The 56,122-nt window shown below is 61.9% G+C and carries 38 protein-coding genes; 30 read left to right on the forward strand and 8 right to left on the reverse strand.

The genetic code is table 11. The features are described 5' to 3' along the window. From ABIC78_RS20015 to ABIC78_RS20025, 3 genes are all read left to right on the forward strand, one after another. Positions 1 to 1,251: TonB-dependent receptor (locus tag ABIC78_RS20015; RefSeq protein WP_354491616.1), on the forward strand; the 1,251-nt coding region annotated here is incomplete at its 5' end. Between the two features lie 101 nt (positions 1,252 to 1,352). Next, positions 1,353 to 2,099 (forward strand): electron transfer flavoprotein subunit beta/FixA family protein, encoded by a 747-nt coding sequence (locus tag ABIC78_RS20020; RefSeq protein ID WP_169048733.1) that lies wholly within the window; start codon positions 1,353 to 1,355, stop codon positions 2,097 to 2,099. After that, entirely contained in the window at positions 2,099 to 3,031 is a 933-nt protein-coding gene (locus ABIC78_RS20025) for an electron transfer flavoprotein subunit alpha/FixB family protein (RefSeq protein ID WP_171799478.1), read from the forward strand. The genes ABIC78_RS20020 and ABIC78_RS20025 overlap by 1 nt, the downstream gene beginning before the upstream one ends. Before the next feature lie 180 nt (positions 3,032 to 3,211). On the opposite strand, the gene ABIC78_RS20030 is transcribed toward ABIC78_RS20025, so the two are convergent. Continuing rightward, positions 3,212 to 4,819 carry a carboxylesterase/lipase family protein gene (locus ABIC78_RS20030; protein ID WP_171799477.1) on the reverse strand — a complete coding sequence of 536 codons (1,608 nt, stop codon included), beginning with the start codon at positions 4,817 to 4,819 and terminating at the stop codon, positions 3,212 to 3,214. A 376-nt stretch (positions 4,820 to 5,195) separates the two neighbouring features. On the opposite strand from ABIC78_RS20030, the gene ABIC78_RS20035 reads away from it, so the two are divergent. Next, complete coding sequence (locus ABIC78_RS20035; RefSeq protein WP_354491619.1) at positions 5,196 to 7,895, forward strand: TonB-dependent receptor domain-containing protein; 2,700 nt, start codon at positions 5,196 to 5,198, stop codon at positions 7,893 to 7,895. A gap of 95 nt (positions 7,896 to 7,990) precedes the next feature. On the opposite strand, the gene ABIC78_RS20040 is transcribed toward ABIC78_RS20035, so the two are convergent. The 4 genes from ABIC78_RS20040 to ABIC78_RS20055 form a co-directional block, all read right to left on the reverse strand. Beyond that, positions 7,991 to 9,607 (reverse strand): DUF1593 domain-containing protein, encoded by a 1,617-nt coding sequence (locus tag ABIC78_RS20040; protein WP_354491621.1) that lies wholly within the window; start codon positions 9,605 to 9,607, stop codon positions 7,991 to 7,993. Positions 9,608 to 9,668: 61 nt separating this feature from the next. Next, the gene (locus ABIC78_RS20045; protein WP_354491623.1) at positions 9,669 to 11,162 is read right to left on the reverse strand and encodes an FGGY family carbohydrate kinase; all 1,494 of its coding nucleotides are present in this window, start codon (positions 11,160 to 11,162) and stop codon (positions 9,669 to 9,671) included. After that, complete coding sequence (locus ABIC78_RS20050; protein WP_354491625.1) at positions 11,162 to 12,115, reverse strand: transketolase family protein; 954 nt, start codon at positions 12,113 to 12,115, stop codon at positions 11,162 to 11,164. The genes ABIC78_RS20045 and ABIC78_RS20050 overlap by 1 nt, the downstream gene beginning before the upstream one ends. Next, the gene (locus ABIC78_RS20055) at positions 12,112 to 12,912 is read right to left on the reverse strand and encodes a transketolase (protein WP_253941884.1); all 801 of its coding nucleotides are present in this window, start codon (positions 12,910 to 12,912) and stop codon (positions 12,112 to 12,114) included. Before ABIC78_RS20055 ends, ABIC78_RS20050 begins: the two co-directional genes overlap by 4 nt. Positions 12,913 to 13,188: 276 nt before the next feature. Between ABIC78_RS20055 and ABIC78_RS20060 the strand changes: the two genes are divergently transcribed. The 7 genes from ABIC78_RS20060 to ABIC78_RS20090 all read left to right on the forward strand — a co-directional run bounded on the left by ABIC78_RS20060 (position 13,189) and on the right by ABIC78_RS20090 (position 21,777). Next, positions 13,189 to 13,842: a DUF2291 family protein gene (locus tag ABIC78_RS20060; RefSeq protein ID WP_354491628.1), complete on the forward strand. Its 654-nt coding sequence runs from the start codon at positions 13,189 to 13,191 to the stop codon at positions 13,840 to 13,842. Continuing rightward, entirely contained in the window at positions 13,839 to 15,404 is a 1,566-nt protein-coding gene (locus ABIC78_RS20065) for a sugar ABC transporter ATP-binding protein (protein ID WP_354491630.1), read from the forward strand. The genes ABIC78_RS20060 and ABIC78_RS20065 overlap by 4 nt, the downstream gene beginning before the upstream one ends. Positions 15,405 to 15,433: 29 nt before the next feature. Continuing rightward, positions 15,434 to 16,429: an ABC transporter permease gene (locus tag ABIC78_RS20070; RefSeq protein ID WP_216647774.1), complete on the forward strand. Its 996-nt coding sequence runs from the start codon at positions 15,434 to 15,436 to the stop codon at positions 16,427 to 16,429. Between the two features lie 5 nt (positions 16,430 to 16,434). Then, the gene (locus ABIC78_RS20075; protein ID WP_171799517.1) at positions 16,435 to 17,259 is read left to right on the forward strand and encodes a DeoR/GlpR family DNA-binding transcription regulator; all 825 of its coding nucleotides are present in this window, start codon (positions 16,435 to 16,437) and stop codon (positions 17,257 to 17,259) included. Further along, positions 17,256 to 18,224, forward strand: coding sequence for a D-ribose ABC transporter substrate-binding protein (locus ABIC78_RS20080; RefSeq protein ID WP_354491632.1), 969 nt, complete (start codon positions 17,256 to 17,258; stop codon positions 18,222 to 18,224). The genes ABIC78_RS20075 and ABIC78_RS20080 overlap by 4 nt, the downstream gene beginning before the upstream one ends. A gap of 47 nt (positions 18,225 to 18,271) precedes the next feature. Next, entirely contained in the window at positions 18,272 to 19,246 is a 975-nt protein-coding gene (locus ABIC78_RS20085; RefSeq protein WP_354491634.1) for a sugar phosphate isomerase/epimerase family protein, read from the forward strand. Between the two features lie 215 nt (positions 19,247 to 19,461). Next, entirely contained in the window at positions 19,462 to 21,777 is a 2,316-nt protein-coding gene (locus ABIC78_RS20090; RefSeq protein WP_354491636.1) for a TonB-dependent receptor, read from the forward strand. Between the two features lie 199 nt (positions 21,778 to 21,976). On the opposite strand, the gene ABIC78_RS20095 is transcribed toward ABIC78_RS20090, so the two are convergent. Continuing rightward, on the reverse strand, positions 21,977 to 22,918 hold the full coding sequence (locus ABIC78_RS20095; protein WP_354491638.1) for a metallophosphoesterase family protein: 942 nt from the start codon (positions 22,916 to 22,918) through the stop codon (positions 21,977 to 21,979). Positions 22,919 to 23,024: 106 nt separating this feature from the next. Here ABIC78_RS20095 and ABIC78_RS20100 point away from each other — a divergent pair, with 106 nt between their 5' ends. From ABIC78_RS20100 to ABIC78_RS20115, 4 genes are all read left to right on the forward strand, one after another. Further along, positions 23,025 to 23,528 (forward strand): glycosyltransferase, encoded by a 504-nt coding sequence (locus ABIC78_RS20100; RefSeq protein WP_022675821.1) that lies wholly within the window; start codon positions 23,025 to 23,027, stop codon positions 23,526 to 23,528. Then, the gene (locus ABIC78_RS20105; protein ID WP_354491640.1) at positions 23,525 to 24,067 is read left to right on the forward strand and encodes a glycosyltransferase; all 543 of its coding nucleotides are present in this window, start codon (positions 23,525 to 23,527) and stop codon (positions 24,065 to 24,067) included. Before ABIC78_RS20100 ends, ABIC78_RS20105 begins: the two co-directional genes overlap by 4 nt. Before the next feature lie 23 nt (positions 24,068 to 24,090). Further along, positions 24,091 to 25,668 carry a hypothetical protein gene (locus tag ABIC78_RS20110; protein ID WP_354491642.1) on the forward strand — a complete coding sequence of 526 codons (1,578 nt, stop codon included), beginning with the start codon at positions 24,091 to 24,093 and terminating at the stop codon, positions 25,666 to 25,668. Between the two features lie 359 nt (positions 25,669 to 26,027). Continuing rightward, positions 26,028 to 29,378 carry a DEAD/DEAH box helicase gene (locus ABIC78_RS20115; RefSeq protein WP_354491644.1) on the forward strand — a complete coding sequence of 1,117 codons (3,351 nt, stop codon included), beginning with the start codon at positions 26,028 to 26,030 and terminating at the stop codon, positions 29,376 to 29,378. An 838-nt stretch (positions 29,379 to 30,216) separates the two neighbouring features. Here ABIC78_RS20115 and ABIC78_RS20120 read toward each other — a convergent pair. Then, a complete protein-coding gene (locus tag ABIC78_RS20120) occupies positions 30,217 to 31,692 on the reverse strand; it encodes an oligosaccharide flippase family protein (protein ID WP_354491646.1) in 1,476 nt (491 codons plus the stop codon). A 286-nt stretch (positions 31,693 to 31,978) separates the two neighbouring features. On the opposite strand from ABIC78_RS20120, the gene ABIC78_RS20125 reads away from it, so the two are divergent. After that, the gene (locus ABIC78_RS20125; protein ID WP_354491647.1) at positions 31,979 to 33,289 is read left to right on the forward strand and encodes an O-antigen ligase family protein; all 1,311 of its coding nucleotides are present in this window, start codon (positions 31,979 to 31,981) and stop codon (positions 33,287 to 33,289) included. On the opposite strand, the gene ABIC78_RS20130 is transcribed toward ABIC78_RS20125, so the two are convergent. Continuing rightward, positions 33,286 to 35,232: an acyltransferase family protein gene (locus ABIC78_RS20130; RefSeq protein WP_354491648.1), complete on the reverse strand. Its 1,947-nt coding sequence runs from the start codon at positions 35,230 to 35,232 to the stop codon at positions 33,286 to 33,288. The two genes, ABIC78_RS20125 and ABIC78_RS20130, sit on opposite strands and share 4 nt — an antisense overlap. Before the next feature lie 125 nt (positions 35,233 to 35,357). On the opposite strand from ABIC78_RS20130, the gene ABIC78_RS20135 reads away from it, so the two are divergent. From ABIC78_RS20135 to fcl, 14 genes are all read left to right on the forward strand, one after another. Continuing rightward, positions 35,358 to 36,587 carry a glycosyltransferase family 4 protein gene (locus tag ABIC78_RS20135; RefSeq protein ID WP_354491649.1) on the forward strand — a complete coding sequence of 410 codons (1,230 nt, stop codon included), beginning with the start codon at positions 35,358 to 35,360 and terminating at the stop codon, positions 36,585 to 36,587. Then, positions 36,584 to 37,594: a glycosyltransferase family 2 protein gene (locus ABIC78_RS20140; RefSeq protein ID WP_171799461.1), complete on the forward strand. Its 1,011-nt coding sequence runs from the start codon at positions 36,584 to 36,586 to the stop codon at positions 37,592 to 37,594. The genes ABIC78_RS20135 and ABIC78_RS20140 overlap by 4 nt, the downstream gene beginning before the upstream one ends. Further along, a complete protein-coding gene (locus ABIC78_RS20145) occupies positions 37,591 to 38,790 on the forward strand; it encodes a glycosyltransferase family 4 protein (protein ID WP_171799460.1) in 1,200 nt (399 codons plus the stop codon). Before ABIC78_RS20140 ends, ABIC78_RS20145 begins: the two co-directional genes overlap by 4 nt. Next, positions 38,787 to 39,923, forward strand: a complete 1,137-nt coding sequence (locus ABIC78_RS20150; RefSeq protein ID WP_354491651.1) for a glycosyltransferase — start codon at positions 38,787 to 38,789, stop codon at positions 39,921 to 39,923. The genes ABIC78_RS20145 and ABIC78_RS20150 overlap by 4 nt, the downstream gene beginning before the upstream one ends. A 142-nt stretch (positions 39,924 to 40,065) precedes the next feature. Next, a complete protein-coding gene (locus ABIC78_RS20155; protein ID WP_171799458.1) occupies positions 40,066 to 41,418 on the forward strand; it encodes an O-antigen ligase family protein in 1,353 nt (450 codons plus the stop codon). A 182-nt stretch (positions 41,419 to 41,600) separates the two neighbouring features. Then, the gene (locus ABIC78_RS20160) at positions 41,601 to 42,434 is read left to right on the forward strand and encodes a WecB/TagA/CpsF family glycosyltransferase (protein WP_253941883.1); all 834 of its coding nucleotides are present in this window, start codon (positions 41,601 to 41,603) and stop codon (positions 42,432 to 42,434) included. Between the two features lie 66 nt (positions 42,435 to 42,500). Continuing rightward, the gene (locus ABIC78_RS20165) at positions 42,501 to 44,927 is read left to right on the forward strand and encodes a beta propeller repeat protein (protein ID WP_354491654.1); all 2,427 of its coding nucleotides are present in this window, start codon (positions 42,501 to 42,503) and stop codon (positions 44,925 to 44,927) included. Between the two features lie 572 nt (positions 44,928 to 45,499). Continuing rightward, the gene (locus ABIC78_RS20170) at positions 45,500 to 46,000 is read left to right on the forward strand and encodes a polysaccharide biosynthesis/export family protein (RefSeq protein ID WP_354491667.1); all 501 of its coding nucleotides are present in this window, start codon (positions 45,500 to 45,502) and stop codon (positions 45,998 to 46,000) included. 149 nt (positions 46,001 to 46,149) lie between these two features. Then, positions 46,150 to 47,430 carry an outer membrane beta-barrel protein gene (locus tag ABIC78_RS20175; protein ID WP_354491655.1) on the forward strand — a complete coding sequence of 427 codons (1,281 nt, stop codon included), beginning with the start codon at positions 46,150 to 46,152 and terminating at the stop codon, positions 47,428 to 47,430. A gap of 70 nt (positions 47,431 to 47,500) precedes the next feature. Then, a complete protein-coding gene (locus ABIC78_RS20180; protein ID WP_354491657.1) occupies positions 47,501 to 49,630 on the forward strand; it encodes a GumC family protein in 2,130 nt (709 codons plus the stop codon). A 612-nt stretch (positions 49,631 to 50,242) separates the two neighbouring features. Then, positions 50,243 to 51,496 carry an IS21 family transposase gene (gene istA, locus ABIC78_RS20185; protein ID WP_354491659.1) on the forward strand — a complete coding sequence of 418 codons (1,254 nt, stop codon included), beginning with the start codon at positions 50,243 to 50,245 and terminating at the stop codon, positions 51,494 to 51,496. Then, the gene (gene istB, locus ABIC78_RS20190) at positions 51,496 to 52,338 is read left to right on the forward strand and encodes an IS21-like element helper ATPase IstB (RefSeq protein ID WP_354491661.1); all 843 of its coding nucleotides are present in this window, start codon (positions 51,496 to 51,498) and stop codon (positions 52,336 to 52,338) included. Before istA ends, istB begins: the two co-directional genes overlap by 1 nt. Positions 52,339 to 53,585: 1,247 nt before the next feature. Beyond that, positions 53,586 to 54,713 (forward strand): GDP-mannose 4,6-dehydratase, encoded by a 1,128-nt coding sequence (gene gmd, locus ABIC78_RS20195; protein ID WP_354491663.1) that lies wholly within the window; start codon positions 53,586 to 53,588, stop codon positions 54,711 to 54,713. 12 nt (positions 54,714 to 54,725) lie between these two features. Beyond that, on the forward strand, positions 54,726 to 55,691 hold the full coding sequence (fcl, locus tag ABIC78_RS20200; protein ID WP_354491665.1) for a GDP-L-fucose synthase: 966 nt from the start codon (positions 54,726 to 54,728) through the stop codon (positions 55,689 to 55,691). The last annotated feature ends 431 nt before the right edge of the window (positions 55,692 to 56,122 follow it).

Genomic DNA, 56,122 nt, shown 5'->3' on the forward strand with positions numbered 1-56,122 from the left:
GGCAACTCGCCGACCTTGCACTGGATCGTCGGGGCTAGTTATGACAACGTGCGTACATCACAGAACAATTATTTCCAGCTGAACGATTATTCGGGAAATCTGGGACTTATTACGCTCACCTTGAACAATTACGCGTCCAGAATGCGCTCCTATGGGCTGTTTGCGAACGCCGAAGCCGAAATCGTCCCTAATCTGACGATCCAGGGCGGTATCCGCTACACCAACAACAAACAGAGCGCGACCTACTGCTACAACGACCCTGCCATCGACACCGCTCAAGGTACCGCGACGATCTATGGTGCAGCGCTCAACAGCGTGCCTATCACCATCCTGCCCGGCCAGTGCTTCCCGACATCAGGCGATCTGCTGTTGGGTACGGCCAAATCGACGCTCAGCCCGGTCACCAGCCACCTGCAGGAAGACAACGTGTCGTTCCGCGCAGGTGTGAATTACAAGTTCGACCAGGGCACGCTGCTCTATGCCACGGTCAGCCAAGGTTACAAGGCCGGCACGTTCTCGGCGATCGGCGCCTCGCGTATCCTGCAATATACCCCCGCTACCGAAGAAAAGGTGCTGGCATTCGAAGCCGGCTTCAAGGCGCCGCTGGCGGATCGTAAGGTCCAGCTCAACGCGGCGGCGTTCTACTACGACTATTCCAACAAGCAGGTCCGCGGGCGCATTGCCGACCCGGTATTCGGCCTGCTGGAGAAGATGCTCAACGTGCCCAAGTCCTATATTTTCGGGATCGAGGGTGAACTGGTGGTCAAGCCGCTGGCTGGCCTGCACTTGAGCGCGAGCGCGACCTACCTCAAGGCCAAGGTGACCTCGGACTATTCCAAAACGCCTGACGGGCAGGCAGTTTATAACGCTGCTGGCTATACCGGCAATTTCCGCAATTCGGAGTTGCCCTATACGCCCAAATTCAGCGCGAACGTCGACGCACAGTACGAACGCTCCATCGGTGACAACCTCGTCGGCTTTCTGGGCGGCACACTGACGTACCAGGGCCGGCAGAACACTACGTTCCACAATGCGGCGCTGCCCGCCGACGATTTCGAGATCGCCGGCTATGCCACGCTCGATGCGCGGATTGGCGTGGGTTCCGCCGACGGGCGTTGGCGCGGGACGATCTATGGCCGCAATGTGACCAACAAGACCTATACCACGGCGATCTCGACCTATCTCGACACGCTGATCCGCTATCGTGGCAAACCGGCGGTCTATGGGGCGTCCATCGCCTATCGCTTCTGATCGTGACCTGACCCGGTGAGGGCCAGGCAAAAAATCCCGGGGCCGCTCCATCGTGGGCGGCCCTTCGTTTCTGTCCATGCCGTTGATGAGAGTGCACTGCAATGAAAGCCCTGGTCTGCGTGAAGCGGGTGATCGACTACAACGTGAAGCCGCGGGTGAAGGCGGATGGCACGGGTGTCGAGCTGGCGAACGTGAAGATGAGCATGAACCCGTTCGACGAGATTGCGGTCGAGGAAGCCATTCGCCTGAAGGAAAAGGGCGTGGTGAGCGAGATCGTGGCGGTGTCGGTCGGGCCTGCCAAGGCAACTGATACGCTGCGCACGGCGCTGGCGATGGGTGCGGACCGCGCGATCCTGGTGCAGAGCGATGACGAGGTCGAGCCGCTGGCCGTGGCCAAGATTGTGACGGCGATTGCCGGCGAGGAACAGCCGGGCCTGATCATCACCGGCAAGCAGGCGATCGACGACGATTCGAACCAGGTGGGCCAGATGGTCGCCGCGCTGCTCGGCCGGCCGCAGGGCACCTTTGCCAATGAAGTCAGCGTCGAAGGCGATCACCTGATCGTCAAGCGCGAGATCGATGGTGGCCTGGAAACGGTCAAGCTGGCGCTGCCGGCGGTGGTAACCACCGACTTGCGCTTGAACGAGCCGCGCTATGCCTCGCTGCCCAATATCATGAAGGCCAAGTCCAAGCCGCTCGCCACCAAGACCCCGGCGGACCTCGGCGTCGATGTGGCGCCGCGCCTCAAGACGCTGAAAGTGGCCGAGCCGCCGGTCCGCGCGGCCGGCGTCAAGGTGGCCGATGTCGATGCGTTGGTGGCCAAGCTCAAGGAACTGGGAGTCGCGTGATGGGTAAGGTTCTTCTCTGGGTCGAGCATGACGGCGCGGCCATCAAGGACGCGACGCTGAGCGCGGTGACGGCAGCGGGCCAGCTGGGTGACGTGGTCGCGCTGGTCGCGGGCGAAGGCATCGATGGCGTGGCCCAGGCCGCCGCGCAGATCGCCGGCGTGGCCGCCGTGCTCAAGGCCGATGACGCGGCCTATGCCCATGCCTTGGCGGAAAACGTCGCGCCGCTCGTCGCCGGGCTGATGGCCGATCACGACGCGTTCGTGGCGCCGGCCACGACCACCGGCAAGAACGTCGCGCCGCGCGTCGCCGCGCTGCTCGACGTGGCGCAGGTCTCGGACATTCTCTCGGTCGAAGGCGCGAAGACCTTCACCCGGCCGATCTATGCCGGCAATGCCATCGCCACGGTCGAATCGAGCGATGCCAAGCTGGTGGTGACGGTGCGTGCCACGGCCTTCGCCAAGGCCGAGGCGAGCGGCGGCAGCGCTGCGATCGAGGCCGTGAGCGGCGCGGGGGACGCGGGCCTCTCCAGCTTCGTCGGCGCGGAAATCGCCAAGAGCGAGCGGCCGGAACTGACCAGCGCCAAGATCATCGTCTCGGGCGGCCGCGCCTTGAAGGACGCAGAAACCTTTGCCGCGACGATCACCCCGCTGGCCGACAAGCTCGGTGCCGCGATCGGCGCGAGCCGCGCGGCGGTGGACGCCGGCTATGTGCCCAACGATTACCAGGTCGGCCAGACTGGCAAGATCGTGGCGCCGCAGGTCTATGTCGCGGTGGGGATTTCCGGGGCGATCCAGCACCTTGCCGGCATGAAGGACTCAAAGACCATCATCGCCATCAACAAGGACGAAGACGCGCCGATCTTCCAAGTGGCCGACGTGGGCCTGGTGGCCGACCTGTTCACCGCCGTGCCGGAACTGGTGGGCAAGCTTTGATAGTTTACTTTGGCATTTGTAGCGCTGACTTTTAGAATGAAACAGAGGAGGGCGAGGCGAGTAACGCACCGTGTCACGTCATTGTCTGCCATGGGCAGCATGGCTTCTCAGCGGGCAGATTCCGAGATTATCCAATTGCCACAGCAGTAATACGGCGCCGAGCATGGCAATGCCGTTACCTCATCCCGCGATCAGTAGCCGACGTAGCGCAGCGTGCGGGTCGCTTGCCACTCGTGATTGCAGGTTGAAGATCATTGTCTGTCGCTGTGCCAGGTTATAGGCGGGCCAGGATGGGATGCCGGGGTGCTGGGGGTTTCCGGTTTTGGCGAAGGCGACCCATGCCGGATGCATCTGCGCGGCCATGCGATCGGGGCCGGGGCCCGGGCCGACAAAGTCACGGATGTTGTCATGTGTGCCGAAGACGAAGGACAACTCGACCGCGTGGCCGGCCTTGAGCCGTCCGCCGAACACCGGGGTTTCCCAGTCCATGCGATACATCCATACCGGCGACCCTTGTCGGACCTTGCGCTCTGCCAGCAGGATGCTGTTGGTCCAAAACATCCGGTTGCCGTTGAACGCGGTGATCAGGTCGCCGGGGCTATAGCCTGGATAGGCCTCGCGCAGGGCGGCGACCACTTCGCCGGTCTTGCGGGGCAGTAATTTGGCTATGGCTGCTTCAAGGTCTGCATCGGTCGCGGTGGCTAGGCTCTTGTCACCCAGAGCGAACATCGTACCTTCATCCTTGTTGGTGCCGATGATCAGCGGGATATCGGCGCAGAGCGGCGAGGCATCGGGCGTGAACGGGCCGCGCGGCAATGCCTTGCCATCGATGCTGGGGGTGAAATCGCCGGTCAGGAAACCGGTGGGAGCGAGCTTGGCGACTGCGTCGACCGCCGCTTGCTGGCTATCGAAAATCGTCTGGGTTGGAACGGCGGCAAGACCCTGGACGTCCCCTGGTTTGACCCCAAGTTTGTCGAGCAGCGCGCCGCCGAGCGCTGTGGCGTAGGCGCGTGGCGTGGCGTCGAGATCGGCACCGCTCTGGATCGCTGCCTTGTGAAACAGGCCTTTGGCATCGGGCATACCCATGAGCAGCGAAACTTTCGCGCCGCCGCCGCTTTCACCAAACAGCGTGACATTGGACGGATCGCCGCCAAACTGTGCGATATTGTCGCGCACCCAGCGCAGTGCCGCCACGATGTCGAGAAGGCCGGCAAGGCCGGACGAGCGGTAATCGGGGCCCCAGCTATCGGGCAACTGGGCGAAGCCGAAGACGTTGAGGCGATGGTTGACACTCACCAGCACCACGCCATCGCGTGCGAAATGATCGCCCCAGTAAGTGGGACGCGTGCCGGCGCCCGACGAAAAGGCGCCGCCGTGCAGCCAGACCATGACCGGCTTGGGTTGGTCGAGCCCTTGCGTCCAGACATTGAGGAACAGGCAGTCCTCGCTTTGCGTCTCGTCGAACGGAGCATCGCGCTGGCCGTGGGCCTGGATTGCCGAAGCACCGAAGCGGCCGGCATCGGCCACGTCGGTCCAGGGCTGGAGTGGCTGGGGCGGGCGGAAGCGCAACGCGCCGACCGGTGGTGCGGCATAGCGCAGGCCCTTGAATGCCAGCGTCCCGCTCAATTCATAGCGGCCGCGCACCGGCCCATTGGTGGTCTTCACGATCGGCGTGGCTGCGCCGAAATCTCCGGCAAAAGCAGGGCTGGTGAACGAGCGGCTGGCGAGGCACGTGGCCAGAGCGGCCGTGGCGCCGAGCAGGCTGCGGCGGGAAACGGAACATGTCATGCGAATGGGGTCCTCTCGCAACCGAAAGCGGCTTCTTTTATTTTCGAAGAGATCGAATATGAAGTTATTCGAAAGTGGTCAATCGGCTTTTCAGCCGACGCGGCGGGCTCGGGATGGCGGCGGCTGAAGATGGCCGCATTCAACAGATTCATTGGTTTCTTGAGACTGCGCAGGATGGGTAGGACCTCCCTGTGCAAATGACACCGTGGCGTCATGTCGCACGCCCGGAATAGGGCCCACCGCGATCGATTGGTTGTCGCAAACGAAATCAAACGAAAGAATCTGTTGATCGATTGGCAACGAGTCATTACGAGTCGCGACAGAAAGCACCCTTTTTAAATGGCCAAAGCCAGGTGCGAACCAGGAGAGGAACCGCATGAAATTGCCACAATTTCGTGCCGCCGCGCTGTCAGGCAGCGCCATGGCGGCGGGGCTCTGCGTCTCTGCGATGGTCAGCCCGGCTGCGGCCCACGCCGTGCCTGCTGCCGATCCGCCAGCCGTCTTGCCGTCGGCGGCTGCCAGCGCCGATGCCACCAGCGAAGCGGACAACACGCAAGTGCGCGAAATCGTCGTGACGGGCACGCTTATCCGAGGCGTCGCTCCGGTTGGCACCAATGTGATCGGCGTGTCCACCGCCGACATCCGCGCGACGGGCGCCTCTTCGACCAACAATCTGCTGGCGACCATTCCCCAGGTCAGCAATTTCAACTCGTTCCCATCCGGTTCGGCCAGTTTCGGCCAGCCCATCGCACAGACCAACTTGCGCAACCTGGGTGCTTCGGGCGGCACGACCACGCTGCTCCTGCTCAACGGGCATCGTTTGGTCGGCTCGGGCATTCTGCAGACTTACGCCGATCCCACAATCATCCCGCCCGGCATTATCGAGCGGGTCGAAGTCGTGCCCGATGGCGGTTCGTCGATCTATGGCTCGGATGCTATCGGCGGGGTCATCAATATCATCACCCGCAAGCGCAGCTCTGGTGTTGATATCGCTGCCAATTACGGTTTCGCCGACGGCTACGCCACGCTCGACGGCAACGTCACGGCCGGCAAGGATTGGGGCAGTGGCTCGTTCACGCTATCTTATGCCTATGCCTGGCACAACAATATCCAGGGCATCGAGCGCGACTACGTTACGCAGAACAACACCGCCAACGGCGGTAGCGATCGCCGCGTGACCACGTGCGCGCAGCCCAATCTGATCGTGGGCGGCGTCACTTACGCCATGCCCGGTCTGGTGGCCGGCACACGCAACCTCTGCAGCAACACTGATTATGCCGACATTTACCCGCGCGAGCGTCGCCATACCGTCTTCGGCACACTCGACCAGGACCTGAGTGACAAGCTTTCGTTCAACCTTACCGGCTACTTCTCGGAACGCGTCACGCATACCCTGACAGCGCCGCTGTCCACCAACAGCACGATCACGTCGGCCAACCCCTATTTCCGTCCGATCGGCACCGAAACCAGCCAGCAGGTGCTGTTCGATTACAGCCCGGTCTTCGGCAAGGGGACCGACAATCCCGCACGCTTCAATTCCTGGGGCTTTACGCCGACTTTCACTTATAGCCTGCCGCACGACTGGAAGCTGCGCGGCATGCTCAATTATGGCCAGAGCTACAATTCCACGACCGAGCGATCGATCAACACCGATGCGGTCAATGCGGCGCTGGCTGCCACGACGACTTCGGCCGCGCTCGATCCCTATGATCTGAGCCAGACCAACCCGGCCGTGCTGACCGGCATTCGCGGTTACACCAACTTCTCGGAAGCCACCCAGAAGTTGGCCGAAGCGCGGATCGTGGCCGATGGCGCGGTGTTGAGCCTGCCGGGCGGCGATCTTCGCCTGGCCGTGGGGAGCGAATATCACTGGGAAAAGATCGACGCCCACATTGCATTCGGCGCCGATGCCAGCCCCAAGCAGAACCGCGCCATTGCCTCGCGCAACGTCGCGTCGATCTATGGCGAAGTGCTGGTGCCGTTGGTGGGACCCGGCAACGCCATGACCTTGGTCCAGGCGCTCGATCTCACCGGATCGGTCCGCTATGACCATTACGACGACGTGGGCGGCACCACCAATCCCAAGATCGGGTTCACGTATCGCCCGGTTCACGGCATTTCGTTCCGCGGCAACTGGGGCACCTCGTTCCACGCGCCCAGCCTGGCCGATACCACCGGCGCGGTTGACGCGCGCGTCTCGTCGATCCCGATCGTGCTGAACCTGGCGCCGGGCAGTTCGCCTGCCGATGTGTTCCGCCCCATTCTCTACATTTCCGGCGGCAACCCCAACCTGCGGCCCGAACGCGCCACGACCTGGTCGCTCGGCACCGATATCCAGCCCGATTTCTTCAAGGGCCTGACGATCAGCGCGACCTATTATAACGTCGATTTCAAGGACCAGATCAGCGTCAATATTGGCGGGCTGTTGGGCGGAGCCAGCTTCTATGCCGATCCCACCAATGCGCCGTTCTATATTCTCAATCCCACGCTGGCACAGGCAACGGCATTTTCTGGCGGTGTGCGGGCGGACAATTTCACTTCGCTGGCCTCGTTCTTCGCCGCCAACAATCCGTATGCGATCTACGACTTGCGCCGCTACAATCGTGGCCGGCTCAAGCAGGACGGGATCGACTTCAATGTCACGCTGCGCCGTCCCGTCGGCTTCGGCACGATCAATGCCGGGTTCGCGGGCACCTACACTTTGCATCGCAAGACCAAGGATTCGCCGACTTCGGCCTATGTCGAGCGCCTCGACAACGGCGTTAGCCGCTTCAACTTCGTCGCCTCGCTGGGCCTCGATTCCGGGGCACTCTCGAGCCGGGTCTCGCTCAACCACTCGGGCGGCTACCCGATCATCGGCGAACCGCTGCAGCCGCGTGTCGGCGCGTTCAACACGGTGAACCTCTTTGCCGCGCTCGATCTGGAAAAGCTGGGGCTGAAGCGGCCGGTGTCGCTGTCGCTGACGGTCAACAACCTGCTCGATCAGGATCCGCCGTGGCGCAATGCCGGTTCGGGCTATGCCAATGGCTCGACCCTGGGACGCCTGGTGCAGTTCGGGCTGCGCACGAAGTTCTAAGCGTGTCGGACGGCGGGGCAACCCGGCCGAAAGACGCTAGGCCGGGGGCAGGCGGGATGGGGAAACCTCGCCTGACCCCGGCTTTTTTCGTGGCGTTAATCCGTGACGGTCACGACCACGCGGGCATAGTGGGTCAGGGCCGGCGTGCCATCATCGCTCGCTTCGGCAATCAGGTGCAGGGTCTGGCCCGGCTTGGCATCGGCGGGCACCTGAAAACGCAAGACCGAGCCGGTGCCGAGCGTGGCGGGCAGCGTCCCGGGATAGGTTCCGGCGGCGGCATAGGGCCACCAGCGCAAGGCCAGGCGGTTGCCATCGGGATCGCTGGCTCGCACCGACAGGTCGAGCAAGGCGCCGGCACGCGCGCTGCGCTGGACCGGACCGGCAAGCTGCACCACCGGGGCATGGTTGGCATCGACGCGGCGCGGCGTGACGGCCCAGAGGAGACGCGCGGCAAAGTCGTTCTGCACGGCGCGGAAGAAGGGTGACGTCGGCGCGCGCGGCACGGTGACCTGCGCAGCAGGATTGGCCAACATGGCCCGGATTGCCGCTCCGGCCTCTGGCGAGACACCGTAACTCTCGCTGTGGGAATGGACCCCGCCCCATCCGCCGAAGCTGCTGTCTCGCCAGCCTTGCAGGCCATTGTCGACCAAGTTGAGGAATGTGGGCGTATCGCCTTCGGAAATGAACGACCCGGGCGCCATGATCGGTGCCCAGACGTGATAGCCTTCGGCGCGCAATTGGGCTGCGGTCTTGCCGGCGATGCCGAAGTAATCGTACTTGTCGCCCGGCACCATCTGCTTGCCATCGCCCCAGACGCGATAGGCCGCCCCGATCGGGCCGCGCGATGAGATCCATCGGCGAGTCCAATCGGCGCCCAGCAGCGCGGCATCTTCGGCGCTGAGAGTCAGCTGCGAGAAGTAGGCCAGGCTCGCGCCATCGGACTGCTGGTTATAGCGGATCTCGGGCCAGTGCGGCTTGATGTATTTGGCGTAAGTATCGTCTTGATCGCCCGAAGGCTGGATCACCGCTTTGCGGATGACCTTGGCGCGGATTGCCGCCCATTCGGGCTTGCCGGCATAATCGTCCTCGATCCGCTTGAGCGCGCGGGCGATCGTGCTCTGGCCGCCCCAGGCATGAAGATAGACCGGCGCTTCCTGGTCATCGAGTAGCAGCTTGCGGATCAGTTCACTGCCCGCGGTGTCCTCGCTTATGTCGCCATCGAACGCGACGTTGCCCCAGCGCACTTTGGCGCGCAGCGCGGCCGGGCTGGGATAGGCCGGGTTGTGGACGCGCAAGTTGGGCCAGGCCTGGGCATAGAGATCCAGCGCCTTGTCGATGAACCGCTCGCCCTTGGCCCAGCGCCACGAGGTGCAGGGGCAGGCATCCACCCCGCCACGGTTGTACTCACGACCGGGAAACGTGCGTGCGGTGCCCTTGCCATCGCCTTTCCAGTGGAACTGGCTGCTGGCGTAGACCAGGCCTTCCACCTTGAAATCGGGCGCGTAGAGCAGGAAGCGCAAGAGCGAGTTGAAATCGTCCAGCTCGGGATCGGTGGTGATCACTACGCGCGGACGCGCACTGGCGGGCGGCTCAGCATAGGTCGGCCCGGCATGCATGGTGCGGGCAGGCGCGGCACTGGCCGGCGTGCCAGCGAGCACGCTCAAGGGCAGAAACGCTGCCACTGCGGTGAGGACCAGGGGACATGAAGGCATCGGATTTCCTCTCCTTGCGACGGCGTCCATGGCCGTTCGTTATTGTGGCGGGATCGCTGGGTCAGGTCGGCGATTCCATCGTGGCGCGCGCCACCGCCAGGCCCCATGCCGCGCGCGCTGCCTGTCGTGGTTCTTCGGCAAGGCACGGCGCAAAGCTGCGGTCGCGGGCACGCAGGCTTTCGGCCAGCGGCCGGTCGATCGCGTCGGCTGCGAGCATGGCGGCACCCAGTGCGCTCAGCGCAGTCTGCGCCGGACGTTCGACCGTGCGGCCCGACAGGTCAGCCAGCATCTGCATAAGAAGATCGTTGGCCGCGGCCTGGCCATCCACTGAAATGGCCGCGAAAGGGCCGCCCAGGTCTGCTCCCAGGGCGGCGAGTACGTCGCAGATCTGGTGTGCGATGCCTTCGAGCACCGCGCGCGCGACATGGGCCGGGCGCGAGGCCAGCGAAAGGCCGCAGATGAGACCGCGTGCGTCGGCTTGCCAGTGCGGCGCGCCTAGGCCCGCGAGCGCGGGCACGACCTGGACGCCGCCAGCATCGGGCACGCTGGCCGCCAAGGCGGACAGAGCCTCTGGCCCATCCAGCCCCAGCATTTGCGCGCCAAAACTGGCGGCGTGGCCCGACACGATGATGTTGCCTTCCAGCGCGTGGACCGGCGCGGCATCGCGCTGCCACGCAATCGTGGAGGACAGCCCGTGCGTCGAGCGGGTGCGGGCAGACGTCGGCGCCATCAGGGAGGATCCGGTGCCTAGCGTCACTTTGACCCGTCCGGGGCCATCGATCGCATGGCCGAACAGGGCGGCGTGGGAATCGCCCATCATGGCGTGGATTGGAATGCCTTCGGGCAGCCCGGCAAAGCCGCCGACGGTATGGCCGAACAGCGCGTTTGAGGCACATACCAGGGGAAGGATGCCGGCGGGAATGCCGAACAAGTCGAGCAAGCGCGGGTCCCAGTCGATGGTGTCGAGATTGAGCAACTGGGTGCGCGAGGCATTTCCTGCGTCGCAGGCATGGGCCGCGCCGCCGGTCAGCGCCCAGAGCAGCCAGGCATCGACGGTGCCGGCCCGCAATTCGCCAGCTTGCGCCAGGTCGCGCGCGGTGCCGCGTGGGCCGGCACCATGGTCGAGCAGCCAGCGCAGCTTGCCTGCCGAAAACATCGGATCAAGCCCCAGCCCCGAGCGCGCGGCCACTTCGTCGGCATGGCCGGCCTGGCGCAAGGCATCGCACAAGGGCGCGCTGCGCAGGCACTGCCAGATCACGCAAGGGCCCACCGCTTCGCCGCTCACCGCATCCCAGGCCACTACGGATTCGCGTTGGTTGGAAATGCCGATCGCCAGGATCGCGGCATCGCCCGCCTGCGCGCGTGCGGCCATGACCGCGGCGGCCACGCTGTCGCGGATCATCGCCGCCGGGGTCTGCGCCCAGCCTGGCTTGGGATGATCGACTCCGGTGGGAACGGAGCTGGTGCCCAGGATCATGCCATCGAGGCCCACCACCAGGGCCTTGGTGTTGGTCGTGCCTTGGTCGATCGCCAGGATGGCCGGCGTGCTGGCCATCAGCGCCCCAGCAGCGTGCGCACGGCCGAGGCGATCGACGGTCCGGTCAACCCGGCGCGTTCCATCAGGAATTCGGCCGAGCCGGTCGGCTGGAAGCCTTCGAAGCCCAAGAGTTTCATGCGGCAAGGCTGGTTTTGTGACACGATTTCGGCAACGGCGCTGCCCAGGCCACCGCGCACGCTGTGTTCTTCGGCCGTGACGATCGCGCCGGTCTGGGCGGCGGCCAGGATTGCCTCGACATCGATCGGTGACATGGACGCCATGTTGACCACGCGCGCGGCGATGCCCTGTTGCGCCAGTTCCTCGGCAGCGGCGAGCGCGCGGCACACGACCGTGCCATTTGCCAGGATCGCCGCGTCGTTGCCTTCGTGCAGCACTTCGGCCTCGCCGATCGTGAACGTGGCGTCGGCCGGGCGGGGCAGCGCGGGCACGCCCATGCGGCTGATACGCACGAAGACCGGGCCATCGAGCGCGGCGGCGGCGCGGATCGCCTGTTCGGTTTCCCAGGGATCGGCCGGCACGATCACCGTGATATCGCCCATGGTGCGCAACCAGGCCACGTCTTCGATCGAATGGTGCGTGGGGCCCAGTTCGCCATAGGCGACGCCACTGGAAATCCCGCAGAGCTTCACATTGGCTTGCGAATAGGCGCAATCGGCCTTGACCTGTTCCAGCGCGCGGCCGGTGAGGAAGCACGCAGCGCCGCTGACGAATACAATCTTGCCGCCATTGGCGAGGCCCGCGCCGACGCCGACCATGGCCTGTTCGGCAATGCCCACGTTGATCAGACGCTCGGGGAACTTGTCGCGAAAGCCGCCGAGCTTGCTCGAACCGACACTGTCGTTGACAACCGCGACCACGCGCGGATCGGCGGCACCCAGCTCTTCGAGCGTGGCAACATAGGCATCGCGGCAGTCATACAAGCCGGTCTTGGCCGGGGCGGGGCTGCTCATGCGTCGAGTTCCTTCATCGCTTGCGCATACTGCTCGGCATTGGGCACACCATGGTGCCAGCTGGCCTTGTTTTCCATGAACGAAATGCCTTTGCCCTTGATCGTGTTGGCCACGATGCAGAGCGGTCGGCTGCGGGCGGCCGATCCATCCAGCAACGGGATCAGTGCAGCGACGTCGTGCCCGTTCACTTCGGCCACGTCCCAGCCAAAGGCACGCCACTTGTCACCCAGGGGTTCCAGACCGACGGTCTCCTCCGTGCCGGCACCCTGCTGCAGGCGATTGCGATCGACGACCACGGTCAGGTTGGAGAGCTTGCGATGTCCGGCAGTCATTGCCGCTTCCCAGTTGCTGCCTTCCTGCAATTCGCCATCGCCCGTGAGCACGAAGACGCGATAATCGGCCCCGTCGATCTTCCCAGCATCGATCTGACCGGCAATCGCGATGCCCACTGCCACCGGCAACCCGTGGCCCAGCGGACCGGTGTTGGTTTCGACGCCGGGGATCTTGACGCGGTTGGGGTGGCCGTTGAGCCGCGAGAGCGGCTGCATGTAGGTGGTCAGTTCTTCCTCGGGGAAAAAGCCGGCCTTGGCGAGTGTGCTGTAGAGCGCGCCGGTGGCGTGGCCTTTGGACATGATGAAGCGGTCGCGCGCGGGATCGGCGGGGTGGCTGGGATCATAGCGCATCGAATCGAAATAGAGGGTGGCCAGCACGTCGGTGGCCGAAAGGTCGCCACCGGGGTGTCCCTGGCGGGCTTCGAAGACCATCCGCAGGGCGCGCTTGCGGATCCAGCGAGCCATTTCGCGGACATGAAGGACGCGTTGTGCGAGGTCTGGGCGGCATTCTGCCAGCACTTGCGGCATGGACTCTAATCTCCCTTTTGCCGGCTGGCCATTATCGTAACCGAAAGAGAGGGGCAAGCTTTACCCTTTCGATTTTTTTCGAATTTCTTTCATTTAGCGAGTCTGGCGCTTGAAGCTCCGGCGGAAACTCGGTAACGCCAACTCCACTGCGGCAGACGAAGGACCGCAAGGAGAGGTGGCTGGATGGCAAGCGCAGTTCCCCGGATGCAAACGATGACGCGATCGGGGACGCGATCGGGACGATTCGCGCTGGCCATGGTTGCCGTGTTGTTGTTGGCCGGCTGCAAGGTACTGACGGTCGAGGAAAACCGCCGCCTCAAGGCTGCGGCCGGACAGGGCTTCGATGCGGTCGCGTTGGTCGATCACGATTGGCAGAGCAAGATCATGCCCGCCGTCACCCAAGGTGCCGTGCCCTTTGGCGATCTGGCGAATGCTGCGCGCGCCGGGCAACTGAACGCTTTCGGCGCCGCCCATGGGCATCGTCCCTCTGATACCTCTGCCTACCGGTTCTTGGTCAGGGGCCAAGGGGTGGTTGCCGGCCGCGACCTGGCCGATCCGGCGGGCGGCATCGATCTGCGCGTGGATGGCGTGGGCGACGTTCGCCTGGAAATGGGCCCGGTGCTGATCGACACCGCGCTGCGCGATGCGCTACCGCTCTACCCCTTCAACGACATGCCCGACCAGATGGCCTTCGGCGCGGTGGCCAGTCAGCTGAACCTGCATGCGCTGGGCCAGACCCGCCCGGTGGCGGCCCATCTTGCCCCTGGTTCGGTGGTCTCCTTTATCGGCGCGGTGCGTGCGCCACAGGAGCCGGGCGACGGCTGGCGCGTGGTGCCCGTGCGCCTTGCTGCGGGAGCCGCGCTGTGAAGCCGCTGATGCGGGCACAAGGCGGGGGTGAGCGCCCGCTGATGCGGGCGCAGGGCGTGGTCAAGCGCTATGGTGGCGTGACTGCGCTGCACGGCGTGGACTTCGTGGTGGAGCCGGGCCAGGTCCATGTGCTGATCGGCGAAAACGGCGCGGGCAAGTCCACGCTGATGAAGATCCTCGCCGGCATCGAGACGCCCACCGAGGGCGAAGTGCTGATCGACGAGCAGCCCGTGCGCCTTGCCGGGGTGCGCGATGCCGCGGCGCGCGGCATCGGCATGGTCCACCAGGAACTCAACTTGTGCCCCAACCTGACGGTGGCGGAAAACATCTTCCTGCTAGGCACGGGCAGCGAATGGCTGGGCCGGCTCGACCGCGCGCGCGAACGCGACATGGCCCGCGCCGTGCTCGCCCGATTGCGCCAGGACATCGATCCCGATCGCCGCGTCGACAGCCTGTCGATCGGCGAGCAGCAGATCGTGGAAATTGCCAAGGCGCTGGCCGAGGAATGCCGCGTGCTGATCCTGGACGAGCCCACTTCGGCCTTGAGCGAAGCCGAAGTCGAGGTGCTGTTCGAGGTCATCGCCGATCTCAAGCGGCAGGGCGTGGGCCTTGTCTATATCTCGCACCGGCTGGAAGAACTGCTGCGCGTGGGTGACCGCATCACCGTGATGCGCGATGGCCAGGTGGTGGCCGCAGCCCCGGCGGCGGACGTTTCGGTGGCCTGGATCATCGGCCAGATGCTGGGCGAGGAAGGCCAGCTCGAACGCGCCAAATCCCTGCTCATCGATGGGCCGGCGGTGCTTTCGTTGGAAGGCATCCGCTCTCCCCGCGATCGGGTTTCGGCGGCGCTGCATGGCATCGACCTGGATGTGCGCGCGGGCTGCATCCTGGGAATCTATGGCCTGCTTGGCGCGGGCCGCACCGAACTGCTCGAAGTCGCCATCGGCGCGCGCAAGGCGGCCGAAGGCCGGGTCACGTTTCAGGGTGCGGACATCTCGCGCCTCTCGGTGGCCGACCGGATCGAACGCGGGCTGCTGTTCGTGTCGGAAGACCGCAAGCAGCAGGGCATCTTCGCCAATCTCGACGTGGGGCGCAACATCTCGCTGAGCGACCTGGCAAGTTGCGCCCGCCACGGGGTCGTGTCTGATCCGGCCGAGGCCCGCGCGGTCGACGGGATGATCGCTCGCCTGGGCGTCAAGGCTGCTTCGCGCCTGTCGGCGATCACCGCCTTGTCTGGCGGCAACCAGCAGAAAGCGCTGATCGGCCGGGCCCTGTTGCCCGGGCCCAAGGTGCTGCTGCTGGACGAGCCGACGCGCGGCATCGATGTGGGCGCGCGCGCTGAAATCTTTTCGACGATCCGCGAGCTCGCCGCCTCTGGCCTTGCCGTAGTGTTCACCAGTTCGGACGTGCTGGAAGTGCTCGCGATTGCCGACCGCGTGGTGGTCTTGTCCAAGGGCCACCTCACGCTTGACCAGCCGGTGGGCCAATGCAGCGAAGAGATCTTGATCGCGGCGGCCAACCAGGCCGCGCCGGCGCTCGTGGCGCCGCAACCGGCAATCTAGGGATGAGCGCGAACGTGAAGGACCAAATCGTGAACGGGAACGGCGCCATGGCGATCGTGCTGCGGTTTCGCACCCTGCTGGCGCTGGCCGTGGTGCTGGCTATCTTTTCCGTGCTGGCGCCCAATTTCCTGACCGTGGCCAATGCCATGATCATGCTCAAGCACATCGCCATCGTGGCGATCCTGGCGATCGGCATGACCTTCGTGATCCTGACTGGCGGCATCGACCTGTCGGTGGGCTCAATCGCTGGGGTTTCGGGCATGGTCGCAGGCGCGCTGATCCTCGACGGCTTGCCGCTGACAGTACTGGGCTATGTCGTCTACCCCTCGATCCCGCTGGTGGTGCTCATCGTGGTGGCGCTCGGTGTCGGGCTCGGGATGATCAATGGCGTGCTGGTCAGCCGCTTCAAGGTGGCGCCGTTCATTGCCACGCTGGGGACGCTCTATATGGCGCGTGGCGCGGCGCTGCTGCTTTCGAACGGCGCCACGTTCCCGAATCTTTCGGGCAATCCGGCGCTGGGCAATCAAGGTTTCGGCTGGCTGGGTGCCGGCGTGGTGCTCGGCGTGCCGGTGCCCGTCTGGCTCCTCGCGGTGCTGGCGGCCGGCGCGGCGGCGGCGGCTGGAGCCACCACCTTTGGTCGCCGCGTTTATGCCGTGGGCGGCAGCGAGCGCGCTGCGCTGCTGTCTGGCGTGCGGGTCGATCGGATTAAGTGTGCGGTCTATGCGATTTCGGGCGCGACCGCCGCGTTGGTGGGCCTGCTGGTCGCATCAGATCTTGTCGCGGCGCATCCCGCTTCGGGCGAGGCTTTCGAACTCAACGGCATTGCCGCAGTCGTGCTGGGTGGTGCCTCGCTGGCGGGCGGACGCGGCACGATCGGCGGCACGCTTGTGGGCGCTTGCGTGATCGGTGTGCTGGGCGACGGCATGGTCATGGTCGGCATCAGCGAATTCTGGCAGATGGTAATCAAGGGGGCCGTGATCGTGGCCGCCGTGGTTCTCGATCGTCTGCAGGAAAGGCTTGGTTGACGGATATGACGCAGGGCAAGCGTGACACGGAAGGTTCTGTTGAGGCTCGGCGCGCCGATGGCAACGTGCGCTTTGCCGAAGGCCGCCGCGCGGAAATTCTCGAATGGATTCGCGAGGAAGGCAGCGCGCGGGTGCGCGAACTGTCGAAGGCTTTTGGCGTATCGGAAGTGACTATACGCCAGGATCTCGAACGACTTGAAGCCGACGGCCAGATCGAGCGGGTCCATGGCGGCGCGTTTCTCAAGTCCGTGCCCCAGCAAGTGCGGTCCATGGCGCTGCAGCACCACGAGAACATGGATGTGAAGCACCGGATCGGCGTGGCGGCGGCCGCGCTGGTGGAGGATGGTGAGACGATCACGCTTGATGCAGGCTCCACCACCACCCAGGTGGCGGCGAACCTGCTCGAGCGGCGTGATCTGACCGTTATCACCAACGGGCTCAACATCGCGTTGCTGCTTGGGGCGCAGCCGGCGATTTCGGTGCACATGCCCAGTGGTCATTTCAAGGCACCGACGCTGTCGCTCAGCGGCGAGGGATCGGCGGACTATTTCCAGGGCCTGTTCGTCAAGCGCTTGTTCCTGGCGGCGGCGGCGGTTTCGATCGAGGATGGCATGAGCATCCCCTCGCTGGCCGACCTGCCGATCAAGCGCGCGATGATCGCCAGCGCCGAAAAGGTCTATCTCGTCGTCGATTCCTCCAAGATCGGCCGGCGTTCGTTTTCATCAGTCGGGCCGATCGGCTTGGTTCATTGCCTGATCACCGACAACGGCATTTCCGACAGCGACCGGGCGCGCTTCGAGGATGCGGGCATAGAGGTCATCGTGGCATGAAGCAGGTGCGTGGTGGTGTAAAAGCCTGGCTTATTGGGCTGGCTGTGGTCTTGGTCGCGGGTCTGGCCTGGTGGGGCACCGCTGGCCACAAGCCTTCGCGGCTGATCGTCATCATCACGCCTTCGCTCGATAACCCCTTCTTTGGCCAGGAAGCTGCGGGTGCCGAGGCGCGCGCGCATGAACTTGGCTATGCCACGCTAAAGTTCTCGCATGGCGACGATGCTTTCAAACAGAGCGAACTGGTCGACACCGCCATTGCCCGCAACGCTGCTGCAATCATCCTCGACAACGCCGGCGCCGAAGCCAGCGTGGCGGCCGTGCAAAAGGCGCGCAGCGCCGGCATTCCGGTCTTGTTGATCGACCGCGAAATCGCCGTGCGCGGCGTGGCGACGGCGCAGATCGTGTCGAACAACTATCAAGGCGCGATGCAGGGCGCTTTGGCCCTGGCCCAGGCGATGGGTGGCAAGGGCCCCTATGTCGAACTCGTCGGCAAGGAGTCCGATACCAACGCCACCGTCCGCTCGCGCGGGTTCCACGAAGTACTCGACCAGTATCGCGGTCTTGTGCCGATCGCACGACAGTCGGCCAACTGGAGCCAGTCCGAAGCCTTTACCCGCATGCAGTCCATCCTCCAGGCACACCCCGAAGTGAAAGGCGTGATCGCGGGCAATGACACCATGGCTATGGGGGCGCTCGCTGCGCTGCAAGGTGCGGGCCGCAGCGACGTGCTGGTTGTCGGTTTCGACGGTTCGAATGACATGCGCGACGCCATTCGTCACGGCCAGGCCGTGGCCACTGTGTTGCAACCCGCCTGGCAGCAGGCGCGCTATGCTGTCGATCTGGCCGACCGCCAGTTGCGCACCGGCAGCACTGGGCAGCCGGAAAAGCTGATCATGGATTGCGTACTGATCACGCGGGCCAACGCGGCGCGCGTTGCCGATTTCGCCTTGCAGCCAGCGGGATAGCTTCCGCAACTCGCTGACTTTTCTTGCCACTCTCCAAGGGATTCCCGATGAGCAAACTGACCTTCGGTGCCGGCATCTGGCACTTTGCCACTTATGTCGATCGCTATGCCACCGACGGCTATGGCCCGCCGCGCGACCTGATCGAGATGATCGACCTGGCTGGTCAGGTGCGCGATCTTTCTGTGGTCGACATCAACTTTCCCTGGAGCGCCGATGTCTCGGCCGACGCGGTCGAGACTGCGCTCAAGCGCAACAATCTTTCGGTGATCGGGATCACGCCGGAAATCTATAACCGCGAATTCTCGCGCGGGGCTTTCACCAATCCTGACGCCGGCGTGCGCCGCCGCGCCAACGAAGTGTGTAATCAGGCCGCAGACCTCGTGCGCCGTTTTGGCGCGTCTTACGTCAAGCTCTGGCCGGGCCAGGATGGCTGGGACTATCCGTTCCAGGTCGATCACCGCAAGCTGTGGCGCCTGTCCATCGATGGCATTGGCGAACTGGCCAGCCAGAACCCAGACCTCAAGTTCGTGATCGAATACAAACCGCGCGAACCGCGCGTGCACATGGCTTTCGATTCGGTGGCGCGCACGTTGCTGGGGATTGAAGCAATGGGCCTACCCAACGTGGGCATCCTGCTCGATTTCGGCCATGCGCTGTTTGCAGGGGAAAGCCCGTCCGATTCCGCGCAGCTTGCCATCGACCATGGCCGCCTGTTCGGCATGGATGTGAACGACAACCTGCGCGCCTGGGACGATGACATGGTGGCCGGCACGGTGCATCCGATCGAACTGTTCGAGTTTTTCTACACTTTGCGCAAGAACAACTGGGAAGGTGTGTGGCAGCTCGACCAGTTCCCCTTTCGCGAGAACGGGGTGGAAGCGGCCGATATGGCGATCGATTTCCTTAAGCACATCGACACCGCCCTTGACCGGCTGGATTTCGAGGCCTTGCAGGCCGCGCAGGATCGCCAGGATGCGCTGAGCGCGCAGAAGCTGGCGCGCAAGGCTTTGTTCGGCATCTGAACATTTTTGTTTGAACCAGACTGCAGGGCGGGGCGTCGGCTGTTACAGCTGGCGCCCCGACTTGCTCTGACATTCGCGAAGCGTGGTGATGCAAAATAGACACGTTTCGATATAGCGCTAAATTCTCTTTCGATTGCTTTCGAATTTATCTTGCTTGCCCTTTCGTAGTGCGTATATCGGCCCTCAAGCGCCGGGCCCGAAGGCGGGTCCGCAAGGTGCGCATTAAAAGGAGGGAGGGTGACGTGAGTTCTCGAATTCTGATGATCGGTGCATGCATGCCGGCTTTGGTGGCAGCCGTTCCGGCCTTGGCGGCCGAGGCCCAACCGCAAGACCAATCCCAGGCTGTCGATAGCCAAGAGATCGTCGTCACCGCGCAGAAGCGTTCGGAAAATCTCCGCGATACGCCCGCCGCCGTCGCTGTGGTGGCACCGGTGCAATTGACCCGCGCCGGTGTGACTACGATCGATGATCTGGGCAAGGCGGTGCCTTCGCTGGTCGCGCAGCCCGCCTCCACGACGCTGCGTCCCTTCTACACCTTGCGCGGCATCAGCACCGCGGTTGTGACCGTCGGTTCCCCCAGCGGTGTCGCGGTCATGCTCGACGGTGTCACGCTCGCGCCGGAATCGCTGGCCGCGCGCCAGCTATCGGATATCGCCAGCGTTGAAGTGCTGCGTGGCCCGCAATCGACGCTGGGTGGCCGCGCCGCTTCGATCGGCGTGATCAACATCGTGACGCGCAAGCCCACCGACACGTTCCAGGGCCAAGCCAATGCGACGATCACCGCAGACGGCGAATATCGCGGATCGGCATTCATCTCTGGTCCATTGGGCGAGTCGGTCGGGTACACGTTGTCTGGCTTCGGCTCGCATACCGATTCGATCACGCGCAATCTCACCACCGCGCAGAAGGACTATTCCGAAAACTTCGGCGTGCGCGGCAAGCTGCAGTGGGAGCCCCTCGACGGGCTGAAAGTCACGCTCTCGGGCAATTACATCGACACGCGTGACGTCGGCGCTTTTCAGGCCTATTCTTACGTCGATCCGACCGCCAAGTTCCGTGGCACTTATGCGCAGTCCGCAGCGCTTCCGGGTATTACACCCAGCGTCAGCAACACCGATTACGCTACGATTACCACCCCGGGCCAGCACTCTAAGGATCAGCTCTACAGCCTGGCGGTCGAATATCGTGCGGGCAAGGTGACATTCACGTCGCTGAGCGCTTATTCCAAGGAAAATCGCGACTTACGCTATGACGCCTACATGGAAGCGCTCGATTGGGCATCGCTGGGCTCGCGTGGCCAGTACAGCTGGAACAACATCCAGCGCTCGCAACTCAACATCCAGGGCTTCAACCAGGAATTGCGCTTCGCTACCGATCAGTTGGGCGCGGTGCGCCTCCTGGGCGGCCTCTATTACGATTATAGCAAGACCGGCTTCCAGTTCGATCGTCCGGCATTCGGCACCTTCATTCCGTTCGGTGCCTATCGCGTTGCGGAAAACAACTCCTATGCGGCGTATCTGCGCGCGGATTGGACGCTAGCGCGCGGCACGACGCTGACCACCGGGCTGCGCTTCAACCGCGACAAGATCGCGTATCAGTACAATCTGCAGTACAACACCACGCCGGCGAGCGCGACCAGCCAATTTAGCCGCACGGGGTCGGATAGTTTCAGCACACTGGTTGGCGATGTCACGCTCAAACAGCAGGTGTCGCAATGGGTGAACGTCTATGCGAAGTATTCGCGTGGTTACAAGCCCAAGGTTTATAACCTAGACGGCACTTTCACGGCAACCAATACTATCGCGCCTGTCAACAAGGAACGGGTAGATGGTGCGGAATTGGGCATGAAGGGTGATTTCTTCGATCGCCGCCTGTCGCTCAATATCGCGGCGTTCTATGCCGTCTACCATAACTTCCAGGTGCAGAGCGTCGATCCGACGGTTTCCGTGCCGACTTTCCAGATGACCAACGCGGGCAAGGCCAGCACGCGTGGCATCGAAATGGATGCCACGGTGCGCGCGGGGCAGGGCCTCTCATTCAACTTTGCCGGTGCCTATACCGACGCGCGCTATGACAGTTTCGTGGGTGCCAATTGTTATTCCGGGCAAACGGCGGCAACGGGGTGCACCATTTCGGGCGGCACCAGCTATCAGGACCTCTCGGGCAAACGCCTGCCCAGCGCTCCGCTTTGGAAGTTCAACGCGGGTGCCGAAAAGCGCTTTGCGTTAAACGAAGCTCTCGATGCCAACCTGGGCGGGGTAATCACCTACCAGTCGGCAATCGCATTCAGCTCGAACTGGAACGTCGGATCGGTGCAGGGCGCTTATGCCTTGCTCAATCTGTCGGCTGGTATCGCCGACCACGACGAGCGCTGGAGCGTGACGGCCTTCGTCAACAACGTCACCGACAAGCGGTATGCCTCTTCGATCTCAGACGTGGGTGGCCGCTGGGGCAACAAGCCGGTATTCAACAGCTGGTACGGACGTGACGCGCATCGTTATGCTGGGGTGCGACTTGAGACGAAGTTTTAGACCAGAGTAAATCACTCGCGCCTGGAAAATTCGAGGCCAGCGCGCGCAGGTACGTTGTGGCAGCGGTTTTCGTGGTTCCGCAAATTAAAGCTTCGAGCATTGTGAAAAGCGGGAACCGTTGTTCGCGCGATACGAAAAAAGTAACTAGACCATCCTGCCTGATTTCGAAATCAGGCAGGATGGTCTAGTGCGTTCGCGTTCAAGATGCCGTTCGTGGTTGCATCCTTCTCGCCTCAGCGTTCTTGGACACCCGGCCCGATGCGTCGACGCTGATTACCTCACGGCGGTCGTCCTCGAGATAGAGCGCGGTCAGCAGTCCGGTGGTGTAAGCGCCGGTGTCAATGCCTATCCGGTTCGGGCGATCGACGACGGCGCGCGAAATGGTGTGACCATGCACGATCACTGCTCCAAAATCGTCATCGGCATCGAGAAAATCCGAGCGGATCCACAGCAGGTCCTCGCGGGCCTGGCGATGGAGCGGTACGCCTGGTCGCACCCCGGCGTGGCAGAAAAAATAATCTCCTGATCGTGCGGTCAACGGCATCGTCCGTAGCCAGCGGGTGTGGCGCCGCGGCATGTGGCGGCGGAGTTGCCGCGCATAGCGCCGTAGATCCGTGCTGGATTCCGGCAGATCCAGGCCATAGCTGCGGATCGTTTCAGCGCCGCCCACCTCGAGCCACTTCTGCAGGACCATGATGTCACCATCGAGCGCTCTGAGCATCGCTTCTTCGTGATTGCCCATAAGCGCGATCACCTGGTCCGTGTCACTCTCGAGCCCGGCGACGAGATCGACAACGCGGGCACTGTCCGGGCCGCGGTCAACCAGGTCTCCCAGAAAGACGATGTGCAAGCTTTCCGGTGTCCCCTGCGCACTCGAATGGGCGCCGACGGCGTCGAGCAGCAGTTTCAGCAGGTCGTAGCGGCCGTGAACATCGCCAATGGCGTAGATGCGTTCACCCGGATCAGTTCTCGGCAACGATATCTCTTTTCCATTTGGGGCGCCCGCGAGCGGCGCACATGCCATGTCTCTGCTACGGCCTGCAGAGTCGCGGACAAAATTGGCTTTCGCTATGTCGGGAATTTGCGCGGGTTTGTCCAGAGTGCGACCAATGTCTCGCTCGTTATGGCGCGTGCGCGCCATCACTGCCTTGCGCGAAGATCATAGCATGGTATTCGGGTCAAAGCAGGTGCCCAGAGCCAGCTACTGCCGCATGCGATCTCATTCACAAGGAAACGTGCCGAAGGTTATGCAGCAAGCCCTCGAACTGGCCCTTGACAACACCGTCATACCTTTTCGAGCTAGGCGGCGTGTTCTGCTCGTCGCCTCGGGCGGAGGGCATTGGATCGAACTCACGCGATTGGCGCAGGCGTTTCAGCACTGTGATTGTGATTTTGTTAGCACCGTGCCCAATCTCACAGCGCCGATCGGGGAACGGCCGGTGCAAACCATCATCGACAGTTCGCGGCATACCAGAATGAACTTGCTGCATTCGGTCCGTCAGATTTGGAAAATCATTCGCGAGGTGCGTCCTGATCTGGTGGTCTCGACCGGTGCGGCTCCTGGCGCTGTCGCCGTCATTCTGGCGCGTATGAGAGGTATTCAGACCATCTGGATCGATAGCATCGCCAATAGCGAGGAACTGTCGCTTTCCTGCAAGGCTGTTCGTCCTTTCGCCAGCCTGCGGTTGACCCAGTGGCCGCACCTTGCGCAGACGAATTCCGCTGTGCGCTATTTCGGACGCATTTTGTGATCCTCGTCTCGGTAGGCACCCAACTGCCCTTTGACCGCTTGATCCAGGCCGTTGACAGCTGGGCAGAAGCCAATGCGCGCACCGACGTGGTCGGCCAGATCGGGCCGTCGCGCTACACGCCCCGCGCGATGCGGTGTTTTCCGTTTATAGAGCATCGCCAGTTTTACGAACTGCAGAAGCAATGTACGCTGATGGTTAGTCATGCGGGCATGGGCTCGCTGATCGGCGCCATGGAACTGGGCAAACCGATCATCATCCTGGCCAGGGATCATCGGCGCGGCGAGCATCGCAATGGTCACCAGTTGGCGACACTGGGCCAGTTCCGCAACTTTCCTGGCGTCTATGCGGCCAACGACGAGCAGCATGTCAAGGAATTGCTGGACCGCAGTCACGAACTGACCGCAGCGCCATCGCTTGATCCTAAGGCGTCCACGGAGTTCATCGAGCGGCTGGCCGCCTATGTCGAAGACACGGCGCCGGCGCGGCTGCGCCTTGCCGACCGCTGGCGCAAGCGCCGCGGCGCTGGGGGGGCGGTGTGAGCGCAGCAGGCATGTTAGGTCGCGTGCCAACTGCCATCGCCAGAGTTCTTGCCAACCCTGTCTGGCTGCTGGCGGCGGCGGCGGCGGTGCCGATCGTCGCGTTTCAACACCCCCCGATCATGGACGCGCCCAACCATCTTGCGCGGATCTGGCTCGAAACCCAGAACCCGTTGCCTGGTGTGCTCGGCAAAGCCTACATCGTCGACTGGTCGCGCGCTTCATCCAATATTCTCGTTGATCTGCTCGGTGCGCCGCTGTTGCGTGTGATCGGATTGAACGCCTTCTGGGTTGTCGTGACGGCGCTGATGGTGCTGGGCCCATCGCTTGCCGCGATCTTTATCGCGCGGCAGCTACACGGCCGGGACAACCCCTGGCAGGCGCTGGCACTGAGCACTGCCTGGGGGCAGTCAACCATTTCGGGTTTCATCAGCTACACCCTGGCCATCGGGCTAGCCCTGGGTTTTTGCCTGCTCAATCTCAAGCTCGCGAGGTTTCTCGATCGCAGGGCCCGTTGCCTGATCTGCTCGCTCGAAGTCCTCGCGATCTACCTGACGCATCCTTTCGGGGTGGCGCTGTTCTTCGCATTCGCGTTTGCGATGCTGTTGGGGCCTGATCTTCGCGCCATGCGCCAGCTGACGCGGGGCAGGGTACTTGCCGCATTCGGCGGCTACGCGGTGATGATCCTCCCGACGATCGCGTACATTGCCTTGCACCGCGGCAACAGCCCGCTCGAGCTCAGCCCCATCGATTATCGCGGCGTGGTGTCCCACCTGGTGTCGCTGGTCTCGCCGTTCTTTGCCTATGACGAAAGCGTTGAACTGGCGCTGTTCGCGGTAATGGCGTCGTGCTGTCTGGTGGCCGTGTGGCGCGGTCGCCTGGCGTTTCATGCCGGCCTCCTCGTCTCGGTACTCCTGCTAGGCGTGCTGGCGATGCTGATCCCCGACGGCGTGGGCAATGCCTCGTTGCTGACCAGGCGTTTCCCGCTGATGGCCGCGTTGCTGCTGTGCATCGCGGCGCGTCGCAAAGATCCCGACGCTGCGCCTCGCACCAACTGGCTCGCGCTGGCATGTGCGCTGGTGATCCTGGCGCATAACGCGTGGATTTTCGGCGTGTGGCGGCAGCGCGAGGCAGATTATTCCGCGCTTGTCGACGTTTCCAAACGCATTCCGGCCGGTAGCAAGGTGCTCGTTGCGGTTGCCGATGTCCCTCCTGGAAGCGCCTTGCCACCTGGGCAATATGTCCACAGCTTCTTCATCCGCGCGCATCTGCCGGCTTTGCTGGTGCCGCTATCGGCCAGCTACATTCCCAATCTCTTTGCCGTTCCAGGTCAGCAGCCGCTTGCTTTTTCCGCTTCGTTTGCACGGTTGCAGGCGCAGATGGCGACTATTCCCACTGACGCGGAAATTCGTGCGCGCACGCCGCCGTTCGCGCAGGATCGCTATCTGGAGGCGTGGAAATGCGATTTCGATTTTGTGGTGATGATGAAGCCGGATCCGACCCGTGCGCCGTTGCCAATACCCTACGCGCAACGCGTCGCGCGCACACCGTTTATCGATCTTGACCGGATCGACAGACCTGCGACCTGCGGGAAGGCTCACTGAGCCGTAGCACCGCCCGGGTACTGGCCACTTCCCGTGCTAAGCCCGCGCAATGTTCTACCCCCAAGCTTCGTCGGTCAGGCCGACACCGTTTCAGGGAGAGCGGGCGCGCGGGAATTCCAAAAGGGCCGACGCGCACTGGGGTAACGCAACGCCAGACACGCGGTGCACAATCGCAAACAAAGCGTGATCCGCGCCGCCTTGCCATAAGGCGGGCTGCGTGGCCGCTATGCTGGCCGCCTGGGGCAGCGATGCGTCGGGTAGCAAGTACCAGGCCTTGCGCAAATGGCGCTGCCCTTGCTTGCAGCCATCGCCCATGCTGAATATCCCGCGCCAGCCAGCGCCCACGAAAGTCATACGCCATGCCCAAGGCGCTTCCCGCCATTACTGACGATCTGATCGCCGACCTGGCTCAGACACCGGGAATGGTGCGCTCGGGGCAGGACTATGCACGGCAGGGGCGGGTTGCGGACATCGAGATCGACGCGGATCTGGGCATGGTTTCGGCAGCGGTGCGCGGCAGCGGCCGCAACGTCTACATCGCTACACTATTCTGGACAGAAGCCGATCTGGGATTGGACAGCGAATGCACGTGTCCGGTTGGATTTGGCTGCAAGCACGCAGTGGCGCTGGCCTGTGTCCTGCGTGATAGGGCCCCGGAAACACCGCGCCTGATCATTGCTGCGGCACCGCCAGAGCAGGCCATGGCGGCAGAGGTGGGCCAGTGGTTGGCACAAATCGAAGCCGAGCGCATGGCCGACAGCCGGCTGGTTCAACCAGTTTGCTTCGTGATCGAGCCCAAGCGCGTCAAAAAGACGCCCAAGCGTGTGAAGGGGGCAAAGAGCCAGCCAGACCCGACCCGCCACCGCATTCTCGCCACCTTGCGCGCGTTCCGCCAGCGTGCGCCGGACGATTGGGTGCCGCTCCATACCTGGGAAATCGCGCAATCCCGCCTCAACCTCGCCCCCGAAGCGCTGCGCCTGCTTGCGCGAATGACGCCGGTTGCGGCGGGCGGCGATTTCAGCACCGATAAAGTTCCCCAGGGCCGCTATGGCTGGCAATGGTTGGCCGAGGCGGCAGGGTTGGGCCTGCTGCATTGGAAATCGCCTGCCGGGCCGGCGTTGACCGTAGCGCCTGACAACCTGTCCGTGCGGTTCGCGTGGCGCTGGCTTGCTGATGGCAGCCAATTTCTGGACCTGGAAGGACTGCCGATTGGCACCCATGTCGCCGTGGGTGACCCGTCATTGGCCATCGACGAGACTGCTGCCACGATTACCCTTATCGACACTGGGCTGCCTCTACCGCAGGCAGGGCGGCTCCTGGCGATGCCGCCGATCGCGCCCGCCGACATCGCGGCAATCGCGGCCCGCTGGGGTGTTATCGCAGGGGATGCCATCCCTGCACCCATGCCTCCAACCCGGGTCGAGATTGTACAGCGTCCCCGCCCGGTGCTGCGTTTTCTGGTCGAGAAGCTCGACATGCGCGAACGGTCGAGCAATTGGTATGCCAACAGTTGGCGGACAACGCCGTGCAAGCTCATGCGCCTGGCTTTCGATTATGGCGAGCATCGCCTGACTGCGCCCGTGTCCGCAGGCGATGTGATAGTGCGCGGTGCCGACGGCCCGGTCTGCCTGATCCGTGCTCTGGACGCAGAACAGGCAGCGGCCGACCGCTTGGCCGATCTCGGGCTGGTGGCGCTCACTCTGGTGGATGATGTGCGCCTGAAACCAGCACAAGCCTGGGATCATGGGCTGACAAAGACGGGGGGCAGTTATCCGGCCTTCCTTGCCAATGCCGCCGCCACACTCGAGGCCGAGGGCTGGCGCATCGAATATGCCGATGATTGGCCGCATCGTCTGGCGCCCCGCGAGGAGGCAGCGCTGGGGTTGACCCTGGGGCCGGCTGACGGTGCAGCGGCCCGTGGTCAAACCAGCGATGCGATCGATTGGTTCGATCTGGAACTGCCCGCCCTGGTGGCCGGCGCGCGCATCGACATCTTGCCCGCTTTGCGCGCGATCCTGGCCGACGCGGGCGAGGCCATGCTTGCGCTCGGCGACGATTACCTGATTGCCGTGCCGATCGATGCGACGCGGTTCACCACGGTGCCGCTGGGCACGGTGCGCCCCTTGCTGGCGGCGCTGCTGCGGCTTGCTCTGGCCGAGCGCAATGCCGCTACGCTGCGGGTCAATCGCTATGACCTTGGCGCCATCCATGAACTGGGCGGCGACGGCGTCAACTGGACCAGTGGCGATGCGCTGCGCTGCCTGGCCAGCGCGTTGCACGATCCAGCACAGGCGGATGTTGTTCCACCCATGGGGCTGACTGCTGATCTCCGGGCGTATCAGCGCACCGGTGTGGCGTGGCTGCACGCGCTGCATCTTGCCGGCCTGGGTGGCATTCTGGCCGACGACATGGGTCTGGGTAAGACCTTGCAGGCCATCACCCACCTCATCGGCAAGGCTCCGGCGCTGGTAGTGGCACCAACCTCGGTGCTGCCCAACTGGCAGGCCGAACTGGCGCGCTTTGCCCCTGGCCTGCGTTGTCATGTCTGGCACGGACAGGCCCGGCGCGAGGGCGCGGCAGCAATGGTGGAAGCCGATGTGGTGCTGACCAGCTATCCGTTGCTGGCCCGCGACAAGGATATTCTGGCGGACCGCGCCTGGGCGCTGGTCGTGCTGGACGAGGCGCACGTGCTAAAAAATCCTGCCACGGTCGGGTTCAAGGCTGCAGCCGCACTGCGTTCGGCGCAAACTATCGCGCTGACTGGTACGCCGGTGGAAAACCGCCTCAATGACATCTGGGCCTTAGCCAGCCTGACCAACCCCGGCCTGCTTGGCAGTTTCGATACGTTCCGCAAGGCCTATCGCACACCGATCGAGAAGCACGGCGATGCCACCGCGCGCCAGGCGCTGGCTCGCCGCCTGCGTCCGTTCCTGTTGCGCCGAACCAAGGATGAGGTGGCCAGCGAGCTGCCGCGCAAGACGCTGATTTCCGAGCGGATCGCGCTGACCGACGGGCAACTGCGGCTTTACGAGAGTCAGCGTTTGCTGATGCAGACGCGCGTGCGCGAGGAGATCGCCCGTGTCGGCTTGATGCGGGCGCAGATCATCGTGCTCGATGCCATGCTCAAGCTGCGCCAGATCTGCTGCGATCCCGGTCTGTTGCCCGGTGGCGCCGGCGAAGGGGTGGCCTCGGCCAAGCGGGAGCGTCTGCTGGAAATGGTGACCGAGCTGGCCGGTGAGGGCCGGCGGGTGATCGTGTTCAGCCAGTTTACCGCGATGCTCGATCGCATTTCCGCCGACCTGACCGTCGCTGGCCTGCTCCATGCGCAACTGCGCGGCACCACCCGCGACCGCGCCGCGCCAGTGCGCCAGTTTCAAAGCGGCGAAGTGCCGGTGATTCTGGTCAGCTTGAAAGCCGGTGGGGCCGGCGTCAATCTCACCGCTGCCGATACGGTGATCCTCTACGATCCGTGGTGGAATCCGGCGGTGGAGGCCCAGGCGATCGACCGCGCGCATAGCATCGGCCAGACCAAGCCGGTGTTCGTCCACCGCCTGATCGCAATGAACACGATCGAGGACAAGATTCTGGCCTTGCAAGCACGCAAGCAGGATCTGGCCGATCTGCTGTGGCGCGAGGGTGGCGACGCTGGCGCTAGCGGCCGCGCACTCGATGACGACGATATCGCGTTTCTGCTGGGGGGGCCCGGCTAAAGGGTATTGTCGACTTATGACTGCAAACCGCATCGAGGGTTTGCATGCAACCATGAGCTGCGTCTGATCTTTTTCGACGCGGCATGGTCGCTGATCGTACCCACTATCTGACGTCGCAAGGTGATGGCACCAGCCAATGCGAACACACTTCGTCGGCAGTACAGAATGTCGGGCAACCTGCGTGACCACAGGCGCACTGGCCGTGTCACAGGCTGCCTGTTTCGCGGCAGCTTCGCGGGTTTAGCATTGTCCCGCATCATGAGGACGCAGAACGGCGCGCATGGTCTATAACCGCTTCCAGCCCTTATCTGGATACGCATTACCCATCTGGCCGTTGGCAGGCGGAAGAAACCAATTTGACTGTTTCTATTGCCGGGAATGACGAGAGGAATTACAGGAGAGCCGGACCCGTAAGATAGCGGGCCTGCACGAACTTTGCGCGCCGGCATCCACCCCAAAGAACCAGGATGCTGGCGTGCTGTTTTCTGTGCTATAACAGCAGATATGCTTAGCCAGCAGGTGGCGGGCACTGTGCCCCTCGCTGTCTGATCTGCGCCCAGGGCATGCACTTGCGGCGCAGACAAACCGGTAGTCTACGCTGTGCTTCCTGCGGCCCGGCGCGGGCCTGAGCAGTCGGCCATTTGCTATCCTGTCGGCAAAGCCGGGCGGCTGGTGCACGCCCAGTCCGCGCCTATTCGGCAGTGGGGCGGAACACGGTGGTAACAGTCATCCGGGTGGCCTCTTATGGATCGCCGGCTCGCGGCGTGGTCGCCGGGGTAGCATCTTGCGTGCAAGGTCCTAGGCGAATGCAAAGCGCCAGATCACCAGAGGGCAGGCATTAGTGTTCGTGCGAGGTCATGATGCTCTGTGCCCTCTTCAGCAGGCTGGCTGTGAGGGTGCGGATCGTGTCATCGAGAAGGAAGCCCAGACCGAGTGCACCTATGCACCCTGCGGCAGCGACAAGGATCGCCAGTGGTAGCGAGAGAGGAACGAACCGGGCAAATACGATCGTCGCGAGCAAGGTCGCCGCCATCGGCAGAAGTCGGAGCAGGGCGCCGGCTGCATGCCGGCTGACAAAGAAGAACAGCAGGCTGTCGATCGCCATCCGGATCGCCATTGCTATCGCCGTACCGGTCAGCCCGAATGTGGTGGTGAGATACCACAGCAGGCCAAAGAATGGCGCTAGTTCCAGCGTGAACACCAACGCGGGGAGATAGGGGCGCCCTTGTGCCTGAACCAGCTCGAAGGGTATGAACGAGAGGCCATTGAACCACGCTCCGAGGAACATGATCTGGGCCAGGGGGGCAGCCACGTCGGCAAACGTGGGACCCATCCAGATTGTGATGAACGGTCGCATCATCACGATTGCGCCGACACATATTGCTCCATACCCGTAGCCGAGGCCGCCAACCGTGGCCTGAGCGAGATGGTTTGCTTCTTCTGCGCTGACGCGCGACATGCGCGGAAACAGCGTGCGCGAGGCTGCGGCCGCAAAAATCTGGCTTTTCATGATGAGGCTGAAGGGAATGGCATAGTAGGTTACCGAAGCAACCCCCAGCGCTGCGCCCAGTACCATCTGGTCCATCGAAGTCAGCAGCGGGTTGAGGGTATTGCCGATGCTGACCCAGCTGCCATAGCGCAACAAGGCCTTAGCCGTTGCGAAATCCAGTTGAGGAAGTGACCCGCTTCGCTCCGACCACCAGGCAAACGCCACCACCAGGATGACCGCTCCGCCACGCGCACAGACCGCTGCCGGTACGACGATCTCGAGACGCGGAGCGATCAGCAGGGCGCACAGTAACGGCACGATCTGAATGGCCAGCGTTCCGATCAATTGCAGGAGATTGGCTGCAAGAAAGCGGTCTCGTGACTCCAGGCTGCCGATTCCCGCGCCGTTCATCAGGGCGAGCGGCAGCAGGCCTGCGACCCACGGTATCGCTCGACCCACTTCGGGGGCAATTTGCGGTGGGACTGAAATGACATGTGCAAACAAGGCTATGCCGCCCGCGGCCAAGAATGCACCGCCGATGCATCCCATCAAGCCGTTGATAGCCAGGGCGGTAATGAAGATACGCTCGCGTTCGCTCTTTTGTACCGGATCGATCTTGGCCAGTGCGTTGGTGGCGGCGCGCGAGAGCCCGAGATCGAGGAAACCCATTGTCCCCAACAGAATCCAGATGATCGACATGACGCCATACCGCGCCTCGCCGATGTGACCGACGAAAAGCGGGACGGTCACCAGCATCAGAAGGAGCGTCGCGACCGCTCCACCCACGTTGACGATGAAGTTCGCCCGAAATCCCTTGCTCTGCATGGGCGCACCCTTACTCGACCAGACATCTGGTTCAATCCAACAAATGCACGCCGGCTAAGAGGTCGCGGGCCACGGTGTGCCATCGGTAGCGATTTCGATGCAGCGCCGAAGCGCTTCCGGACCGCTCGTCTCGCAATGGGGCGGTCTCCTCGGCATGCCGGCGGCGATGGGGTGGGGCGAGTCCGGCGCCGAACGGCCAGGGACGTCAGGAAAATTTCGTATCTTTGGCAGTTCGCAATCGCTTCAACGGCTGGCGGCGCTCGCAGATTAATCTATACAGGCGGTCATGGCATCCTCTTCCGGCACCCTGACCTCCCGCATCCTGATCTTCTCGGGGCTGGCTTTTTTTCTTTTGGTTCTGATCGGTCCGGTCATTACCAACATGGACGGCCAGAACGGGACGGAAAGTGGCAGTTTGTTGCGTCAGGTCGGCTATATCCTGACCTTCGGCTTGCTGGTCTTCGCTGTGTTGCGCGAAGGGCATGGCACTTGGGCTCTGCGGATGCCGCTCCCTATCGTTGTCGCGCTTGGATGGTGCTGGATCAGCCTGGCTTGGGCGATCAACTTCGAAATCGCTCTGCAGCGCGTGGTTCTAACTACGATTTCGGTGTGGTTTGCGTTCATCCTGGTGCGTGGCGGCGGTTATCAGCGCTCACTCGATGTGTTGCGATCCGTCCTAGTGATCGCGCTCGTGGCGAACTACCTTATCGTCTGGCTCGATCCACAATTTGGCATCCATTTGTCCTACGATGTTACAGCCCTCTATGGGAACTGGCGCGGAATGATGGGGCACAAGAACTTTGCTGGGGCTGTGGCGGCGATCACGATCCTGTTGTTTGTGTTCAGTCCAGGCAGGCTTCACCTGGGAGTCCGTCTCGCGATCATCGCAGCCGCAACCTACTTCCTCTACAAGACCCAGTCGAAAACGTCTGGCGGCATGGTGGCCATCGCGCTTATCGCGGGTTGGGTATTCTTGCGGTTTGACCGATCGATCCGGCGCTTTGCTATTCCCATGCTCATGGTGCTTTCGGCGGCAATGCTGTTCGTCGACAGCATCTTTTTCAGTGCAACATCCTACGATCAAATCCTCAATCCGAAGGCGTTTACCGGGCGCGGCTTTATCTGGGGCACGCTGCTGCGCTACGCCCAAGACAACTGGCTGCTCGGCACGGGCTTCGGGTCGTTCTGGAACGTCGGGTTCGAAAGCCCCGTCTACACTTACGGGACTGGCTTCGTGCGCGAGATTTCCGTCGGGCACAACGGCTACCTCGACCTCCTCGTCACCATCGGTGCGCCCGGTTTGGCGCTCGCACTGACCGCGACCGTCATTGTACCCACCGTGAGGTTGCTTACGAGCGCCGTGTCGGCGCGCCGCGGCGCGCTCGCGGTTGCCCTGCTGGTCTTCTGCGTCGGGCATAACTGCACCGAGAGCAGCCTTTTCGAGCGAGACAGCTTCGTCGGCGTCATGATGATGATTGCCGTGGCTTATGCCTATGGCTGGTACGCGCGCGACGAGCGCAAGGGGCAATCATCAGCGGGTGGTCAGGATGTCTTTGCAGCGCTGCGGAAGCGGACCAAGACCGTCACCCAGATTTAGCGATTATCGGCCTGGGTTGCGATGCTTGCGGCCATCTCGGCTGCAAGTTCCGGGGTCACGTGTGTGCGATCCATGTGGAGGGGACCTCCTGTCGCGCTGAAGCGGCGGCAGCGTCCATTGGGGCATTCAATGGCAAACCACGATACGTAGCGCGCACCGGTCGACGGGATCAGCTGACGCATACGCGCATCAAGCGGCGCGCGGTCGGCGATCCTGAGCGTCTCAAGATGCGATAGATCATTGGCGAGCATCGCGCGCGCAAGGGCGTCTGGCACGTCGGCGTCATACTCAACCACCGGGCCGACGACCACCACGCGAGATCCGCGCGCGCGCAGATATCCGATCGTCTTGACCAGGGCCGGCATGTCTTCGCTGTACCAGCGGCCAGCCAGCACTACCGTTCCGATCTTGCGGAGATCCACCTTGTGATAGGCCGCGTTCACGATGGCGCGGCAACCGGGGAGCCCCGGTCCCTCCAGTAGCGGCCGGCAGCCTGCAGCCGTTGCCTGAACCAGATGCGCGCCTGGCATCGCCTGGCGCAGGGCGAGTGAGAGCTGCCCGGCATGACTATCGCCAACCAGCATGACGTTGGGGTGGTCCGCGGCAGGAACCAGGCAGGTGGGATCGTAAGCGCGTCCGGTGGGGATCACGAAGCAGTGGTCCAGGTCGAACTGCGCACGCCCTGCAGGCGTGCTGTCAAAACTTTGGTAGGCAGCAACTTTGGCTACTGCAGGAGGCAGCGCAACGATCTGCCAGGCAGCACCGGCAATGACGACACCGGCTACGGCAAAACACGCAATCCCGGCAAATGCGGTAGCGACGAGGCGGATCGGCGAGCCGGCAGGCACGCCTGAATCGCGTACACCGCGCCACCGCCGCAGGGCCGGGCGCTCGACGAGCCAGTAGGACAGGGTGGCCGCTGTGAAGGACATCGTCAGCAGAATCGCGCTGTCAGTAAAGCTCAGCGTCGCAGGCCGATCGATCATGTAGAAGGCGATGATCGGGCGATGCCACAAATAGAGCGAGTAGGAGAGACGGCCGATTGCGCGCAGCGGCCGGGTCTCGAGCAGGCGCGCAGCAGCCGTGCCGGGCAGATAGCCCAGCAACACGGCGGCGCCCATCACGGGGGGGAGCGCAAAGGGAACAGGGAACGGCCATGTCGCGCCAATCCGTACCGCGCATACCACGATCGCGACCAGGGCGAACATGCACAGCATTGATCGCCACCGGGCGGATTCGATACGCGGGTAGCAACGCAGCGCGACCAACGCGCCGAGCATGAGTTCCCATGCGCGCGAGGGCAGCAGAAAGTACCCGCCGTTCGGGTCGCGCGCAGCAAACCATCCGCCGATCAGGAACGAAGCGATCGCGATCGCCCAGAGTGTACGGATTAGAGCCCTGCGTTCCGCGCCGCGCAGTGCCAGGAGGAGAAGCGGGTAGAACAGATAGAATTGCTCTTCCACCGCCAGCGACCATGTGTGGATCAAAGGTTGGAGTTCAGCCTTTTGCGCGAAGTAGCCGCTGGTCAGGTAGAAATAGATGTTGGAGCCAAACAGGCTGGTAGCAGCCGCACTCTTGCCAAGGTCCTGGAGAGAAATCGGCAGCAGCAGCCAGCATCCCGCCGCAAGCGTTGCGGCGATCATGAGGCCCAAAGCGGGAAGGATTCTCACCGCGCGGCGCTGATAGAACCCTAACAGCGAGAAGTGCCCTTGCGCAATTTCGCGCGTGATGATCTCGGTGATCAGATACCCCGAAATCACGAAAAAGACGTCGACGCCAACAAAGCCGCCTTTGATGAATGTCAGCCCGCAGTGCAGCAGGAGAATCGGCAGGATGGCGACAGCGCGCAATCCATCGATATCCGGGCGATACCTCAATGGTTCACGGCTGAAGTGCGGTCCGCCAGCGAGATCGTTACGCTGAGCGCTGGCAGTAGTCGGCAAGTTCGCCCCCATGAATGTGCCAAGACCCGTGGAACCTGCTCGACGCCAAGAGGTCATCCTGATAGACGCTTGGCAGCGCCGATGGGGGGCCGTCAAGCAGCGCGGCGGGAATAGCATTCGGATCCATGATTTCAATCGCAACGCCAAATAGAGCTTCGGGTTGGGTCGCGGAGGGCAGGCAGGTCCGCCCGCGGGTTCTCCAGATCATTACCAAGCTCGACATGGGCGGGGCTGAAGTCATCGCGCTTGATCTGGTGAGCGCATTGCAGCGATCGACCGATTTCGCGGTGGCTACCGTGCTCGACGTGGAGCCGACCCCTGTCGGGCGTGCCATGCGCGCGCAACTTGCCGATCTCGATATTCCCATCTTCCTGGGCGCGCGTGGCCACTACAAGAAAGGCGGAGCGATCGTTGCCGCCTGGCGTCTTGCACGCGCGGTCTCGCATTTTCAGCCGGACGTGGTGCACTTGCATACCGAAATGCCCGAGCTCACCTGGGCGATCGCCCGGATGTTGTTCCCGTGGACGCGGCGCGTCGCCATGGTGCGCACCGTGCACAACAGTGAATTGTGGATTGCTTGGGGCGGGATCGGGCGTTGGGTGACGGATCGACTGGCGACAGCACGCGCTGTCGCGGTGTCGCAGGCCGCCGCAGAAGCCGATGCGGCGATCGGCACGCGGCGCCCGCGACCACAAGCTGAGGTCATCTACAATGGCGCGCGGGTGCCTCCGCCGGCACTTGGCGGGGGCGAGGCTTCTGGCAGTGAGGTTGGCGATGGAGGCGGTGTGGGGCCGGCAAGGGCTGCGGTTAGCGTGCTCTTTGCGGGCCGGTTAATCGCTCAAAAAGGCCCCGACCTGCTCCCGGCGATCCTGGCATCGGCCCATGCCGCTTGCCCTCGAGCGGACGTCAAGGTCCAGATCGCAGGAACCGGACCGCTCGAGGAAGCCCTGCGCGCTGAGTTGGCCGGGATTGCGCCTCGCTGGGTGATTGAGATGACCCCGCCCATCGGCGGGTTGTCGCTGCGCCTTCGCGAGTTTGACGCTGTGTTGATGCCATCGCGTTTCGAGGGATTCAGCGTGCTTGCCATCGAGACGCTCCTCTCCGGGGTGCCGCTTGTTGCGACACGCGCCCCCGGGCTCGTTGAGGCCTTGCCCGCTGATTATCCGTTCTGCGCGGCCGTGGACGACGCGCAGATGCTGGGATTGACGCTCGCGAGGATCCTGGAGGCGCCGCAAGCCGCCCAGCAACAGGCTGCTGCGTTCGTTCCCGAACTGACCTCGCGGTTTGCGCCCGAGGCGATGATCGCGCGCTACAGCGACATCTATCACGAAGAGCATCGCAGGAGGGCTCCATGAGCGCGTCGCCTCTGGTCTCTATCGGCATCAAGGCCTTGAACGAGGAGGGCCATATCGCCGCGGCGGTGACCAGCGCGCTGGCCTCCCTTTCGGATATCGACGGCGAAGTCGTGCTCGCGGACAGTGGTTCGCATGACCGCACTGCGGCCATCGCTCTGGAGTTCGCCGCCCGCGGCGCCCCGGTTCGTGTCTGGCAGCTCAGCAATCCGGCCGAGCGGTGCTGCGGGATCGGTGCCCAGCTCGCCTACCAGCAGGCGCAGGGCGAGTTTTTCTACCTGCTTGACGGTGACATGGTGCTCGATCCGGCTTTTATCAGCGCTGGCCTCGCCTTTCTGCGCGACAACCCGGACTATGCCGCAGTCGGGGGGCGTGTCATCGAAGCGCAGACGCAAAGCATCGAGTTCGAGTTGCGGGCGCGTTCTGATCTTGAAAAAGGTTCCGCTCTTGCTGGCGATGTTGATCGCCTGGACTGCGGCGGACTTTATCGTTGTGCTGCGATTCGCTCGGTGGGATACTTCGCTGACCGCAATCTGCATGCGTTCGAGGAATTCGAACTGGGCGCGCGATTGCGGGCGCAAGGTTGGAAGTTGGCCCGGATCGATCAACTAGCAGTCCACCACTATGGCCATGCCGTCGGTGGCTACCGCCTGATGCTCAAGCGTCTGCGCAGCGGCTATGCTGGCGGCCCAGGGGAGGTGGTTCGCGCGGGATTGCGTCGCCGACATCAAGGCCAGATCGTGCGCAATTTCTCGCAATTGCGCAACGGCATCGCGGTCTGGGCGTGGTGGATATGCCTTCTTGCCAGCATGCTGTGCGGGCAATGGGGGCTATTCGCTGGGCTGCTTGCGGTACCTATTGCCTTTCTCTCTTGGCGACGCGGTGGCTTGCGTCTCGGACTCTATTCTTTGGCGACGTGGAACGTGAATGCGATCGGATTGATCCAAGGCATGGTCCGTGCGCGTACAGCCCCAACGCAGCCGATAGCGGCAAAGGCGCTGCACCCATGACAGCGGACCGCACTGGCAAGCGTTTGCTCATCGTCCATTCTGCTGGTGATTTTCGCGAAGCATGGCGGTTGCGAGCGCGATCCGGAAGCGAGGTGTATTACGGTCACGGCTATATCCTCGATCAGCTTGCGCACATGGCGGAGCGCTTCGAGGATGTCGGTTACCTGTGCTGCGCGGCGCCACTCTACGATGAGCGCCTGCCTAATGGCGCGCGCGTGCTCGGCGCTGGCGCGGATCCCTACCGCGACCCCAAACCGGCATTGGCGGTGATGGCACGGTTCGATCCAACCCATGTCGTCATCCATGGACCTCTACCAGCCTTACTGCGCTGGGGGCTGGGCCGGCGTATTGCGGTTGGCTGTTTGCTGGCCGATTCGTTTCACCTCGACCCGATCCGGCGCTGGTGGCGCTATCGCCAGTTGCCTCGATTGCTGAATATGCCGGGTGTCAGCCTCGTTGCCAATCACGGCGTAAATGCTGCACGTGGCCTGGTTGATCTCGGCGTCTCGGCGCGCAAGGTACTGGCGTGGGATTTTCCGCATGAGCGCTCACCGCGAGACAGCCTTCCCAAACAGCTCGCACCCGGGCGCACGCGGCGCTTGCTCTATGCCGGATCCATTGTGCGGTCCAAAGGCATTGGCGAGCTGATTCGGGCAGTGGCTCGACTGACCCCGGCGCACGACATTCACCTTGATATTGCAGGCGCCGGGAAGGTGGAGGCCTATCGCCAGCTTGCGCGGCGCCTGGGTGTTGCCGATCGCGTCACATTTCTTGGGCTTATCCCCAATACGGCGGTACGAGAGCTTATGCGGGCTGCCGATGCTGTGGTCGTGCCCAGTCGTCATGCCTTTCCCGAGGGATTACCTCTGACATTGTACGAAGCGCTGACGTCACGGACACCGCTCATCGCCTCGGATCATCCGATGTTTGCTGGACATTTGCGGGACAGGGAGAGCGCACTGATTTTCCCGGCGGGGAGCGTCGCGGGCCTGGCCGATGCAATCGGGCGGCTGTTCGGCGACACAACGCTTTACGCAACCCTCTCGCGACAATCGCACTTGGCCTGGGAGAGGATGCAGTGCCCGGTGAAATGGGGAACACTGATCGAGCGGTGGGTCAACGATGATGTCGAGGATCGCGCTTGGTTGCGTGGGCATACTTTGGCCGCCGATTCACCCGGGGAGTTGGTGACGTGAGCGCGAGGCTGCCGCGCGGCGGTTGGTACTTTGCCATGACGCACAGCGCGCCGGGAGGGCTGCGCGAGATATGGAACGATGTGGCAGACGGCCTCGCGCAGCGCGGCCACGTGGTTGGCCGCTTTGTCCTCTATCCTGACGGTCGGGGTGGGGATGGCCGGGACGCGCAGCGAGAAGGGTGGCACCACGTGATGCAACGTCGACGGGCTGGGCCAGTTGGCCTGTTTCGGCTGATGGTTGCGCTTATTCGCTGGTTGCGCTCTGCGCGGCCCGCTGTGGTTGTGACTGCCATGCCGTTCGCCAATGTTGTCGTGCCGGTAGCTGCTACCCTTGCCAGAACCGGCACGCGTGTCGTCGTCACCCACCACTCTCCGCAAGCGACCCACCATCGGGTCACCGCTCGGCTGGACGCGCTCTCGGGCTGCCTTCCCGCTGTGAAGCGGATCGTCTGCGTGTCAGCCGCTGTTGCCAATTCGTTTGCGGCAGTTTCGCGGCGGTACCGAAACAAGCTGGAGGTCATTCACAATGCTCTCCCTCAGCACATTGAGGGATTTGCTGATGAGCTTTATGCCACCCTCAGGCAGACGGCGCCGATCCCAGGTCGCTGCATTGCTGTCGGGCGTCTCAGCCACCAGAAAAACTACCCGCAACTGCTCCATGCTCTGGCAGCGATGACGAGTGGAACGCTGGATATCGTCGGCGGCGGCGAGGATGAAGAGACCCTGCGCGCCTTGGCAGGTGATCTCGGGATTGCGCATCGGGTCAATTTCCTCGGACAGATGAGCCGCCTTGACGCGCTACGCCAGTGCGCGAGGGCGCAGGTGTTTGTGCAGGTAAGCCATTACGAGGGGCATAGTCTGGCTTTGATCGAGGCCGCGCGCTTGGGTCTGCCGCTTGTTGTGTCGAGCGTACCCGTGCAATGCGAAGGCATCACCGACAAGGCAGGCAACCTATGTGGCCAAGCCGTTGCGCTTGGCGACCCAGCAGCGTTGGCAGCCGTACTGCACACATTGCTGGCCGACGATAGCGCGCGCGGTGTCTGGGCAGAGCGTGCGCGGCGCCTCGGCCTGGAAATTAGCAGCGCGGCGATGGTCAACAAGTATGAAACTCTGCTCAGCAGAATCGCGGCGTGATTATGCCTCGACACATGCGCAGCCAGTGGGCAGGGTCGGCGGCGATGACGCGTAGACCATTGTCTTTTTGCCGAGCGCTTCCGACCCGCGTGATGCCGGGCGTTGCGCCATGGTAAGGCTCTCCACTGGCGCAAGGCGCCTGATGCTGGAAGACCGCCGCAATGTGGAGATGGCGAGGCGTCGCTTGCTGTCCGTCGGCGCGTTCGTCCTGTTGATGATGACGGCAGTGGGAACCAGCTTGTTCTTCGCTACGTCGGCCAGCGGTGACAGTGCAGGTGGCGATGCCTTTCGCCAGCTGGGCATGCTGGGGGCCTGTGCGCTTCTGCTCATTGCGCAGATCGATTTCGAAGGCACCCGGCCGCCGATGGCCATGCCGCTGACCCTGTGGTTACTCCTTGGCTATTGTCTGCTTTCGATCAGTTGGTCTCTCGTTCCGCTGATCTCACTTCGCCGGTTGATCTCGTTCGGCCTCACCACGTGGGTGGTGGTTCGGGTAGTCGGTGATCTTGGTGCTGTCCGCACGCTCAGCTTGTTGCGTTGGATTCTCGTCGGGCTCGTGCTTGCCAGTTTTCTGGCTGTCTTTTTCAGCCCTCTGGCAGTACACACCGCCGTGCTGGGCGATACCGATACGACCGCGGGCGACTGGCGCGGGGTCTTCAGTCACAAGAACGCTGCAGGTCCGGTCATGGCAATGACGATCCTGCTCTTCCTGTTCGATCGCCGCCGCCTGTCATGGCTCATCTGCATTCCGGTGATCCTGCTGTCCGGCTTTTTCCTGTACAAGACCAACTCCAAGACCTCGATGCTGGTGCTGCCGCCTGCGATCTTGGTTGGATATCTCATGCTCTATTATAACCCGCGTCAGCGCTTTTTCGTGTGGGCCGGAGCGCTCACGGTGCTATGCGTGGGTATCGCGTTCTTGGTGTCTTCACCGAGCGTCGCGCGGATGCTCGACGATCCGCGCGCGTTTACGGGGCGCGGACGAATCTGGCATATTCTTTTTGAATATGCGCGCGAGAATCCTTGGTTTGGAACCGGCTACGCGGCGTTCTGGCAAATTGGGCCAGCCAGTCCGGTCTACAAGCTCGATAGCGGCTGGGTCGCAAAGTTTGTTGGCCATGGTCATAATGGATATCTGGACATGCTGGTGACAATCGGTCTGCCCGGTCTGACGCTTGCCATCTTCGCAATGCTAGTCTGGCCAGTATTCAAGCTGCTGTCCGCTTGGCAGATCAGCCGTTCACGTCGCGCGATTCTGGCTGCGACCATCTTTTATTGTGCGATGCACAATTTGAGCGAGTCGTCGTTGCTGGGTAGCACGCCGGTGCAGATCATGCTGCTGGTGGCTGTCGTCTTAACTCATCATCTGGCGGCGCAGAGTGAGGGCCAGCATCAGGTTTTGCAGCGGCGGCTGCAGCAACGCTTTTCCTTTCGTGGTATTCTGAGCCTTGGTGTGGGAGCAGGCCGATTTGGCCCCCAGGACGTACGCCGCTAACGTTAGCCGGTCGGGAGACAAGGCGTTCGCTTTTTGACAATCACCGTCTATAAGTATTGCGGTTCCGAGGATACCGCGTCCGGTGAGGCGATACCGCGGCTGTCTTATTCTGTTGCATTGCGGCAAAATCGTTGCAAAGAGGTCATTAACTGAACCCCGCTCAGGGCTCCCGAGGTGCACGCTTGATCGATAAATCCGACGATCTGGAATTGAGCGCCGAAGTGATCCGCGTGTTGGATTCTGCCGACTGGTTCTCCCATCCCGAGACTGTCACGGTCGCCGGACTGCCAATCGTGCGTTTGACGCGCGAACAGATGTGCCGCATCATGGTGCGCGATACCGCCAGAGCGCGATCGGGCGACCTGCAACGGCCACGGGTCATTACGTCTGCCAACGGCAATACGATCGCAATGTACCACTCGCAGCCAGCCTTCCGCGCTCTGATCGATCAGATGGACCTGATCAACGCTGACGGCATGCCGTTGGTCTATGCGAGCCGGATGTTTTGCACCCATCCACTGCCCGAACGCTTGGCGACGACAGATTTTATTCTTGATGCCTCGGCGGAGGCGGCGCGCGCTGGTACTCGCTTTTACTTCCTCGGGGCGCGTGCCGGGGTGGCTGAACGCGCAGCCGCGTATTTGCAGGCGCGATACCCCGGCCTTGAAGTTGTTGGCGCTCGCAATGGGTACTTCGAACATCGTGAGCTTGCTGGTATCTGCGCCGACATTCGCCGTTCCGGTGCCGATGTTCTATGGCTGGGGCTTGGCTGTGGACTTCAGGAAGCCATTGCCCTGGAGTGTCGCGATCAACTCGAAGGCGTCGCCTGGATTCATACCTGCGGCGGCTTGTTCGATTACTATGGGGCAGGGGTCTCGCGTGCGCCGATCTGGATGCGTCGGGCTGCGCTCGAATGGGCATACCGGGGAGCGCGCGAGCCGATCCGCCTGGGATGGCGCTATCTCACGACCAATCCCAGGGCCTTCTGGTACCTTGCCACCAAGACTCATGACTGAAGTCGCGACGACCTCGTGCGCCGGCTTTTCTGACGCCATTTGCCCGGGACAACCAAGGAAGCAGCAGTGCCCCGCGATCGCCAGAACATTCGTTTCGAACAGTTCGTTCAGCCCAAGCGCCGGGGGCGCAAAGTAATGGCCTGGAGCGGGGCGGCTCTGGCCTTGGCCGCCATCGCGGCAGGCGCGGCTGCCTATCTGCATCGCAACGATCCTGAACCTCTGGCCACGACGCCCCCGCCGGCTCTTTCACAGGCCGGCGGCCCGGTTGCCAACGAGGCCTATCGCTGGTCGGCCGTGGCTGTCGGCGGTGGTGGCTTCATCACGGGCCTGTCCATGGATCCGGCTGGCAAAACGTTTGTTGCGCGAGCCGACGTCTACGGCGCCTATTTGTGGGACAGTGCGGCAAACCGCTGGGTGCAGCTCGTTACATCTGCGACTATGCCTGCGATGAACCGGGTCCAGGACGGCGTTGCCACCGGCGCTTTCGAGGTTGCTGTTGCGCCGTCCCGCCCGGACCGCATTTACCTGGCAATCAAGGGCCAGGTCTATCGCTCGGACGACCGTGGCCAATCCTGGGTTGTTGCAAGTGAAGGCAATCCATTCCCGCTGACGTGGGATGCCAATAGCGATTGGCGTCTCTACGGACCATTCCTCGCTGTCGACCCAGGCAATCCGGATATCGTTCTGCTCGGTTCGCCAGCCGATGGGATGTGGCGCAGCAGCGATGCGGGCCGGTCCTGGCGTCGTGTAACCTCGCTTCCTGCGAGCGTCGATCGCAATCCGCAGGCCGAGGGCATGCAGGCGCCGGGCTCCCAGGTCTGGTTCGACACGGCAAACAGAGCGTCTGGCGCACGCGTCTTTGCCTTCGTTTCGGGGCGCGGCATGTATGTCTCGCGCGACCAGGGCGCTACTTTCGCGCCTTTGCCCAGTGCCGGCATCGCTCCGACGTCGCTCAACCGTGGTGCTTTCGATCACAAGGGCGGCTTCATTGCTGCAGACGGGACCGGCAAGACAATCTGGCAGTACAGAGATGGCGTCTGGCACGATCTGGTGAAGGAAAAGAACCTGCGTGCAGCGCCTTACGCTGCCGTTGCAGTCGATCCCCGGAGCGATCGGATCGTGGTCTCCGATATTTCTGGCAGCGGCTATGTCAGCGAGGACGCGGGCGCGAACTGGGCAACGCTCTCGGCGTCGGCAAAGGTGGGGCAAGGTGATCCGCCTTGGCTTAAGATCGCCAATGGCTCCTTTTTCTCCACGGGCGACCTGCTTTTTGATCCGGTACGCCCCAACCGAATCTGGGTGGCAGAAGGTATGGGCGTTTTTTACGCTGACCTTCAGCCAGGTACGACCAATCTCGAGTGGGTCAGCCAGACGCGCGGCATCGAAGAACTCGTCGCCAATGACATAACCCAGGCGCCGGGACACGCGCCGCTGTTTTCCGGCTGGGATTTCGGCACGCACATCAAAGCGGATCTTGCCGCCTTTTCTACGCGGTTCGTCCCGCGTCGGTCATTCATTGCGGTACAACAGATAGACTGGACGCCGGCAGACCCGAGTTTCCTGGTCACCAACGCTTCCGACACCCGGCAATGCTGCTCGGACGACGGCAATGCGGTCATGGCTGGCTACAGCACGGACGGCGGCAATAGCTGGACGAAGTTTGCAACATTGCCAACGCCGCCCGGAACCAAGCCGGACGATCCGTGGCGCATGTCTTACGGAACCATCGCCGTGGCGTCAGACAACCGCGACAACATTGTCTGGGCGCCAGGGCGCAACCGCACGCCATTCTATACGACCGACCGGGGCGCCACCTGGCATCCGGTACAGCTCGACGGCGCGATCGGCGATAACACTGGCTCGTTCATGGGAACATGGAACCAGCGCAAGACGCTCGCAGCCGACAAGACCAAACCGGGGACGTTCTATCTCGTGCACAGTGGCGAGGCTCCCAATGAGCGCCTTGCCGGACTATGGCGGACGACCAATGGTGGGGCGTCTTGGACGCAGGTCTATCACGGCGAAATTGCTCCCAGTAGTGGCTTTGCTGCCAAGTTGCGTTCGGTCCCGGGCAAGGGCGGATATCTTTTCTTCACTTCCGCATTTCCCTACACGACCGACACCCGGTTGCGCCGCAGCACGGATGGCGGAGAGCATTGGGAGGCTTTGAACGATGTTTCCCGCGTCGACGACATCGCCTTTGGCAAGGCGGCTAAAGGTGCCGACTATCCCGCCATCTACATTTCCGGCCGCGTGGTCGGTCAGTACGGGATCTGGCGGTCCATCGACAATGCCAGGACATGGCAGCGACTCGTCGAGTTTCCCCTGGGATCACTCGATATGGTGACCGTGCTTGGCGCCGACCCCGATGTCTTCGGACGCGTCTATATCGGTTACAAGGGATCAGGCTGGGCCTGGGGTGAACCTGCTCCTTGCGGACCAAGACCTTTGACGCCGTTTGCAGCGCAGCAATGCAGCCGCGTCGGCGGCTAACTCCGCCCGCATGGCAGCGGGTGCGGCTGGGTCTGGGCTGCTGACAGGCAGCCCGGCATTGGGGCCCCACAGCCTCTACCAGCCGTCGCCATCCGCAAGCGTGAGATCATCTAGACCAATCGAAGGAAACGGGAATATATTGCGCTTGCGAAGAAGCAAGGTTGTGCTGCCATGCTGCGAATTTGATATTCTCAGAAAATAGGTGTTATCCCTTAATGTGGTGTTGAAGTTAAAAAATAAAAATCCAAATATGTAAGATAAGGTTTTTTAAATACCCAAATAGAAGTGCATGGGCGCGAGGTGAGTAATCCGTGATTTCGCTGGTTTTTCGCTTGAAAGTGCCTATTTTTTGGAGCTGAATTTTTTCTGAATTATCGATTTGTTCTTAGGGATGCACTGTTTGGGCGGGTTGGCTGGCGGCATTTCCGGACTTGAACATTCCGAATTAGCTGATTACACCCTAAGGGGTAGGCCAAAATCGGAAGGGCGTTAATTTCGTGGGATTGTGTAGGTATCTGGCATTCCTGGCGCTCGCGGCTCTCGCTGGCTGTGCGGGGACGAGTGGTTTGCGTGTGTCATCGGGGGAGCGCTATCAGATCGCCTCCGATGTCAATGAAACCTATATCCTTGGTGCAGGCGATAAAGTCCGGGTTACCGTGTTCAACGAACCCAACCTGTCTGGCGAATTCGCGGTCGGGTCCGATGGAACGATCTCGCTGCCACTGGTCGGCGATCTGGTTGCCCAGGGGAAGACGACCAAGCTGGTTGCGGATGAATTCGCGGCGAAGCTTGCCGATGGTTATATTCTCAAGCCCAGTGTAGCGATGGAGGTTTCGGTTTATCGGCCGTTCTTCATCCTCGGTGAGGTCGAGAAGCCTGGCCAGTATCCCTATGCGAATGGCATGACGGCGCTTAACGCGATTGCGACCGCTGGCGGATATACGCCGCGAGCGAAGCGGACCGTGGTCTTCATTCGCAAGTTCGGTGAGGCGGCGGAAACCGAATATGAACTGACCTCCTCGCTTCGGATCTTGCCGGGCGATACCATCCGCCTCGGCGAGCGCTATTTCTGAGCTGGTCGATGCCAGAGGGGACGCGTCGATGTGGGGGCATAGTCCTGCCACTCGAGAGTGAGTGCCGTGAGGTCCTATTGGCCGCGCGGTCAGCCCTGCATCTTGCTTGTTCTTCTGGGCTGTCGGCTCTGTCCAAATCTTCGCGTGTCGTGTCGCTTGCCGCGCTCGTTGCGTTTCCTGCGGTGAGCCATGCCCAGTCGGTCACGACCATTGTCGATCCGTTCGTGCCGGTCGACTTCGATCGGGGGCGCAACAAGAGCGTGGTCGAGGACATCGATCCACATTTTCTTCCGGTTGGGGTGCGTGCAGGGAGTTTTGAGCTCTTTCCGGCGATTTCCTTCGCCTCGGGCGCGACGGACAACGTCTATGTCAACAATGTCAGCAAGATTTCCGACGCGCTGTTCACGCTCAAGCCGCAGTTGCAGGCCTATTCCGATTGGTCGCGCCACAAGTTTTCTTTGAATGCCAGCACGGATATTGTCCGTTATGCGCATCAAAGTCTGCGCAATCGACAAGAATATACGATCGCCAGCGTGGGCCAGCTGGATATCTCAAAGCAACTTACCCTGCGTGCGCAGCTCAATCTCGACCGACGTGCTGAGACGCCGTATCTGAGCGAACTGACCGTAAATGCGTCAGTGCTGTCGCAGTATACGCGCTTCAACCCGATCCTTTCAGTTGTTTACGAAGCGGGTCAGACCCGCTTGACCGGAACTTTCGAGCATTACGCGCTTCGTTTCAATAACGTGAACTTCGCTGATGGATCCGTTCGTAGCCAGGCTGAACGCAACAGAAATATCGATCGGGTTGCGTTGCAAGGCGATTATGGCGTTACCCCCAGCCTCGCGGTATATTTGCAGGCCAACGCCGACCATATCGGATATCTCGTGCCGCGTTCCGACGGGTCAGCCAACCGTGACGGCAACACTTATCGAGTGATAGGCGGTGTCGCACTGGACTTAGCGGGACTGTTGCGAGGCAAGGTGGGACTCGGATATACGCGTCGCCATTACGATGCGGCTCGCTATGACAGCGTGGGTGGCTTGACCTTTGACTCGAATCTTCAGTTGTTTGTTTCGCCACTGACGACGTTTACGCTCGCGGCCCGCAGTATATTTCAGGACATCAATTACAACGTAACAACCGGTGCCTACCGTGATACGACTTTATCGGCTAGCGTGGACCACGCGCTGCTGAGAAATCTCCTTCTCTCGGCCAATGCGCTGCTGATCCAGCGCAGCCCGATTGAGAAGAGCGATCGTCTTGGCCAGTCCATCGCGCAGGTCCGGTTCCAAGGCACCTATCAGGCGGATCGCTACACCACTTTGACGATCGGCCTTAACTATGGGCGCGGGCGCCCCACGAACAACTCAGGAAGCGTATCGTTCGACGAGTTGAGTGGACAAGCCTCGATTCAGTTGAGACTATAATCGTGCATATTATTTTTTTCGAACTCACGTGCAGTGTGTCACGGCAAGGGGCGACGCAACAATGAAAGTCATGAACGACACGGCAAATTACGAGGCACGTCTGGCCGATGTCATTCGCACGGCCCGCGATGTCGTGAAACGACGAATGCTGACGCTGGGACTGGTCGCTGCTGGTGTGACCGTGCTTGGCGTGGCAGGCACTCTCTCATTGAAGCCCGTCTATGAAGGCGTGGTTCGGTTGCAGATCGATCCGTCGCGCAACCCACTGGAGCGCAGCGCGTCTGATGCCCAGGCGCAGCTTGCTAGCGAGGCGATCGAGACTGAGGTTTCCGTGATCAATTCGCTGGATTTGGCGCGGGCTGTCGTCAAGCGACTTAATCTCACCAGAGATCCCGAATTCAGTGTAGGGATCGCCCAAGTCGAGAAGAAGAGCGGGCCGCTCAGTGAGCCTGAAAAAACTGATCAGGTGGCGCGGCAGGTCATGGGCAACCTTGCCGTGAGCCGTGAAAAGCTGACCTATATCATTGGCATTCGTTATCGCGATCCTCAAGCCGCCAAATCTGCAACGATCGCCAATGCCTTCGCCACAGCTTATCTCGATACCCGAGTTGATACTAACATTGGCACAGCAGCTCGGCAGTTCCAGTTCTTCGAACAGAGGTTGCAGGAACTTGCCGCCGATGCCCGTGCGGCCGATGATAAGGTTGCTGCTTTTCAGGCCGAGCACAGTATCGTCAAGAACGGCAACAACGCTCAGACGACGATTATCGACCAGCAAGTTGGTCCGCTGGCGACCCAGCTTAGTGTGGCACAGGCGCAGGCAGAGGCTGCCCGGGCTCAGGTTGCCATGGCTAAAGCGCAAGTGCGCGCGGGCCGCATTGACGCCGTCGCCGACGTGCTTGACTCGCAAACCATCATCGATCTGCGTCGTCAGCGTGCGGAAGTGACGCGCGATCTCAGCCAGATCGAAAACCGCTACGGTCCGCGCCATCCCGACGCCATTCGGGTCAGGGATCAGCTCGCTCAGATCGATGGCCAGATTCGCGACGAAGCAGGCCGCATCATTCGTGCGCTCGAAGCAAAGGCTTCTGCTGGCGATGCCCAGGTTCGCGGGCTACGCCAGGAAATGGCTGGGCTGGAAAGCCAGCAGGCCCAGGATGTGCGCGCCCGTGTCACGGCAGACAGCCTTCAGCGTGACGCCGACTCCAAGCATACCGCCTATGACAAGGCAGCCTCTCTCGCGATGGAAAGCCGTGCGGCGACGCAGAACTCCATCGCCCAGGCGCGAATCATTGATGCAGCTGAAACACCCGTTGCGCCAGCGTTCCCTAACAAGCCGCTCTTTTTCCTTGTTTCTCTGCTGGTTGGCCTCGGGGCCGGTGTAGCCGTGATCACGGCTCAGGAACTGTTGGTTTCTGGTGTGCGCAGCGTGGAAGACGTGGAAGGGACTCTCGGCATTCCTCTGATCGGCGCGGTTCCCGCGCTCAAGAAGACTGAGCGTCCGGCCGACAACCTGCTGGAGAAGCCGACCTCACAGTTTGCCGAGGCGCTGCGCAACATTCGGGCTTCCATTCTGGGCGTCAAAGCCGGGGTGGCGCGGCCCAAGCTCATCGCGTTGACATCGGCAATGCCATCCGAAGGCAAGACCACGACGGCTTTGGCATTGGCACGGACGATGGCAATGAATGGCAGCAAGACCATCCTTCTCGATGTTGACGTTCGCCGCGCGCAGATGCGTCAGATTGCCGGTAACGTCACAGACGGAGCCGGGACGGTGGAGCTTCTGCAGGGTTCCATCACTCTTGAGGAGGCCATCCAGCCTTCGGGCTTGGATGGCATGGATCAGATTTTGGTCCGGGCGCCCTATTTCAGCTCGGAAAATCTGTTCGGCAACCAGACCATGAACGATGTGCTGAGTAAGCTATCGGAAATGTACGATGCGGTGATCCTCGATTTGCCGCCACTTCTGGGTCTTGCAGATGGGCGTTTTATCGCTGCGCTTTCCGATGCGGTCGTACTGATCGTTAAGTGGGACGATACGCCGCAGCATGTGGTTGAGTCCGCTGTCAATGCGTTGAATAGCGACGGCTCGAACCTGATTGGTGCTGTGCTTTCGATGGTAGATCCTGGTGCGCGGTCGGTTGGCAGCTACTATTATGATGAGAAGTATTCTCAGTACTACACGCCGAGAGAAGCGTAAGATCAATTTTGACTTTGGATATTGCTTTCCGATTTGAATTATGGAGATCAGCGGCCGCGACCGTAGCCCGGGTTATGGCGCGGCCGCCAGCGAAGCCGCGCCGCGAGCTCAGGAAGTGGCAGGTTGCTGGCACTTGTCCGAGAATGGCGCAAACATGGCATTGTCAATCGGCGTCCAATCGGGGGTCTGATTCAAATTCCGTGCAATCTGGGTCATGCGAGCGCCATAAGTCCGGCCTTGAGCAGGTCGATTTTTGCGCGCCCGTACATCTGGCGCCTAATCGGCACGTCTTGCTCGTAAGCGTCCGGCCTTGGTCGTATTGCCAGGTTGATGCGCCATGGCGATGAGCCAGCCCTACGCAGTGTCCATTCGCACTGTGTAAGGAGAGTGCGTTGGATAGGGTCGAGATCATCACCGGGGTTGGGCGCCGCCGCCGGTATTCGGATGAGGAGCGCGCGGCGGTTCTGGCTGTGAGTGCTGGTCGTAATCTCCCCAAATGTGCTGGTTGAAAATTCCCCAGTTTGAGGACTGCGCCTGATCGGCATGGGGGCATGCCCCCATGCCGATCAGGCGGCAAATTATCCCTGCTGATGCCGAAGGAAGGGCGAGCAGGTGATAGGACTGAGGGAGGTCGTTTTGATCCAGGAACTTAAGAGACAGGGGCTGAGCATCAGCGCCATCGCGCGCCAGACCGGCCTCGACCGCAAGACGGTGAAGAAATATCTGGCCAACGGTCTGGAGGCGCCAACCTATTCGCCACGCAAACCCGTAACGAACGCTGTGGAGCCATATCGGACCCATCTGCTGGAGCGGTTGGAGAGCTATCCTGGCCTTTCAGCCCGCAGGTTGCATCGCGAAATTCGAGAGATGGGCTTCAAGGGAGCCTATTCCTCCCTGACTGAATATCTGCGCGAGATCCGGCCGCCCGTGCCCAAGGCCTATGAGCGGCGCTTCGAAACTGCCGCCGGCGTACAGGCTCAAGTTGATTTTGCCGAATTCCAAACGATCTTCACCAGCGAGCCTGGTGTCGTGCGCAAGGTCTGGCTGTTCAGCATGGTCCTGGGGCACAGTCGGTGGCTTTGGGGGCGGTTCTGCCCGAACCAGGGGCTGGAAACGGTGATGCGCTGCCATATCGCAGCCTTCGAAGCGATGGGGGGCTGCTGCAGCGAAATTCTCTACGACCGCATGAAGACCGCCGTCATCGGTCAGGACGCTGCCGGAGTGGTCACCTACAACGCCTCGTTGGTGGCGCTGTTGGCCCACTACTATGGCAGCGCCCCGAAAGCCTGCCAGCCTTACCGGGCCAAGACGAAGGGTAAGGTGGAAAGGCCATTCCGCTATATCCGGCAGGACTTCTTCCTTGGCCGCAGCTTTCGTGATCTCGACGATCTGAACGCCCAGTTCGGCACATGGCGTGCGGATATCGCCAATGCCAGGGAACACGCGACCACCGGGCGGATCGTGAAGGAGTATTTTGAGCAGGAACAGCCTCATCTGCTGCCGCTGCCCGGCATGCGCTACGACACTGTCCTGACGGTCGAACGGCGGATCAGCCGGGAAGGCATGGTCGCGGTGGCCGGCAATTATTACAGCGTACCCGATACCACTCGCCGCCGCGTGGTCGAAGTCCAGCATCACACGCATGAGGTGCGGATCTTCGAGGAGGGGCAATTGATTGCCCACCATCCGGTGATCGAGGGCAAGAACCGCAGGCGGGTCGAGCCCGGTCATCGCAAGGCACAGGCGGCGAAAGCCGCACAAATCCTGCCCAAAACCTCGGACAAGCCGGTCGGCCAGCGACCATTGACCTTTTACGGCGCCGTAGGTGACCGCCTGGCTGCACTCAATGCCACAGGTGCTGCGTGATGTCCGTCTCCGACCGCATCCGGCAGAGCCTGCTGGCTCTCCACATGGCCCTTGCTCTGGAAACGCTCGATCACACGCTGGCAAGGCTGGAAAAGGGCGAAATCAGCGCGATCGAGGCCATCGACGACCTTCTGGCCGAGGAGCTGAACCTTAGGGAGGGGCGGCGTATCGGCGTGGCATTGCGCACCGCCCGCCTCATGCCGGTCAAGACGCTCGAAAGCTTCGACTTCTCCTTCCAGCCTTCATTGGACCGGCATCGCATCACCGCACTCGCCCAACTCGAGTTCATCAACCGCGCGGAAGTTCTCCATTTTCTCGGACCGCCCGGTACGGGCAAATCCCATCTCGCCACCGCCATCGGAGTGGCAGCGGTCAAAGCTGGGCGCAGCGTTTATCGCTGCTCGCTGGCCGAGCTGATCGAAGCGCTCACGAAGGCGGAGCGCGAAGGTCGCCTAGTCGAGAAAATCCGCTTCTACACCCGCGCGTCGCTGCTGATCGTCGACGAAATCGGCTACCTGCCTATCACCCCGGGCGGTGCCAATCTCTTCTTCCAACTCGTCAACGCCCGCTACGAAAAGGGCGCAATGATCCTAACCTCCAACCGCGGCTTCGCCGAGTGGGGCGAAGTCTTCGGTGATCCCGTAGTGGCCACCGCGCTACTGGACCGACTGCTCCACCATGCGGTCGTCGTTCAGATCGAAGGCGCAAGCTACCGATTGCGGCAACATGCCGACCTGATCCCCGAGCATACACGCGCCCACGCCAATCTCATCCCGCCGCCCGCGCCCAAGCGCCGCGGCAGGCCGCCAAAAAATGGAGCTGTCGATCATCTCAATGGCTGATCACCAAATCCGCGCTGGGGATTTTTGCGCCAGCACTTCTGAGGAATATTCGATCAGCATTTACATCAGCAGCCTATCATGTTTGCGCTAGCCGCGAATCCCCGGAACCAATTTTCTGACTCAGTAAGATTAAGCGACCTATCCGAAAACTGCGATGACAGCCCGCGTTGCTGGCCGGACGCTACAGCGCAAATTCGATAGCGCGCGTCTTGCCAGCAGCGCTACGGTCACAACCTAGACCACGTCCGGGGATGCGACCCAGGATTGTCGCCAGCCGTCACGAACAGTGAACTGTGGCAAGCCAATTGCGTGTTGACAGGTTGCGGTGCGGCAGATATGCTGCACTGCAATATACGCATATCTAGAGAATTCGTGATTGAAATAAGTCGTATCCGAAACATCCTTGTCTCTTTTTGGGCTTGTGAGGGTCGCAATGGTTGGGTCTGAGTGATTAGACCTGTTGTCGCAAACGCATTCTGCCAACATTGACTATCACGTGCCGTATACAATCGAACATATCTTGAAGGTTAAGCGGCCTAAAACAGTCGTGATCTTGTTGTACGAGGCGGGGCTAGTGGAACCGGTCGCAGGAGATTCCATCGCAGAGCGGCCATTATGCGCAATGAGCTTGGCGTAGGGCATCAAGAGGTGCCTCGGCAGTCTTCATTGCAGTGGGCGCGTCTTCGCCGCACGGCGTGCGGATCTCGAGTGCATCGATGTGGGAGCAGAAGGGGTGACGAGAGTTCGAAGATTTCGGCTGCTACCAATGCGCTAGGGTCCGCGGCACAAAGGGGTGGTGATGCTAGGGCTGGCGTTCGAGTTGAACGCCAGTGCCTGAGTGTGTGCCCTCTAGGTGCAGGCGTTACACCATGCTGGTGTGCCGATGGCGATCTACGGTCCTGAGGGTGTAGAGATAACGGTCCTGTTAATCCGCGAAGTGACTACGAAGGGCAGCGCCTATGCTTTGATCGAGTGCGTCGACGGGGCGTTGTCGTCGCCAACCGGAATGTCTTGCGCGCTGTAGCTTGAACGGATCCGAATGACCGGCAGCGGCAGCGGCAGCGGCAGCGGCTCTGGGCAATTTATGAGGTATCTGCGAGCGAGCAGGCGTGCGCGCAAAGGGTCCATTTACGTCAGCCATAGGCAAATATTAATAAGTTGCAGATGCGAGTTGGCTTGGGATACTGAGCCGAATTTCCAATACGGGTTTATGCGGCGCCGCCATTTAGGCGGAAAAGGAGCGGGCAGTGACGGTACGCAAGAAGGCTCTCATTACGGGTATCACGGGACAAGATGGCTCCTATCTCGCTGAATTTTTGCTCGAAAAGGGCTACGAGGTGCATGGCATCAAGCGCCGTGCCTCCTTGTTCAATACACAGCGTATCGATCACATCTATCAAGATCCGCATGCCGCGCAGCCTAAATTGAAGCTGCACTATGGCGATCTTTCTGACACCTCGAATCTGACACGGATCATCCGCGAAGTGGAGCCGGACGAGATTTACAACCTAGGCGCGCAAAGTCACGTGGCTGTGAGCTTCGAGGCGCCCGAATACACAGCTGATGTTGACGGCATGGGCACACTGCGCCTGCTTGAGGCAATTCGCTTCCTCGGCCTCGAAAAGAAGACCAGATTCTATCAGGCCTCGACCTCGGAACTCTATGGTCTCGTTCAAGAGATCCCGCAGCGCGAGACGACACCGTTCTATCCACGTTCGCCTTATGCGGTGGCCAAACTCTATGCCTACTGGATCACGGTAAACTATCGTGAGGCCTACGGCATGTATGCCTGTAACGGAGTGCTGTTCAATCATGAGAGTCCGCGCCGTGGCGAGACCTTTGTGACCCGTAAGGTCACGCGCGGTCTCGCCAACATCGCGCAAGGGCTGGAAAGTTGCCTTTATATGGGCAACATCGACAGCTTGCGTGACTGGGGTCATGCCAAGGATTATGTCCGCATGCAGTGGATGATGCTCCAGCAGGACCAAGCTGAAGATTTTGTGATCGCTACCGGAGTCCAGTACTCGGTGCGCGAGTTCATTACTTGGTCAGCAGCGCACCTTGGCATCACCTTGCGCTTTGATGGTGAAGGGGTGAATGAGGTCGGCATCGTTGAGAAAGTCGTTGGCGAAGACGCCCCCGCCGTAACAGAGGGCGACGTGATCGTGCGCATCGATCCACGCTATTTCCGCCCGGCTGAAGTTGAAACGCTGCTAGGCGATCCTACCAAGGCCAAGGAGAAGCTGGGCTGGGTGCCCGAGATCACTGTCGAAGAAATGTGCGCGGAAATGGTCAAAGAAGATCTCCACACCGCCAAGCGCCATGCCCTGCTCAAGGCGCATGGCTTTGAACTGCCAGTCTCGATCGAGAACTAAGGGAGCTGTCCGATGCGCATCTATGTGGCAGGACATCGTGGCATGGTCGGCGGAGCGATTTGCGCAAAGCTTGCTGCGCGCGGTGTGGAGGTTATCACCCGCACTCACGCTGAACTCGATCTGACCAACCAGGCTGCGGTAGGAGCCTTTATGGCTTCGGAACAACCTGATGGCGTGGTACTCGCGGCGGCGAAGGTGGGTGGCATTTATGCTAACAACACATATCCAGCCGAATTCATTTATGAAAATCTGATGATTGAGGCCAACGTCATCCATCAGGCTTATGCGAACGGGGTGCAGCGACTGTTGTTCCTCGGCTCGTCGTGCATTTATCCACGCGCAGTCGCGCAGCCAATGCGCGAGGATGCACTGCTGACTGGAGTACTGGAACCTACCAATGAGCCTTACGCGATTGCCAAAATCGCCGGCATTAAGCTGTGCGAGAGCTATAACCGTCAGTATGGCACCGACTATCGCAGTGTGATGCCCACCAACCTCTATGGTCCAGGAGATAACTTCCATCCAGAGAACAGCCATGTGATGCCGGCGCTGATCCGCCGTTTCCATGAGGCAGTGGCGAAGGGGGCGGACGAAGTCGTTATCTGGGGTACGGGCAAGCCGCGGCGCGAATTTCTGCATGTCGATGATATGGCAGAAGCATCTCTGTTCGTGTTCGCTTTGGATCGAGCGACGTATGACGCCAACACGGAGCCAATGTTGAGTCACATCAACGTAGGGTTTGGTGAGGACATGACTATCGCTGATCTTGCGCACCAAATTGCGGGGATAACCGGGTTCACGGGCAAGATAACGTTCGACACGTCGAAGCCTGATGGGACTATGCGTAAGCTTATGGACACTTCGCGTCTAAACGCTATGGGCTGGCAGCCAAAGGTCACTCTCGCTGAAGGTCTGCGCGGGACGTATCGATGGTATCTGGAAAACGTCGTAACGGCATCTCAGCTGGCACGAGCTTAGGCTGCGGAAATAGGCACGATATGGCGGGGGCCAGTGGCCCGTTGATGTGATGGACAGCTGTTGAGTACCGCCGGTAATTGATGGGTCGCATGCCCCTGCCCGACGGCAGCGAATGTGCCAAAGTGTTGTTTCTACAACTGGTCTGAGCCACGAGCTTCTTGCACCTACGAGTAGGGCCTATGGCCAGATTTATGTCCATGCTTGGGCGTGATGACAACCGGGTCGGGGGCTAAACCCCCACCCGGTTTACCAGTGGATTTGACCGTGATCTCGGCTGGGGCAGGTGATGCGCCCCGGGATTGCCGGAGACCTGAACTCCTGAGAGGACAGGTGTATGGTAACTGCTCACCGTGTTGGCTTATGGCGGCGTGGTCAGGCGACGGCGAATTTGCCGTCGACGAGATCGCGGATGGCGCTGAGGGCTGATTGAC

It is taken from the genome of Novosphingobium sp. 1529 (assembly GCF_040544855.1).
GTDB classification, from domain to species: domain Bacteria; phylum Pseudomonadota; class Alphaproteobacteria; order Sphingomonadales; family Sphingomonadaceae; genus Novosphingobium; species Novosphingobium capsulatum.

What these genes read in the sequence shown, in the direction of transcription:
- ABIC78_RS20020 (WP_169048733.1), top strand. Translation starts at nt 1,353, where the DNA reads ATGAAAGCCCTGGTCTGCGTGAAGCGGGTGATCGACTACAACGTGAAG.
- ABIC78_RS20025 (WP_171799478.1), top strand. Translation starts at nt 2,099, where the DNA reads ATGGGTAAGGTTCTTCTCTGGGTCGAGCATGACGGCGCGGCCATCAAG.
- ABIC78_RS20030 (WP_171799477.1), bottom strand. Translation starts at nt 4,819, where the DNA reads ATGACATGTTCCGTTTCCCGCCGCAGCCTGCTCGGCGCCACGGCCGCT.
- ABIC78_RS20035 (WP_354491619.1), top strand. Translation starts at nt 5,196, where the DNA reads ATGAAATTGCCACAATTTCGTGCCGCCGCGCTGTCAGGCAGCGCCATG.
- ABIC78_RS20040 (WP_354491621.1), bottom strand. Translation starts at nt 9,607, where the DNA reads ATGCCTTCATGTCCCCTGGTCCTCACCGCAGTGGCAGCGTTTCTGCCC.
- ABIC78_RS20045 (WP_354491623.1), bottom strand. Translation starts at nt 11,162, where the DNA reads ATGGCCAGCACGCCGGCCATCCTGGCGATCGACCAAGGCACGACCAAC.
- ABIC78_RS20050 (WP_354491625.1), bottom strand. Translation starts at nt 12,115, where the DNA reads ATGAGCAGCCCCGCCCCGGCCAAGACCGGCTTGTATGACTGCCGCGAT.
- ABIC78_RS20055 (WP_253941884.1), bottom strand. Translation starts at nt 12,912, where the DNA reads ATGGCTCGCTGGATCCGCAAGCGCGCCCTGCGGATGGTCTTCGAAGCC.
- ABIC78_RS20060 (WP_354491628.1), top strand. Translation starts at nt 13,189, where the DNA reads ATGACGCGATCGGGGACGCGATCGGGACGATTCGCGCTGGCCATGGTT.
- ABIC78_RS20075 (WP_171799517.1), top strand. Translation starts at nt 16,435, where the DNA reads ATGACGCAGGGCAAGCGTGACACGGAAGGTTCTGTTGAGGCTCGGCGC.
- ABIC78_RS20080 (WP_354491632.1), top strand. Translation starts at nt 17,256, where the DNA reads ATGAAGCAGGTGCGTGGTGGTGTAAAAGCCTGGCTTATTGGGCTGGCT.
- ABIC78_RS20085 (WP_354491634.1), top strand. Translation starts at nt 18,272, where the DNA reads ATGAGCAAACTGACCTTCGGTGCCGGCATCTGGCACTTTGCCACTTAT.
- ABIC78_RS20095 (WP_354491638.1), bottom strand. Translation starts at nt 22,918, where the DNA reads ATGGCGCGCACGCGCCATAACGAGCGAGACATTGGTCGCACTCTGGAC.
- ABIC78_RS20100 (WP_022675821.1), top strand. Translation starts at nt 23,025, where the DNA reads ATGCAGCAAGCCCTCGAACTGGCCCTTGACAACACCGTCATACCTTTT.
- ABIC78_RS20115 (WP_354491644.1), top strand. Translation starts at nt 26,028, where the DNA reads ATGCCCAAGGCGCTTCCCGCCATTACTGACGATCTGATCGCCGACCTG.
- ABIC78_RS20120 (WP_354491646.1), bottom strand. Translation starts at nt 31,692, where the DNA reads ATGCAGAGCAAGGGATTTCGGGCGAACTTCATCGTCAACGTGGGTGGA.
- ABIC78_RS20125 (WP_354491647.1), top strand. Translation starts at nt 31,979, where the DNA reads ATGGCATCCTCTTCCGGCACCCTGACCTCCCGCATCCTGATCTTCTCG.
- ABIC78_RS20135 (WP_354491649.1), top strand. Translation starts at nt 35,358, where the DNA reads ATGATTTCAATCGCAACGCCAAATAGAGCTTCGGGTTGGGTCGCGGAG.
- ABIC78_RS20140 (WP_171799461.1), top strand. Translation starts at nt 36,584, where the DNA reads ATGAGCGCGTCGCCTCTGGTCTCTATCGGCATCAAGGCCTTGAACGAG.
- ABIC78_RS20145 (WP_171799460.1), top strand. Translation starts at nt 37,591, where the DNA reads ATGACAGCGGACCGCACTGGCAAGCGTTTGCTCATCGTCCATTCTGCT.
- ABIC78_RS20155 (WP_171799458.1), top strand. Translation starts at nt 40,066, where the DNA reads ATGCTGGAAGACCGCCGCAATGTGGAGATGGCGAGGCGTCGCTTGCTG.
- ABIC78_RS20180 (WP_354491657.1), top strand. Translation starts at nt 47,501, where the DNA reads ATGAACGACACGGCAAATTACGAGGCACGTCTGGCCGATGTCATTCGC.
- istB (WP_354491661.1), top strand. Translation starts at nt 51,496, where the DNA reads ATGTCCGTCTCCGACCGCATCCGGCAGAGCCTGCTGGCTCTCCACATG.
- fcl (WP_354491665.1), top strand. Translation starts at nt 54,726, where the DNA reads ATGCGCATCTATGTGGCAGGACATCGTGGCATGGTCGGCGGAGCGATT.